Annotated in this window: 54 protein-coding genes, 4 tRNA genes and 2 pseudogenes (2 of these 60 cut by a window edge); 52 read left to right on the top strand and 8 right to left on the bottom strand. The window is 39.2% G+C overall.

Features of this window, described 5'->3' with window-relative positions:
• The 8 genes from jag to AC4QJR_RS28040 form a co-directional block, all read left to right on the top strand.
• Positions 1-386: the 3' portion of an RNA-binding cell elongation regulator Jag/EloR gene (jag, locus tag AC4QJR_RS28075; protein ID WP_251462968.1), read on the top strand. The gene continues 238 nt to the left of window position 1, outside the view; 386 of the gene's 624 nt are visible here — the last part of the coding sequence; its start codon lies beyond the left edge, outside the window; the stop codon is at positions 384-386.
• Positions 387-674: 288 nt separating this feature from the next.
• A complete protein-coding gene (gene mnmE, locus AC4QJR_RS28070) occupies positions 675-2,060 on the top strand; it encodes a tRNA uridine-5-carboxymethylaminomethyl(34) synthesis GTPase MnmE (RefSeq protein WP_251462970.1) in 1,386 nt (461 codons plus the stop codon).
• A gap of 100 nt (positions 2,061-2,160) precedes the next feature.
• A complete protein-coding gene (gene mnmG / locus AC4QJR_RS28065; protein WP_098577030.1) occupies positions 2,161-4,050 on the top strand; it encodes a tRNA uridine-5-carboxymethylaminomethyl(34) synthesis enzyme MnmG in 1,890 nt (629 codons plus the stop codon).
• Positions 4,051-4,071: 21 nt separating this feature from the next.
• Positions 4,072-4,788, top strand: coding sequence for a 16S rRNA (guanine(527)-N(7))-methyltransferase RsmG (gene rsmG, locus AC4QJR_RS28060; protein ID WP_251462972.1), 717 nt, complete (start codon positions 4,072-4,074; stop codon positions 4,786-4,788).
• Positions 4,789-4,959: 171 nt separating this feature from the next.
• Entirely contained in the window at positions 4,960-5,829 is an 870-nt protein-coding gene (gene noc, locus AC4QJR_RS28055) for a nucleoid occlusion protein (protein WP_098577036.1), read from the top strand.
• Between the two features lie 307 nt (positions 5,830-6,136).
• Positions 6,137-6,898, top strand: a complete 762-nt coding sequence (locus AC4QJR_RS28050) for a ParA family protein (protein ID WP_098577039.1) — start codon at positions 6,137-6,139, stop codon at positions 6,896-6,898.
• A complete protein-coding gene (locus tag AC4QJR_RS28045) occupies positions 6,891-7,742 on the top strand; it encodes a ParB/RepB/Spo0J family partition protein (RefSeq protein ID WP_098577041.1) in 852 nt (283 codons plus the stop codon). The genes AC4QJR_RS28050 and AC4QJR_RS28045 overlap by 8 nt, the downstream gene beginning before the upstream one ends.
• Positions 7,743-7,828: 86 nt before the next feature.
• Positions 7,829-8,548, top strand: a complete 720-nt coding sequence (locus tag AC4QJR_RS28040; RefSeq protein ID WP_375374705.1) for a DUF554 domain-containing protein — start codon at positions 7,829-7,831, stop codon at positions 8,546-8,548.
• Positions 8,549-8,590: 42 nt separating this feature from the next.
• On the opposite strand, the gene yyaC is transcribed toward AC4QJR_RS28040, so the two are convergent.
• Positions 8,591-9,211, bottom strand: a complete 621-nt coding sequence (gene yyaC, locus AC4QJR_RS28035; protein WP_098577046.1) for a spore protease YyaC — start codon at positions 9,209-9,211, stop codon at positions 8,591-8,593.
• Between the two features lie 159 nt (positions 9,212-9,370).
• Here yyaC and AC4QJR_RS28030 point away from each other — a divergent pair, with 159 nt between their 5' ends.
• The 11 genes from AC4QJR_RS28030 to dnaB all read left to right on the top strand — a co-directional run bounded on the left by AC4QJR_RS28030 (position 9,371) and on the right by dnaB (position 20,487).
• On the top strand, positions 9,371-10,237 hold the full coding sequence (locus AC4QJR_RS28030) for a mechanosensitive ion channel family protein (protein ID WP_375374704.1): 867 nt from the start codon (positions 9,371-9,373) through the stop codon (positions 10,235-10,237).
• 13 nt (positions 10,238-10,250) lie between these two features.
• Positions 10,251-10,448: a DUF951 domain-containing protein gene (locus AC4QJR_RS28025; protein WP_026568062.1), complete on the top strand. Its 198-nt coding sequence runs from the start codon at positions 10,251-10,253 to the stop codon at positions 10,446-10,448.
• An 83-nt stretch (positions 10,449-10,531) separates the two neighbouring features.
• Entirely contained in the window at positions 10,532-12,523 is a 1,992-nt protein-coding gene (locus tag AC4QJR_RS28020) for a molybdopterin-dependent oxidoreductase (protein WP_496524937.1), read from the top strand.
• A gap of 311 nt (positions 12,524-12,834) precedes the next feature.
• Positions 12,835-13,935, top strand: coding sequence for a redox-regulated ATPase YchF (ychF, locus tag AC4QJR_RS28015; protein ID WP_098577055.1), 1,101 nt, complete (start codon positions 12,835-12,837; stop codon positions 13,933-13,935).
• Positions 13,936-14,292: 357 nt separating this feature from the next.
• Positions 14,293-14,580 (top strand): 30S ribosomal protein S6, encoded by a 288-nt coding sequence (gene rpsF / locus AC4QJR_RS28010; RefSeq protein ID WP_026568065.1) that lies wholly within the window; start codon positions 14,293-14,295, stop codon positions 14,578-14,580.
• Between the two features lie 63 nt (positions 14,581-14,643).
• Positions 14,644-15,165 carry a single-stranded DNA-binding protein gene (gene ssb / locus AC4QJR_RS28005; protein WP_098577058.1) on the top strand — a complete coding sequence of 174 codons (522 nt, stop codon included), beginning with the start codon at positions 14,644-14,646 and terminating at the stop codon, positions 15,163-15,165.
• Between the two features lie 50 nt (positions 15,166-15,215).
• Positions 15,216-15,455, top strand: coding sequence for a 30S ribosomal protein S18 (gene rpsR, locus AC4QJR_RS28000; RefSeq protein ID WP_098577061.1), 240 nt, complete (start codon positions 15,216-15,218; stop codon positions 15,453-15,455).
• Positions 15,456-15,580: 125 nt separating this feature from the next.
• On the top strand, positions 15,581-16,525 hold the full coding sequence (locus tag AC4QJR_RS27995) for a YybS family protein (protein ID WP_496524936.1): 945 nt from the start codon (positions 15,581-15,583) through the stop codon (positions 16,523-16,525).
• 24 nt (positions 16,526-16,549) lie between these two features.
• On the top strand, positions 16,550-18,523 hold the full coding sequence (locus AC4QJR_RS27990; protein ID WP_098577067.1) for a DHH family phosphoesterase: 1,974 nt from the start codon (positions 16,550-16,552) through the stop codon (positions 18,521-18,523).
• Entirely contained in the window at positions 18,520-18,969 is a 450-nt protein-coding gene (gene rplI / locus AC4QJR_RS27985; RefSeq protein WP_098577069.1) for a 50S ribosomal protein L9, read from the top strand. The genes AC4QJR_RS27990 and rplI overlap by 4 nt, the downstream gene beginning before the upstream one ends.
• A gap of 162 nt (positions 18,970-19,131) precedes the next feature.
• Positions 19,132-20,487, top strand: coding sequence for a replicative DNA helicase (gene dnaB / locus AC4QJR_RS27980; RefSeq protein ID WP_098577072.1), 1,356 nt, complete (start codon positions 19,132-19,134; stop codon positions 20,485-20,487).
• A 295-nt stretch (positions 20,488-20,782) separates the two neighbouring features.
• Here dnaB and AC4QJR_RS27975 read toward each other — a convergent pair whose 3' ends face one another.
• On the bottom strand, positions 20,783-21,694 hold the full coding sequence (locus AC4QJR_RS27975) for a nuclease-related domain-containing protein (protein ID WP_496524935.1): 912 nt from the start codon (positions 21,692-21,694) through the stop codon (positions 20,783-20,785).
• A gap of 212 nt (positions 21,695-21,906) precedes the next feature.
• Here AC4QJR_RS27975 and AC4QJR_RS27970 point away from each other — a divergent pair, with 212 nt between their 5' ends.
• The 15 genes from AC4QJR_RS27970 to AC4QJR_RS27900 all read left to right on the top strand — a co-directional run bounded on the left by AC4QJR_RS27970 (position 21,907) and on the right by AC4QJR_RS27900 (position 34,400).
• Positions 21,907-23,199 carry an adenylosuccinate synthase gene (locus AC4QJR_RS27970; RefSeq protein WP_098577078.1) on the top strand — a complete coding sequence of 431 codons (1,293 nt, stop codon included), beginning with the start codon at positions 21,907-21,909 and terminating at the stop codon, positions 23,197-23,199.
• Between the two features lie 408 nt (positions 23,200-23,607).
• Positions 23,608-23,683 (top strand) — tRNA-Lys (locus AC4QJR_RS27965).
• 36 nt (positions 23,684-23,719) lie between these two features.
• A tRNA-Glu gene (locus AC4QJR_RS27960) sits at positions 23,720-23,791 on the top strand.
• A 65-nt stretch (positions 23,792-23,856) separates the two neighbouring features.
• Positions 23,857-23,933, top strand: a tRNA-Asp gene (locus AC4QJR_RS27955).
• Between the two features lie 7 nt (positions 23,934-23,940).
• Positions 23,941-24,013, top strand: a tRNA-Phe gene (locus AC4QJR_RS27950).
• Between the two features lie 243 nt (positions 24,014-24,256).
• Positions 24,257-25,675 carry a peptidoglycan DD-metalloendopeptidase family protein gene (locus tag AC4QJR_RS27945; RefSeq protein ID WP_251462989.1) on the top strand — a complete coding sequence of 473 codons (1,419 nt, stop codon included), beginning with the start codon at positions 24,257-24,259 and terminating at the stop codon, positions 25,673-25,675.
• 359 nt (positions 25,676-26,034) lie between these two features.
• Positions 26,035-26,745, top strand: coding sequence for a response regulator YycF (gene yycF, locus AC4QJR_RS27940; protein ID WP_098576992.1), 711 nt, complete (start codon positions 26,035-26,037; stop codon positions 26,743-26,745).
• A 5-nt stretch (positions 26,746-26,750) separates the two neighbouring features.
• Entirely contained in the window at positions 26,751-28,577 is a 1,827-nt protein-coding gene (gene walK / locus AC4QJR_RS27935) for a cell wall metabolism sensor histidine kinase WalK (RefSeq protein ID WP_098576989.1), read from the top strand.
• Positions 28,574-29,896 carry a YycH family regulatory protein gene (locus tag AC4QJR_RS27930; RefSeq protein WP_098576986.1) on the top strand — a complete coding sequence of 441 codons (1,323 nt, stop codon included), beginning with the start codon at positions 28,574-28,576 and terminating at the stop codon, positions 29,894-29,896. The genes walK and AC4QJR_RS27930 overlap by 4 nt, the downstream gene beginning before the upstream one ends.
• Positions 29,883-30,683 carry a two-component system regulatory protein YycI gene (locus tag AC4QJR_RS27925; RefSeq protein WP_098576984.1) on the top strand — a complete coding sequence of 267 codons (801 nt, stop codon included), beginning with the start codon at positions 29,883-29,885 and terminating at the stop codon, positions 30,681-30,683. The genes AC4QJR_RS27930 and AC4QJR_RS27925 overlap by 14 nt, the downstream gene beginning before the upstream one ends.
• Positions 30,684-30,689: 6 nt before the next feature.
• Positions 30,690-31,484 (top strand): exodeoxyribonuclease YycJ, encoded by a 795-nt coding sequence (locus AC4QJR_RS27920; protein ID WP_026568079.1) that lies wholly within the window; start codon positions 30,690-30,692, stop codon positions 31,482-31,484.
• 266 nt (positions 31,485-31,750) lie between these two features.
• A complete protein-coding gene (locus AC4QJR_RS27915; RefSeq protein ID WP_496524934.1) occupies positions 31,751-32,998 on the top strand; it encodes a S1C family serine protease in 1,248 nt (415 codons plus the stop codon).
• A gap of 145 nt (positions 32,999-33,143) precedes the next feature.
• Positions 33,144-33,308 (top strand): CxxH/CxxC protein, encoded by a 165-nt coding sequence (locus AC4QJR_RS27910; RefSeq protein ID WP_373561756.1) that lies wholly within the window; start codon positions 33,144-33,146, stop codon positions 33,306-33,308.
• A gap of 100 nt (positions 33,309-33,408) precedes the next feature.
• Positions 33,409-33,888, top strand: a complete 480-nt coding sequence (rlmH, locus tag AC4QJR_RS27905) for a 23S rRNA (pseudouridine(1915)-N(3))-methyltransferase RlmH (protein ID WP_144552028.1) — start codon at positions 33,409-33,411, stop codon at positions 33,886-33,888.
• An 83-nt stretch (positions 33,889-33,971) separates the two neighbouring features.
• Positions 33,972-34,400, top strand: coding sequence for a hypothetical protein (locus tag AC4QJR_RS27900; RefSeq protein WP_496524933.1), 429 nt, complete (start codon positions 33,972-33,974; stop codon positions 34,398-34,400).
• A 106-nt stretch (positions 34,401-34,506) separates the two neighbouring features.
• Here the strand turns inward: AC4QJR_RS27900 and AC4QJR_RS27895 are convergent, their stop codons facing one another.
• Positions 34,507-35,349 (bottom strand): type II restriction endonuclease, encoded by an 843-nt coding sequence (locus AC4QJR_RS27895; RefSeq protein WP_496524932.1) that lies wholly within the window; start codon positions 35,347-35,349, stop codon positions 34,507-34,509.
• 59 nt (positions 35,350-35,408) lie between these two features.
• On the opposite strand from AC4QJR_RS27895, the gene AC4QJR_RS27890 reads away from it, so the two are divergent.
• From AC4QJR_RS27890 to AC4QJR_RS27880, 3 genes are all read left to right on the top strand, one after another.
• A complete protein-coding gene (locus tag AC4QJR_RS27890) occupies positions 35,409-36,389 on the top strand; it encodes a DNA adenine methylase (RefSeq protein WP_496524931.1) in 981 nt (326 codons plus the stop codon).
• A 188-nt stretch (positions 36,390-36,577) separates the two neighbouring features.
• Positions 36,578-37,240: a DNA-3-methyladenine glycosylase family protein gene (locus tag AC4QJR_RS27885; protein WP_496524930.1), complete on the top strand. Its 663-nt coding sequence runs from the start codon at positions 36,578-36,580 to the stop codon at positions 37,238-37,240.
• Between the two features lie 56 nt (positions 37,241-37,296).
• Positions 37,297-37,800, top strand: a complete 504-nt coding sequence (locus AC4QJR_RS27880) for an NUDIX hydrolase (RefSeq protein WP_496524929.1) — start codon at positions 37,297-37,299, stop codon at positions 37,798-37,800.
• 46 nt (positions 37,801-37,846) lie between these two features.
• On the opposite strand, the gene AC4QJR_RS27875 is transcribed toward AC4QJR_RS27880, so the two are convergent.
• Entirely contained in the window at positions 37,847-38,623 is a 777-nt protein-coding gene (locus AC4QJR_RS27875) for a sigma-70 family RNA polymerase sigma factor (RefSeq protein ID WP_496524928.1), read from the bottom strand.
• A gap of 365 nt (positions 38,624-38,988) precedes the next feature.
• Between AC4QJR_RS27875 and AC4QJR_RS27870 the strand changes: the two are divergent.
• Together AC4QJR_RS27870 and AC4QJR_RS27865 are read left to right on the top strand one after the other, a co-directional pair.
• Positions 38,989-39,241, top strand: a pseudogene (locus AC4QJR_RS27870) (JAB domain-containing protein); the annotation flags it as partial.
• 758 nt (positions 39,242-39,999) lie between these two features.
• Entirely contained in the window at positions 40,000-40,260 is a 261-nt protein-coding gene (locus tag AC4QJR_RS27865; RefSeq protein WP_496524927.1) for a hypothetical protein, read from the top strand.
• 13 nt (positions 40,261-40,273) lie between these two features.
• On the opposite strand, the gene istB (AC4QJR_RS27860) is transcribed toward AC4QJR_RS27865, so the two are convergent.
• Positions 40,274-41,038: an IS21-like element helper ATPase IstB gene (gene istB, locus AC4QJR_RS27860; protein ID WP_496524926.1), complete on the bottom strand. Its 765-nt coding sequence runs from the start codon at positions 41,036-41,038 to the stop codon at positions 40,274-40,276.
• Positions 41,035-42,594, bottom strand: coding sequence for an IS21 family transposase (gene istA, locus AC4QJR_RS27855; RefSeq protein ID WP_496524925.1), 1,560 nt, complete (start codon positions 42,592-42,594; stop codon positions 41,035-41,037). Before istA (AC4QJR_RS27855) ends, istB (AC4QJR_RS27860) begins: the two co-directional genes overlap by 4 nt.
• A gap of 457 nt (positions 42,595-43,051) precedes the next feature.
• Between istA (AC4QJR_RS27855) and AC4QJR_RS27850 the strand changes: the two genes are divergently transcribed.
• The 3 genes from AC4QJR_RS27850 to AC4QJR_RS27840 all read left to right on the top strand — a co-directional run bounded on the left by AC4QJR_RS27850 (position 43,052) and on the right by AC4QJR_RS27840 (position 44,817).
• Positions 43,052-43,675: an EcsC family protein gene (locus AC4QJR_RS27850; protein ID WP_496524924.1), complete on the top strand. Its 624-nt coding sequence runs from the start codon at positions 43,052-43,054 to the stop codon at positions 43,673-43,675.
• Positions 43,676-43,761: 86 nt separating this feature from the next.
• Complete coding sequence (locus AC4QJR_RS27845; protein ID WP_496524923.1) at positions 43,762-43,947, top strand: hypothetical protein; 186 nt, start codon at positions 43,762-43,764, stop codon at positions 43,945-43,947.
• A gap of 42 nt (positions 43,948-43,989) precedes the next feature.
• A complete protein-coding gene (locus AC4QJR_RS27840) occupies positions 43,990-44,817 on the top strand; it encodes a hypothetical protein (protein ID WP_496524922.1) in 828 nt (275 codons plus the stop codon).
• A gap of 246 nt (positions 44,818-45,063) precedes the next feature.
• Here AC4QJR_RS27840 and AC4QJR_RS27835 read toward each other — a convergent pair whose 3' ends face one another.
• Entirely contained in the window at positions 45,064-45,339 is a 276-nt protein-coding gene (locus tag AC4QJR_RS27835; protein ID WP_496524921.1) for a hypothetical protein, read from the bottom strand.
• Between the two features lie 63 nt (positions 45,340-45,402).
• On the opposite strand from AC4QJR_RS27835, the gene istA (AC4QJR_RS27830) reads away from it, so the two are divergent.
• Together istA (AC4QJR_RS27830) and istB (AC4QJR_RS27825) are read left to right on the top strand one after the other, a co-directional pair.
• Complete coding sequence (istA, locus tag AC4QJR_RS27830) at positions 45,403-46,932, top strand: IS21 family transposase (protein ID WP_496524313.1); 1,530 nt, start codon at positions 45,403-45,405, stop codon at positions 46,930-46,932.
• Positions 46,929-47,687, top strand: a complete 759-nt coding sequence (istB, locus tag AC4QJR_RS27825) for an IS21-like element helper ATPase IstB (protein ID WP_496524312.1) — start codon at positions 46,929-46,931, stop codon at positions 47,685-47,687. Before istA (AC4QJR_RS27830) ends, istB (AC4QJR_RS27825) begins: the two co-directional genes overlap by 4 nt.
• 159 nt (positions 47,688-47,846) lie before the next feature.
• Here the strand turns inward: istB (AC4QJR_RS27825) and AC4QJR_RS27820 are convergent.
• Positions 47,847-48,191, bottom strand: a pseudogene (locus AC4QJR_RS27820) (FCD domain-containing protein); the annotation flags it as partial.
• A 1,204-nt stretch (positions 48,192-49,395) separates the two neighbouring features.
• On the opposite strand from AC4QJR_RS27820, the gene AC4QJR_RS27815 reads away from it, so the two are divergent.
• From AC4QJR_RS27815 to AC4QJR_RS27780, 8 genes are all read left to right on the top strand, one after another.
• The gene (locus AC4QJR_RS27815; RefSeq protein WP_098576972.1) at positions 49,396-50,709 is read left to right on the top strand and encodes an MFS transporter; all 1,314 of its coding nucleotides are present in this window, start codon (positions 49,396-49,398) and stop codon (positions 50,707-50,709) included.
• Positions 50,710-50,968: 259 nt separating this feature from the next.
• On the top strand, positions 50,969-52,168 hold the full coding sequence (locus AC4QJR_RS27810) for a CaiB/BaiF CoA transferase family protein (RefSeq protein ID WP_251459688.1): 1,200 nt from the start codon (positions 50,969-50,971) through the stop codon (positions 52,166-52,168).
• A gap of 18 nt (positions 52,169-52,186) precedes the next feature.
• Complete coding sequence (locus AC4QJR_RS27805) at positions 52,187-53,461, top strand: 3-isopropylmalate dehydratase large subunit (protein WP_496524920.1); 1,275 nt, start codon at positions 52,187-52,189, stop codon at positions 53,459-53,461.
• On the top strand, positions 53,462-53,959 hold the full coding sequence (locus tag AC4QJR_RS27800) for a LeuD/DmdB family oxidoreductase small subunit (protein ID WP_496524919.1): 498 nt from the start codon (positions 53,462-53,464) through the stop codon (positions 53,957-53,959). It begins immediately after the preceding gene.
• 27 nt (positions 53,960-53,986) lie between these two features.
• Positions 53,987-54,874, top strand: coding sequence for a hydroxymethylglutaryl-CoA lyase (locus tag AC4QJR_RS27795; RefSeq protein ID WP_496524918.1), 888 nt, complete (start codon positions 53,987-53,989; stop codon positions 54,872-54,874).
• Positions 54,875-54,913: 39 nt separating this feature from the next.
• Positions 54,914-55,669, top strand: a complete 756-nt coding sequence (locus tag AC4QJR_RS27790) for a maleate cis-trans isomerase family protein (protein WP_496524917.1) — start codon at positions 54,914-54,916, stop codon at positions 55,667-55,669.
• A 75-nt stretch (positions 55,670-55,744) separates the two neighbouring features.
• Positions 55,745-56,836, top strand: a complete 1,092-nt coding sequence (locus tag AC4QJR_RS27785) for a tartrate dehydrogenase (protein WP_496524916.1) — start codon at positions 55,745-55,747, stop codon at positions 56,834-56,836.
• Between the two features lie 208 nt (positions 56,837-57,044).
• Positions 57,045-57,671 carry the 5' portion of a GntR family transcriptional regulator gene (locus tag AC4QJR_RS27780; RefSeq protein WP_098576953.1) on the top strand. It continues 27 nt past the right edge of the window, so only the first 627 of its 654 coding nucleotides appear in the window; it begins with the start codon at positions 57,045-57,047; its stop codon lies off the right edge, out of view.

Here is a 57,671-nt window from a genome sequence, read left to right as displayed (position 1 = left end):
AAATAGAAATTAAGCGTGAGGGAAAACATGTTCATTTTATCTTGACCGGGGAAAAGATTGCTTTATTAATTGGAAAAAGAGGGCAAACGTTAAATTCGCTTCAATATTTAACACAATTAGTCCTTAATCGTTTCTCTAATCAGTATTTAACGGTGATTCTAGATGCAGAAGATTACCGGAAAAGAAGAAATGAGACCCTTGTTCAATTAGCTCATCGGCTCGCCGGGAAGGCCCTTAAGTCAGGAATAGATGTAACTTTAGAGCCAATGCCTTCTTATGAGCGTAAAGTTATTCATGCTGCATTATCTGATAACAAACGTGTAAAGACATTTTCTGATGGATCGGAACCACATCGTTTTATTGTGATTTCTCCAGCGAAAAGATAATATCATAAGTCCTTAAAACATCCTATCGAATGATAGGATGTTTTTTTTTGGCTTCTGAAAAAAATGTCGAAAAAAGAAGTTGTTGATAACCTAAATCTTTTCTCGTTTTTCGTTTTATTGTTATTCACATGTGGATAAGTTAAAATAATAATGGGATTAAAGTGAATTGTGGATAGTTAGAGGTCGAGAAGGTTTACTTTTTCAACAGATAATCATGTGGTATTCTATTGTTTTGGAGAAAAAATCATTTTTTATATAGATAACAGTTTTTAGTGTGAGGTGAAGGAAATGGAATATGATACGATTGCGGCCATCTCCACTCCGATGGGGGAAGGAGCGATTGCTATTGTCCGCTTGAGTGGGGATGATGCGTTTGAAATTGCAGACAAACTATTTAGAAGCATTGGCGGGAAGAAGCTGACTGAAGCAGCAACCCATACGATTCACTATGGGCACCTGATCGAACCAAAATCAAAACAAGTGGTCGAAGAGGTTATGGTTTCAGTAATGAGGGGTCCAAAAACTTTTACAAAAGAGGATGTAGTGGAAATAAACTGCCATGGCGGAATTGTTTCTGTGAATAGAGTCCTTCAGTTAGTGTTAACGAATGGCGCGAGACTGGCTGAACCAGGTGAATTTACAAAGAGGGCTTTTTTGAATGGTCGGATTGATTTATCGCAAGCGGAAGCAGTCATGGACTTAATCAGGGCAAAAACGGATCGGGCGATGAATGTAGCGCTAGGACAAATGGAAGGGCGCTTATCAAAATTGATTCAGAGACTCAGACAGGAGATTTTAGAAATCCTCGCTCATGTTGAGGTTAATATTGATTATCCGGAATATGACGATGTGGAAGAAATGACTCATAAAATGCTGTCTGAAAAAGCTCATTTTGTCAGGGAGGAAATCAAGAAACTGTTACAAACATCAGAACAAGGGAAGATTTTACGGGAAGGATTGTCAACGGCGATTGTTGGCCGCCCAAACGTAGGGAAATCTTCACTCTTAAACAGCCTTGTCCATGAAAATAAAGCGATTGTAACAGATATTCCTGGAACCACAAGAGATGTCATTGAAGAATATGTGAATGTTCGCGGCGTCCCCCTTCGGCTTTTGGACACTGCAGGAATTAGAGAAACAGAGGATATTGTCGAACGAATTGGAGTGGAGCGCTCCCGTCAAGTTCTACAAGAGGCAGATTTGATTTTGCTAGTCTTAAATTATGCAGAGCAACTGAGCGCAGAAGATGAAAAGCTTTTTGAAGTAGTCAAAGGTATGGATGTCATCGTTATCGTGAATAAAACAGACTTGGAGCAAAAAATCGAGTTTGACAAGGTTTACGCTTTAGCAAAAGAACACAAGGTTGTTACCACTTCTTTGCTTGAAGATCGTGGGGTCAATGAGTTAGAGGAAGCCATTGCTTCATTATTTTTTGCAGGATCCATTGAGGCTGGCGATATGACCTATGTTTCCAATAGCCGCCATATCGGCTTATTAAGCCAAAGCTTACAGTCGATTGAAGAGGCGATTGAAGGAGTGGAAATGGGGACACCGATAGATATTGTTCAAATTGATTTAACAAGAACATGGGAATTACTTGGCGAAATCATTGGTGAAAGCGTTCATGAGAGCCTGATCGACCAACTATTTTCTCAGTTCTGTTTAGGAAAATAAAAAGGGAAGCGGAAGCCCTTTGATTTGGCGGGCTGAAGCTTGACCTTTATAAAAAAGTGAAAAGCATTGTTTCCGTAAGATACGGAAAAGGAGGAACAACATGCAATACGAAGCAGGAAAATTTGACGTCATTGTCATCGGAGCAGGACATGCCGGTTGTGAAGCAGGCCTTGCTGCCGCTCGAATTGGTGCAAAAACATTAATGATCACCATTAATCTTGATATGGTAGCCTTTATGCCGTGTAACCCATCGGTTGGAGGCCCTGCTAAGGGAATCGTCGTTCGTGAAATTGATGCGCTTGGCGGTGAAATGGGTAGAAATATTGATAAAACCTATATCCAAATGAGAATGCTGAACACAGGTAAAGGGCCTGCCGTTCGAGCATTACGTGCCCAAGCAGATAAATTTGCTTATCAACATGAAATGAAAAAAACCATTGAAGAAGAAGAAAATATGACTCTCCTCCAAGGGATGGTCGAAGAATTAATCGTCGAGGATGGCGTTTGCACCGGCGTTATTACCAAAACAGGAGCTGTGTACCGTTCTAAAACAGTCGTTATTACAACCGGTACATTCTTACGTGGTGAAATTATTATTGGTGACTTGAAATATTCGAGTGGCCCGAACAACCAACAGCCATCAATCAAATTATCTGAACATCTTGAAACACTAGGATTTGATCTGGTCCGCTTTAAAACGGGAACGCCGCCGCGCGTTAATAGTAATACCATTGATTACAGTAAAACAGAAATCCAGCCGGGTGATGATCAACCTAGAGCATTTTCTTATGAAACAACGAAATATATTACAGATCAGCTGCCATGCTGGTTAACCTACACAAACGAAGAAACGCATCAAATTATTGATCAGAACCTTCATCGCTCACCAATGTTTTCTGGAATGATTAAGGGAACAGGTCCGCGGTACTGTCCGTCGATTGAGGATAAAGTGGTCCGCTTTAATGATAAGCCGCGGCACCAAATTTTCCTTGAGCCTGAAGGAAGGAATACGCAGGAAGTATATGTGCAGGGGTTGTCAACAAGCTTACCGGAAGATGTGCAGCAGCAAATTCTAAAATCGATTTCAGGACTTGAAAATGTGCAAATGATGCGTTCCGGTTATGCGATTGAATATGATGCGATTGTTCCGACACAGTTGTGGCCAACACTTGAAACAAAGGTAGTGAAAAATTTATATACTGCCGGTCAAATTAATGGGACATCTGGTTATGAGGAAGCGGCAGGTCAAGGCTTAATGGCCGGGATCAATGCAGGCTTAAATGCACTGGGCCGTGACCAGTTAGTATTAAGCCGTTCCGATGCGTATATTGGAGTATTAATTGATGATTTAATTACAAAAGGTACGAATGAACCGTATCGTTTGCTAACATCACGTGCGGAGTACCGCCTGCTATTACGCCATGATAATGCTGATTTACGCTTAACTGAAATAGGCCATCAAATTGGTTTAATCCGTGACGAACGTTATGAAAAGTTCTTGGCTAAAAAAGACGCAATTGATGCCGAAAAGCAACGCTTGGAATCAACATTCCTGAAACCGACAGCTGAGGTTCAAGAAATGATCCGCAGCATTGGCGGCAGTGAATTAAAGGATGGAATCCGGGCCTCTGATTTATTAAAAAGACCTGAGATGTCCTATCAACAACTTGAAACTATTTTCCCTAGTGAAGTTGCTTTAGACGAAGATGTAAAGGAACAGGTGGAAATTCAACTTAAATATGATGGATATATTACCAAGTCCCTGCAGCAAGTGGAACGATTAAAGAAGATGGAAGATAAGAAAATTCCTGAGAATATTGATTATGATGCCGTCTCCGGACTTGCGACGGAAGCTAGGCAGAAATTAAAGTTAGTCAAACCGCTGTCCATTGCCCAGGCATCCCGGATAGCCGGTGTAAATCCTGCTGATATTTCCATCTTGCTTGTCTATCTAGAACAAGGCAAGATCGCAAGGGTTTCGAATGAATAACTATGTGAGGAAGATTACTGAATGATCATCGAACAATTTGCAGCAAATTTACAGGAAAAGGGGATTACCCTTACAAGTGTGCAGCTCGACCAATTTGAGAAGTATTTTGAAACACTGGTTGAATGGAATGAAAAAATGAATCTCACCGCGATTACCGATAAAGCGGAAGTGTATTTAAAGCATTTTTATGATTCCATTACAGCTTCGTTCTATTATGATTTCACAAAGCCGTTCCATCTTTGTGATGTTGGAGCAGGTGCAGGGTTCCCAAGTATTCCATTAAAAATTGTTTACCCTCATATTGAGGTGACGATTGTAGATTCATTAAACAAGCGTATTTCTTTTTTAAATCATCTAGCTAAAGAATTAAATTTAGAAAACGTCCATTTTATTCATGATCGTGCGGAAACCTTCGGGGTCAATCCAGAGTTCCGTGAAACATTTGATGTAGTAACGGCAAGGGCGGTTGCAAGAATGTCCGTGTTGAGTGAGTTTTGTTTACCACTCGTCAAAGTAGGCGGACATTTTATTGCCATGAAGGCGGCTCATGCTAAGGATGAATTAGGAATGGGTCAAAAGGCAATCACCACCCTTGGTGGAAAATTAGAGGAAATGTTTACTTTTACGCTTCCAATGGAAGAAAGTGAACGAAATATTCTCATCATAAAAAAGGAAAAACAAACACCAAAGAAATATCCGCGAAAGCCTGGGACACCAGGAAAGACACCAATTGAATAAGAAAAGCAGAAGCGCCCGTTTAGCAGCGGATGGACCGGAGCGCTTTGACTTCTTTAGAAAAACAATTTTGGAAATCTAACAATTTTTAGGGCAAACATGTTATTCTAGGCAGGAAGAATGGAACTAGGCAGAGAATAAGTAATAGGGAGTTTCGTAAAGGTGGTGTTGGGGATGAAACAATCATTTACACGCTTTTTTGGCCTCGGCGATAAGGGACAACCAGAGGTTGAACAAGAACTTGAAAAAGAGCTGATTACGGAAAAAAATGAAGAAATCAATAAAATACCAATTGACCATATAGTTCCAAACCGCTTTCAGCCGCGGACGGTTTTTGATGAAGAGAAAATTGAAGAATTAGCGCGGACCATTCATATTCATGGTATTATTCAACCTATTGTCGTAAGGGAATTTGCGGTTGGACAATATGAAATTATAGCGGGAGAACGCCGTTTTCGGGCGATGAAACAGCTGGGCTGGACCGAAGCACCGGCAATTATTAAAAATTTATCGGATACAGAAACGGCCTCTGTTGCATTAATTGAGAACCTGCAGCGGGAAGAGCTGTCCCCTATTGAAGAGGCGATGGCCTATGGAAAATTGCTGGAATTACACAACTTGACCCAGGAAGCCTTAGCACAACGCCTTGGAAAAGGGCAGTCAACGGTGGCTAACAAACTCCGTCTTCTTAAATTACCGCAGCAAATTCAAGAGGCATTATTATCGAAGATCATTACAGAGCGTCATGCCCGTGCATTGATCCCTCTAAAGGATCCTGAAAAACAAGTGGCACTATTAGCTGAAATTATCGAAAAGAATTTTAATGTTAAGCAAACCGAAGAACGTGTGGTTAAATTGCTCGAGCAAAAAAATGAAAAGCCTAAACCAAAGCGGAAAGCTTTTAGTAAAGATATGAGAATTGCCGTCAATACAATTCGCCAATCCTTATCAATGGTAACGGACAGCGGAATTAACCTTGATGCTGAGGAAGAAGAATTTGACGAATTCTACCAATTTACAATCCGTATACCAAAGAAAAAATAATAGACAAATAGATACAAGAACCAGGCATATCAAATGCTTGGTTCTTTTTATTTGGGAAGGTCTTTTTGTGAATGGAAATATTTAGATATATTATGTTTTCTATCCCCCAATCCAGCAATCTTTTAACCAGTAGACATTTGAATAATTTTAGAAAAAATCCAACAACCTATCTGTTTCATGCTAAAATAAAGGAATGGAATTTTTCTTTTAGCCATCAAGGTTAAATTAGCCAAATGAACAATATTTTTATAAAATTTAATAGAATAGCAGAATAAAACTTTGAGAGAATATAAGGGTAGGTGACATTGTGGGCAAAATTCTTGCAATCGCGAATCAAAAAGGCGGAGTCGGAAAAACGACTACCTCTGTCAACCTAGGTGCCTGCTTAGCATATATTGGAAAACGTGTCCTGCTAGTAGACACGGACCCGCAGGGAAACGCAACAAGCGGGATTGGTATTGAAAAGGCAGAAGTTGACCAATGCATATATGATGTTTTAGTAGATGATGTAGAAGCAAAGGATGTCATTAAATCTACATCAGTTGAAAATTTGTATGCCATCCCAGCTACTATTCAGCTGGCAGGTGCAGAAATTGAATTGGTACCGACCATTTCAAGAGAGGTTCGTTTGAAGCGTGCCCTAGCAGAAGTGAGAGATCAATTTGATTATATTATTATTGATTGTCCGCCATCGTTAGGTTTATTAACCCTTAATGCCTTAACAGCCTCTGATTCCGTGTTAATTCCTGTTCAATGTGAATATTATGCGTTGGAAGGATTGAGCCAATTATTAAGTACGGTTAGACTTGTTCAGAAGCATTTGAATCAGGAGTTGAAAATTGAAGGTGTTTTATTGACCATGCTTGATGCACGGACCAATCTTGGCATTCAAGTCATTGAAGAAGTGAAAAAATATTTTCAGGATAAAGTATATAAAACCATTATTCCAAGAAACGTACGTCTAAGTGAAGCTCCTAGTCATGGTGAACCGATTATTACCTATGATGCCAAATCCCGTGGTGCTGAGGTGTATTTAGATTTAGCAAAGGAAGTGGTCTCGAATGGCTAAAGGTTTAGGAAAAGGCCTTAATGCATTTTTTGCGGATGCTAGTAAAGAGGAAGTCGTTCTAGAAATCAAACTAAATGAATTACGTCCCAATCCATATCAGCCTCGTAAAACCTTCCAACAAGAGGCAATCGATGAATTAAAAGAGTCGATCATCGAGCATGGAATCTTGCAGCCGCTCGTGGTTAGAAAAAGTATTCGCGGCTACGAAATCGTAGTAGGTGAGCGGCGTTTCCGTGCAGCGAAAGAGGCAAAGCTTGAAACGGTTCCTGCGGTGGTCCGAACACTTTCGGAACAGCAAATGATGGAATTAGCCGTCCTCGAAAACCTGCAAAGGGAAGATTTAAATCCAATTGAAGAAGGACTAGCCTATCAATTGTTAATGGAAAAGTTAAAATTGACACAAGAAGAGGTAGCGAAGCGTCTAGGGAAAAGCCGTCCGCATATCGCCAACCATATCCGTCTCCTTTCCCTTCCTCAAAAGATTCAAGAATTAATTTCAGGTGGGAAAATATCAATGGGCCATGGACGTGCCTTATTAGGACTTCGCCAAAAAGAGAAACTGCCAAGCCTAGTCGAAAAAGTAACCAAAGAAGCATTGAATGTACGTCAGTTGGAAAAACTGATTCAACAAATAAATGAAGATGTTCCACGTGAAACGAAAAAGCCCGAACCGAAGAAAGATGTGTTTATCAAGGAACGGGAACATGTCCTGCGTGAACGGTTTGGAACGACGGTAAATATTAAGCAGAACAAGAATAAGGGTAAAATTGAAATTGAGTTCTTCTCTAACGAGGATTTAGAACGAATTTTAGAGATGCTCCATCAAGAGGATTCATCATTATAAACCATCAAACGGTGGTTTATTTTTTTTTACTTATATGATAGTTTAAAAGAAATATATTTCGAAGGTCGAAAAAAGGTGGATGTAAGATGTTTTTATTAGGAACACTGGTCAATGGGCTTTTAATAGTTGTTGGCACACTGCTTGGAAAGTTGTTAAACCGGATTCCTGAAGGAATGAAAGTCACGGTTATGTATGCCATTGGTTTATCTGTCATGGTGTTAGGCTTACAAATGGGGTTAAAGAGTGAAAATTTCCTCATTGTTATTATTAGCCTCGTTGTGGGAGCGGTTGCCGGTGAGGCCTTAAAACTGGAGGATAAATTAAATGATTTAGGATTATGGCTGGAGAAGAAAGTCGGCCCTTCTAATGGAAAAGGCAGTATCTCCGAAGGATTTGTTACGGCGACACTAATTTTTGTGATCGGTGCAATGGCGATTATTGGCGCACTTGACAGCGGCATCCGCGGTGATCATGATGTGTTGTACACCAAATCATTAATCGATGGATTTACGGCGTTAATTTTAACGACCACATTGGGAATTGGGGTTATTTTTTCAGCGATTCCGGTTGTCCTCTATGAAGGGGGCATTGCCCTATTTGCGACCCAGATTGACCGATTTGTCCCGCAGGCATTAATGGATCAGTTTATTGTCGAGATGACAGCAACAGGCGGAATCATGATTTTTGCGATTGGCTTAAATTTAACCGGAATAGTGAAAATTAAAGTAGCTAACCTCCTGCCTGGGATCGTCATCACGGGGCTGATTGTATCCGTACTTTATTATTATCATTTGTATGTTCAATAAAAGCAGCAAAAAAAGAGCATTCGGTCTGATCCGTTCGCTCTTTTAATTTGTCTTTTCTTCTTCGAGCCAGTTTAAGTTTAATTCAGTCCAATTTTGCTTAGGGTAGAGCAGACTTGCTTGATAGATGGCATTGGCTATGGTTTTGGCCATTCTCATAACAAGATTTAAGCGAGTGTTTTGTAAGACATAAAACTCCATAAACCCGCTGACATTGACGATGCCTGTGATATGTATATCACCGACCGCCGGCAGCTCCTTATTTACTCCTGCCCCCGGTTTGACAGGACCATTCCCCACTTGAATCACTCCGACATTTTTAACTCTTCCCAAACAAGCATCGATGCCAATGATATAGGGGTCAGTATGTTTTGCTTGGATTTCCTTTAATTTATCAGCCAAATTAACGGCATGAATCGGTTCATCTAACGTCCCGTACACATAGAATGCCCGCATATCCTTTTCTTCCAGTAATGTCCCAACAAGCGGCCCTAATGAATCTCCCGTAGAACGGTCCGTACCAATACAGACAAAGACAATCGGGCGGCTTGTTACCGTAGGAATATTCGTAAGCAGCTCTTCAGCGAGGTTTTCAGCAGCATGCAAATCATCATGGCTGATCCGCGCCTTGGCCCTCCTGTCAAAAAAACCGGATTTCAGATTCATTAAGTCACTCCCTAATCTTAAATAGTCTTACTATTATACGGAATTTTCAGTAAATCTATACATAAAGCGGGTAAAAAAGGAAAATTCATAATGCTATTAACTGCATAAAATAATTGCTAAAATAGAATTGGTAAAAAGGTTTTAGAGGATGGTGTCTACATGACTCTTACACAAAAGGGTATGCAAAAATTAATTGATAAATTTCAAAATGAGGATACGTGGCTGGCTCTAGGTGAGGGGCTCCTAAAAATAATGGCGATTTTAATTATTACCAATATCTTGATTCGTATTGGAAAATTAATGATCCATAATATTTTTAAAATTAGAAATCTCTCCCCGCTTAGTACTTCGGAACGGCGAGAGGAAACACTCTCTCGGCTGCTTGATAATGTCCTTTCCTATGTTGTTTATTTTATTGCCTTTATGATGATTCTTTCTGTGTTAGGAATTGATGTCAAAGCGCTAATTGCCGGAGCTGGAGTAGTTGGTTTAGCTGTAGGTTTTGGAGCACAAAGTTTAGTGAAAGATGTAATCAGCGGCTTTTTTATCATTTTTGAGGATCAATTTTCTGTTGGTGACCATGTTCGTATCGGTCAATTTGAGGGAAATGTTGAAGCAATCGGGTTAAGAACGACAAAAATTAAAAGTTGGACGGGGGAACTGCATATTTTACCAAATGGCAGTATTATTGAAGTAACCAACTTCTCCATTAATAACAGTATCGCTGTTGTAGATATCGCAATTGCCTATGGGGAGGATATCGCTAAGGCGGAAAAAGTGATTGAGGAAGCGATTCAGTATATGCATGCTCAATATGAGGAGTTAGTTAAGCCCCCTGAGTTATTAGGAATTCAAACAATGGGTGCAACAGAGATTGTCTTACGTGTTGTTGCTGAAACGCAGCCAATGAAACAGGCTGGCGTTTCCCGTATGATTCGCAGGGATATTAAGCTTCAATTAGACGAAAATGGCATTAAGGCTCCAGATCCAAAAGTGGTCATGTATGGCACTGGACAATCTAAATAAGGGGTGGATTGGCATGGAAGAAAAGGAATTTGCATTAAATGATGTCGTAGAGATGAAGAAACAGCACCCTTGTGGAACAAATCGCTGGAAAGTCATCCGCATGGGGATGGACGTTCGCATTAAATGTGAAGGATGCGGTCATAGTGTCCTGATTCCAAGACGGGAATTTTCAAGGAAAATGAAGAAAATTTTGGTGAAGCATGAGGAATAACCTTATGCTTTTTTTAAATGAAAAAATATATTATTCTTATAAGAAAAGTAGAAATAGAGTTTTTGTATATAGGGGTGGGAATAGTGGCACAAATACGTCAAGCAGCATGTCCATTAAATTGCTGGGATAGCTGCGGATTTCATGTAACAGTCGAAAACGATCGCGTCACAAAAGTAGAAGGAGATCCCTCCCATCCAATCACCCAAGGAAAAATTTGTGGGCGGGGACGGATGCTTGAAACAAGGACAAATTCCGCGCAGCGGTTGCTGCATCCATTAAAAAAAATCAACGGCCAATTCGAGCAAATATCTTGGGAACAGGCGCTGAATGAGATAGCGGAAAAGCTCAGGGACATAAAAGAAACATACGGGTCAACGGCCGTTTTACACAGCCATGACTATGCAAATAATGGATTATTAAAAAACCTCGATCAACGTTTCTTTAATTGCTACGGCGGTGTTACTGAACTCTACGGGTCTCTTTGCTGGGGGGCAGGCATCGAAGCACAGCAATGGGACTTCGGGAATGCTTATAGCCATGGCCCTGATGATGTTTATAATAGTAAAAATATTATCGTCTGGGGACGAAATGTTGCCCGGACAAACATGCACTTTTACGAAAAGCTGCTAGAGGCAAAAAAACGTGGTGCAAAATTGTTTGTTATTGATCCAATCTTTAACGCAACAGCTAAAATCGCTGATGAATATATCTCGATTAAACCTGGAATGGATGGATTATTAGCAGCAGGAATTATCAAAGAGCTGCTGCGCTTAAGGTTAGAGGACCGAAAGTTTATTGAGGAATCGTCCGTTGGTTTTGAGGATGTGGATCAACTTCTGGGCAGTGTTACTTTAGAGGAAATCAGTGAAATGACTGAAGTGCCTTGTGAAGTAATGACCCATTTAGCGCATGTCTATGCGGACAAACCTACTGCCACGTTCATGGGCCTTGGCTTGCAGCGTTATCAAAATGGCGGGAATACAATTCGCCTGATAGATGCGCTTGTCGCATGCAGCGGAAATATTGGAATGGCGGGCGGGGGCGCAAATTATGCGAACCTCCAAGTGGGTCAGAGTTTTGTGTTTGAAGAGTTAACACTAGCTAATCGCAGGCAAAGCCGGCGTCAATTTTCAATCATGAAACAGGCCGAAGAAGTGCTGAAAGCAACAAATCCAGAAATACAAATGATAGTTGTCACATGCGGGAATCCAGTCACACAGGTGCCTGACACCCAAGTGGTTGAAAATGCCTTCTCATCTGTACCAACATTGGTGGTCATTGATCAATTCATGACAGATACCGCGCAGCTTGCTGATTATGTGTTACCGACCACGACTGCCTTTGAGGAAGAGGATATTTATTTTTCTTCGATGTATCATCATTATGTAAATTATGGTCCAAAGCTGGTGTCCGCACCAGGCGAAGCCCAGCCTGACTTATGGATTTGGACGGAATTAGCGAAACGGCTTGGTTTTGGGGCTGATTTTGACTATACAAGAAAGCAATTCCTTCAGATGAGTTTTGAAAGATTGGAAAGAAAGGGTGTTTCCCTGGATACGTTAATGGAACAGCATACGCTGGAGTTACCGGTCACAGCGATCCCATGGCAGGACAAAAAGTTTACTACTCCTAGCGGCAAGTATGAATTTACCGCACGGACCGGTCATGAACCATTAACCTTAGCTGTACCGGAGGAATCTAAGTGGAGGAATCCACAGTTAGCTGAAAAGTATCCATATAATTTACTGACGATCCATCCGATGCGTTCCAATCACTCGCAGAACTACCATCTATTAGGTGGAAATTTGAGGTTGAAGGTCGAAGTGGCTCAAAATATTGCAGATGACCTCGGTTTGCAAAAAGATGACATGGTAAGAGTATGGAATGACCGCGGCGCCGTTACAGGCTATCTTTCCATCCTGCCTACCTCCCACCCGAACACGATTAATATCGATGAGGGAATTTGGAAGCAGTTTGGCGGGTCAGTAAATCACCTGACATCAAGCAGTGAATCCGATAATGGAATGGGAAGCACGTTATATGATTGCCTCGTTAATATCGAAAAAATAAACTAACTGCCGCCATCATGCGGCAGTTGTCTTTTTTTATATAAATCTCTATAATTGTGAAAGACTTGTCTTTTTATTATTGGAACTAATTTAGGCTATGTTAATGCTTATTGTTTATTTTGGCACCCTGTTGATTGGAGTGGAAGGCACGAAGACTCCTGCGGGAGGACGGGGCAGGGGAGACCCCGCAGGAGCGCAGCGACGAGGAGGCTCCCCGGACCGCCCGCGGAAAGCGAAGTGCCTGGAACGGAAATCGACAGGCAATTTTAACATAGCCAACATTTAAAATAGAACTTATTTTTTGAGGAGTGAAATAAATGGCATTAACAGCTGGTATCGTAGGATTACCGAACGTTGGTAAGTCTACTTTATTTAACGCAATTACCCAAGCAGGGGCAGAATCAGCTAACTACCCCTTCTGTACGATTGACCCAAACGTTGGAATCGTTGAGGTACCTGATCACCGTCTCCAAAAATTAACAGAACTGGTTCAACCAAAAAAGACCGTACCAACCGCTTTTGAATTTACCGACATTGCAGGGATTGTTAAAGGAGCAAGCAAAGGGGAAGGTCTAGGGAATAAATTCCTCTCACACATCCGCCAAGTTGACGCGATTTGCCAAGTCGTTCGCTGTTTTGCTGACGAAAACATTACCCATGTATCAGGTAAAGTGGATCCAATCGATGATATTGAGGTCATCAACTTAGAGCTAATTCTTGCCGACATGGAATCAGTAGAAAAGCGGATTAGCCGTGTTGAAAAATTAGCTAAGCAAAAGGATAAGGAAGCGGCGGCTGAATTCGAAGTGCTAGCGATGCTGCGTGATGCTTTTGAAGCAGAAAAGCCTGCTCGAACTGTTGATTTTACCGATGAGCAAATGAAACTTGTCAAAGGACTTCACCTATTAACGATTAAGCCTGTCCTTTATGTGGCCAATGTAAGTGAAGATGATATTGCTGATCCATCTGACAATGAATATGTTCAAAGGGTACGCGAATTTGCAGCGGCTGATAACGCCGAAGTTATCGTGGTTTGTGCAAAAATTGAAGAGGAAATTGCTGAACTTGAAGGTGAAGAAAAGCAAATGTTCCTGTCTGAGCTAGGAATTGAAGAATCTGGTCTTGATCAGTTAATCCGTGCTGCTTATCATTTACTTGGATTAGCGACTTATTTTACCGCAGGTGTTCAAGAAGTACGCGCCTGGACATTCAGAAAAGGAATGAAAGCTCCGCAATGTGCAGGAGTCATTCACTCTGATTTCGAACGCGGCTTCATCCGTGCCGAAACCGTTTCATTTGATGATCTATTAGCTGCCGGCAGTCATACAGCTGCCAAAGAAGCCGGCAAGGTCCGCCTCGAAGGAAAAGAATACGAAGTAAAAGACGGCGACGTCATCCACTTCCGTTTTAACGTATAATAGCTCAAGCTCTGCAAATTTTGCAGAGCTTTTATTTTGCAGTGGTAAGTAAAGGAGACAGGGTGATTTGGCACCATGTTGATTGGAGCGGAAGGTGCGAGACTCCTGCGGGAGTACGGGCCTGGGGAGACCCCACAGGCGCTTAAGCGCCGAGGAGGCTCCCCGGAACGCCCGCGGAAAGCGAAGCACCTGGAGCGGAAATTAACATGCAATATTAACAGCTCAAAACTGGAAATAACTCATTTCTGTGAATGACATTGCAATTAATTTATTTGTATGCTATAATTTCAACTTGTGAGTAATTAATAATTGCTCCTTGCCCAAATGGGCCGTTTAGACCAAAAGGAGGTGACTGTGATGAATAAGTACGAAATCATGTACATCATCCGCCCAAATATTGAAGATGAAGCTAAAAAGGCTCTTGTCGAGCGTTTTAATACAATTCTTCTTGAAAACGGTGCGGAAACTGCTGAAACAAAGGATTGGGGTAAGCGTCGTTTAGCATATGAAATCAACGATTTCCGCGACGGATACTACGAAATCACTAAAACAACATCTTCAGCTGCTGCAGTACAAGAATTTTCTCGTCTTGCAAAAATCAGCGAAGATATCATTCGCCACTTAGTAATTAGAGAAGACGCTTAATATAGATCTTGGTAGAAATGTTTCACGTGGAACATTTTTCCAAATAAAAAGGAGTTGATTCTGATGATGAATCGTGTCGTACTTGTTGGCCGTTTAACAAAAGATCCTGATTTGCGTTATACACCAAATGGGGTCCCTGTTGCTACCTTTACTTTGGCAGTTAACCGTACATTTTCTAATCAGCAAGGAGAACGTGAAGCAGACTTTATTAACTGTGTTGTTTGGCGTAAACCAGCTGAAAATGTGGCGAACTTCTTGAAAAAAGGAAGCCTCGCAGGTGTGGATGGCCGAATTCAAACCCGCAACTATGAAGGACAAGATGGTAAACGTGTCTATGTTACAGAGGTACAAGCTGAAAGTGTTCAGTTCTTAGAACCTAGAAACGCATCTGGCGGCGGTGGCGGAAGAAGCGATTACGACCAATTCGGTGCTCCTCCTAGGGAACCACAAGGTAATCCTTATGGCGGCGGCAATCAGAATCAACGTCAAAACCAAAACACAAATAAAGGTTACACAAGAATGGACGAGGATCCGTTTGCTGGTAATGGTCAAATTGATATTTCCGATGACGACCTTCCATTCTAACCAACCTTAATTGAACGATAATATCAATAATGAAAAAGGAGGGAATTTTCATGGCAGGAGGACGTAAAGGCGGTCGCGCAAAACGTCGTAAAGTGTGCTACTTTACATCAAATGGTATCACTAAAATCGACTATAAAGATGTAGATCTACTTAAGAAATTTATCTCTGAGCGTGGAAAGATTTTACCACGTCGTGTAACTGGTACTAGCGCTAAATACCAACGTAAATTAACAGTTGCAATCAAACGTTCACGTCAAATGGCATTACTTCCATTTGTTGCAGGTGAATAATAAATAGATGGAAAAGGCAGTAAGGGTTCTCCCTGCTGCCTTTTTCTTATACTCGTAAACTTGTGTCGAAATGATTATCTCGGGTAAAATAAAGATTAGTGTTGTAATTGTTTAGGGGTGAAAGTGTGAAAGATGTACGCAAGTTAACGGAGGGTGCAATCCTTTTGGCGGCTTTTGCTGCACTGCTATTAATAAGCATCTACGTTCCCGTTGTCGGGGCAATTGTAAACTTGGTATTACCGCTGCCGTTTATTATCTTTGCTTTTAAAAATAATCTGAAACTGATTGCCGCTTTCGTGGCAGCAGCCATTTTTATTTCATTCATTGCCGGCTCGTTGATGGGGTTAGGTTTTATGCTTATTTATGGATTGGCTGGTGTGTTGATAGGTTATTTGCTTCAAAAGGGCAAGAGTCGGACGTTCATACTGATTGCTAGTTCGCTCACGATTTTGGTTGGCTTAATAAGTATGTATGCCGTCGTTGTTTCCTTTATGAAAATAGATATTATCCATGAACTAACAGTGGCCATAAATGAATCAGTTAAAAACTCTGAGGAAATGCTGAAAGCGATGGGAAGAGAAAGTGAAATTGCACAGCTTAAAGAGAAAAATGCCCTCATGCTTAAGCAAATTAGCTTACTGTTACCAAGTGCTCTTATTTTTTCCTCCATTATGTTTACATTTATTATTCAGTGGGTTTGCTTTCCAATTGCTAAGCGATTTGGTGTCAATGTTCAGCCTTGGGGTCATTTTCGTAATCTAGCCCTTCCTAAAAGTCTGTTGTGGTATTATTTAATTGCCTTGGGGGCAATGCTCTTATTTCATCCAGGAGAAGGAACCTACATATATTCTGTTTTAATCAATGCAAGATCCGTATTAGAGACGTTTATCCTCTTGCAGGGAGTGGCGCTTTTATTTTTTCTTTTCCACCAAAGGTCCATTGCGAAGGGACTTGGCGTGTTTGTAGTAATTCTTACTTTCATGATTCCGTTGGTCCGTTATATAATAATGTTATTAGGCATTACTGATTTAGGCTTTAACTTTCGGAAGCAATTTGAAAAGAAAGAGTAGATTCACGACTAGGAGCTGAAAATTTTGCCTGCATTTTTAGAAAAGCGGTCCATTCGTTACCCTTTTTATGGGTTAATTGCTGTCACAGTGGTACTGCTCATTATCCTGTATTTATATAACAGGATATTAAGTGTAGCAGGGCTGTTATTAATGTTTTTCCCCATTTACTATATGTTTGTAGTCGATCGGCGCCAACGAAAAGAAATGGAAGAGTATATCTCAACCCTTTCCTACCGCGTAAAACGAGTTGGTGAAGAAGCGCTAATGGAAATGCCCATCGGGATTATGCTCATTAATGATGAGTATTATATTGAGTGGACTAATCCATTCTTAGCCTCTTGTTTTGATCAGGATACCTTGGTGGGAAGATCACTGTATGATGTCGCAGATACCCTGATACCGCTAATTAAACAGGAAGTAGAAACAGAAATTATTACCCTTCATGAACGGAAATTCCGCGTCATCCATAGACGTGAGGAACGTCTCTTATACTTTTTCGATGTAACGGAACAAAAAGAAATCGAGAAAATGTATCACAATGACAGGACCGTTATTTCCATTATCTTTTTAGATAATTATGATGATCTCACCCAGGGAATGGATGACCAAATGCGTGGCAGCATCAATAATCTGGTGACGTCTATCCTCAATAAATGGGCGCAGGATAATGGGATCTTTTTAAAAAGAATTTCCTCTGAACGATTTATTGGCGTGTTCAGTGAAGGAATTCTTCAAAAGCTGGAAAAAGGGAAATTTACTATTCTTGATGATGTCAGAGAAATGACATCCAAGCAAAATGTATCCTTTACCTTAAGTATTGGTGTCGGAACGGGAGTAACTTCCCTGCCAGAATTAGGCGGGTTAGCCCAATCAAGCTTGGACTTGGCCTTAGGCAGAGGCGGCGACCAAGTAGCGATTAAATTGCCAAGCGGCAAGGTGAAGTTTTATGGCGGTAAAACCAATCCAATCGAAAAGCGCACGAGAGTCAGAGCACGAGTGATTTCACATGCGTTAAGGGATTTAATTATCGCTAGTGATAAAGTAATCATCATGGGTCATAAAAATCCGGACATGGATTCGATTGGTGCCAGCATTGGCATCTATAAAGTCGCGCAAATGAATCAGAAAGATGCCTATATCGTTGTCAACACGCAGGACATGGAAAGTGGAGTGAAACGGTTAATGGCCGAAATACGACAGCAAGAGCAGTTGTTTGCCCACTTTATTGGATCTGAAGAGGCACTGGAAATTGCTATGGATAAGACCTTACTTGTTGTCGTGGACACACATAAACCGTCCATGGTCATTGAAGAACGGCTTCTCAATAAAATTGACAATAAGGTTGTCATTGATCATCATCGCCGCGGCGAAGAGTTTATTGCCAATCCTCTCCTTGTTTATATGGAGCCCTATGCCTCATCGACATCAGAACTAGTGACAGAGTTCCTTGAATATCAGCCAAAACGAGGTAAAATTGAAATGATTGAAGCGACAGCCCTCTTAGCGGGAATCATCGTGGATACCAAAAGCTTTTCCCTCAGAACAGGCTCCAGGACGTTTGATGCGGCCTCCTATCTACGAGCACATGGAGCAGATACCATCCTCGTTCAAAAGTTTTTGAAGGAAGATGTGGATACATATATTAAGAGGTCCAAGTTAATTGAGTCTGTTACTTTTTACCGCGAAGGGGTTGCGATTGCGAAAGGCAAAGAAAATGAGTTCAATGATCAAGTGATCATTGCCCAAGCGGCAGACACTTTATTAACAATGGATGGTGTGACAGCCTCCTTTGTTATTTCAGAGCGCAGTGAAGGCGTGATTGGGATTAGTGCAAGATCACTTGGAAGCATCAATGTCCAAGTCATCATGGAAAGTCTAAAAGGCGGCGGACACCTGACGAACGCAGCCACACAACTGACTGGTTTATCAATTGCAGAAACAGAAAATCAATTAAAGCTAGCAATAGATGATTATTTTGAAGGAGTGAAAAAGGAATGAAAGTAATTTTCTTAAAAGACGTAAAGGGTAAAGGGAAAAAAGGTGAAGTGAAGAATGTAGCCGACGGTTATGCTCATAATTTCCTTCTTAAACAAGGTTTAGCAAAGGAAGCGAATAATGCCAATATCAGTACGCTTGATGCTCAAAAAAAGAAGGAAGCAAAGCTAGCGGAGGAAGAATTAGCGGAAGCAAAAAAATTAAAAGAAGTATTGGATCAAATCACGGTTCAATTAACTGCTAAAGCAGGTGAAGGCGGCCGTTTATTTGGCTCTATTACAACAAAGCAAATTGCAGAAGAATTACAAAAGAAGCATGGGATCAAAATCGATAAACGTAAGATGGAATTAGCAGATGCTATTCGCACGCTTGGCCACACAAAGGTTCCAGTGAAACTTCATCATGATGTGGTTGCGACATTAACCGTTTCTGTGACAGAAGTAAAATAAAAATTTTCCCAGTACGAAATGGTTCTGGAACATGATAGAATAGAAAAGTACTCAACACGATGTGATCGGTTTTAACTGGTCACTTTTTTCTTTTGTTTATAGAGATATGATAGTTTTTGATAATAATAAATCATCCTCTTCATGATAGGAGGTTTTTGATATATGAATGACTTATATGCAGATCGCATGCCACCACAAAATATTGAGGCCGAGCAGGCTGTTTTAGGGGCTATTTTCTTAGAGCCTTCCTCTCTCGTACTAGCTTCTGAAATTTTAATTCCTGAGGATTTTTATCGTGCTGCCCACCAAAAAATATTTAACGTGATGCTTACTCTCAATGATCAAGGGAAAGCAGTTGACCTTGTAACGGTAACAGAGGAACTTGCAGCTGCCAAACTGATTGAAGATACAGGCGGAGTTAGTTATTTAGGGGAATTGGCCGCCTCCGTTCCGACGGCCGCTAATATTGAATATTATGCGAGAATAGTAGAAGAGAAATCATTACTTAGAAGATTAATTCGCACGGCTACAAATATTGCATCTGATGGATATTCCCGTGAGGATGAGGTTGAGGCGCTTTTAAGTGAAGCTGAAAAAAATATTATGGCCGTGGCACAGCGAAAGAATGCTGGTGCATTCCATAATATTAAAGATGTGCTGGTTCGGACGTATGATAATATTGAGGAAATGCACAACCGCGTTGGAGACATTACGGGGATTTCCACTGGTTTTGCTGAACTAGATCGAATGACAGCTGGATTCCAGCGAAATGATTTAATCATTGTTGGAGCCCGTCCTTCCGTGGGTAAAACGGCTTTCGCCTTAAACATCGCTGCCAACGTAGCAACAAAAACGGGTGAAAATGTTGCGATTTTCAGTCTGGAGATGGGTGCCGAACAGCTGGTTATGCGTATGCTTTGTTCGGAAGGAAATATTGACGCCCAGCGGCTTCGTACCGGTTCCCTTACAGACGAAGATTGGGGCAAGCTGACGATGGCGATGGGAAGTCTTTCGAATTCAGGAATTTTTATTGATGATACTCCAGGGGTCCGCATCAGTGATATCCGTTCGAAATGCCGTCGTTTGCAGCAAGAGCATGGTTTAGGGATGATCCTAATCGATTACTTGCAGTTGATTTTAGGAAGCGGCCGTTCGGGTGAAAACCGTCAACAGGAAGTTTCCGAGATCTCTCGTTCCTTAAAGCAGTTAGCCCGTGAGCTGAAAGTTCCGGTTATCGCCCTTTCTCAGCTGTCCCGTGGTGTGGAACAGCGTCAAGATAAGCGTCCGATGATGTCCGATATTCGTGAATCAGGTTCTATTGAGCAGGATGCCGATATCGTAGCGTTCTTGTATCGTGATGACTACTATGACAAGGAATCAGAGAATAAGAACATTATCGAAATCATTATTGCTAAGCAGCGTAATGGTCCAACGGGAACGGTATCGTTGGCGTTTGTAAAAGAATACAATAAGTTCGTCAACCTCGAGACACGGTATGATGATGCTCCAGGAGCGTAGTGGCTAGCCAAATTAGTTTGGCTAGCCTTTTTTTTGTTTGCGTTGGGTGGATGATGGGTTGTGCTCAGGAGGCCTAATTGTGCCCGACGGGTTTGAAAAAGAGCTACTATGGTAACGAATAGAGTCTAATCGTGCCCGTCGGAGAGCAAAAAGAAAGTCAACGGTAACGAATAGGGTCTAATCGTGCCCATCGGAGAAGAAAGAGAAAGTCAACGGTAACAAATAGGGCCTAATCGTTCCCGTCCCAGGTGTAAAAACGAGTCAACGGTAATGAATAGTAAAAAGGGTTGAATAATTAAGATTTACTATAATAAGAAGACCTGCCATTACTATGTAGTTTATAATGCTTCCCCAGTATCCTCCTAATAGTCTTCTCCGATTTCACAATCTCACACCAGTCACAAACAATCTTTGTGGTAATCTTGTAACCAGGAAAAAGAAGCACCAATTCTGTGACACTCCTTAACACCGCTGACTCCACCTCCTCTTTGCAGCCGCAATTTCCACAGACCAATATTGAACCGTGAATTTCAGAAAAAAAGGAGTAACATTTTGGACAAAGGATTCCTTTTTTCAAATCTTCATATTGGTAGGCCGGTAAGTTCGGATAGGGTGACTCTACCATATGGAGGGCAACTAATTGTTTAGCTAACTTGTAGTGTCCTTTATTCAGTTTTACAGATCTTGCATCGAGCTTTTTCAAAAAACGGTTCAATTGTGAGTGGAAAACAAGAGATGGATTAATAGTGGTTATATATAAATGAAATTCGGAGTTAATGAAGATAAGATAGGGCTCAAGTGGATATTGATAGCCAAGATCGCGGAGTAAGGAACGAAGTAAGACGACACAACGATCCTGTTGGTGTATAGGATTCTTCATATCTTTTTTAGCACTCGTATACCATTTTTCGGCTTCGACAAAGTAGTCGCCTTCAAAATTTTTGATATCCAAAGGGTAAATTTTATCGTGGGATATAAGTAACGTATCAATTTGGAATTTAGAATTGTTATATTCCAGTAATAAATCATGGATGACGAGCCACTCCTCTGAGAGCCCCTCCAACCATAGATCACTCTTTTGCTCACCTTCAAATCCCTTTCTGAGTCTTGTATAGTTACTAACATCCTTATGGGATAAACGCATTCGGGCATTTAATGATCGCAACAGAGTAATTTCCAACAATTCCAGACGAGATTTAAATAGCATATTCCACATCCTTTTCATTATTTTAGTAAAACTATAATTCTATTTTATGGAAAAACTATAAAACTAACAAGGTAGATTCGTAAATTAATATTTTACGAACGTAATATAACATTTTAATATAAATGTTCGTGTTTGGTTTGCTTTTAGTAATAAAAATTGGTAAAATGGTCTATGGAAAATAGTAAAGCGTATTTAATTTGGAGGTGCCTTATATGTCATCAGTAGTAGTTGTTGGAACTCAATGGGGAGATGAAGGTAAGGGGAAAATCACAGATTTCCTTTCTGAAAATGCCGAAGCAATCGCCCGTTATCAGGGAGGAAATAATGCAGGCCACACCATAAAGTTCAACGGAGAAACGTACAAATTGCACCTAATTCCATCTGGAATTTTTTATAAAGAAAAAATTTGTGTCATCGGAAATGGAATGGTTGTTGATCCTAAAGCACTTGTTGCAGAACTTGCTTATTTACATGAAAAAGGGATTACAACCGATAATCTTCGTATTAGTAATCGTGCTCATGTCATTCTTCCTTATCACCTAAAACTTGATGCTGTTGAAGAAGAAAGTAAGGGTGCGAATAAAATTGGTACAACCAAAAAAGGAATTGGACCAGCTTACATGGATAAAGCAGCGCGCGTAGGCATTCGAATTGCTGACCTGCTTGAACGCGATGTGTTTGAAGAAAAGCTGGAACGTAATTTGGAAGAGAAAAATCGTTTGTTTGAACGTATTTATGAAACAACAGGATTTACGAAAGAAGAAATCCTTGACGAATATTATGAATATGGTCAACAAGTAAAACAGTATGTTTGTGATACATCCGTGGTCTTGAATGATGCACTGGATGAAGGCAAACGAGTTCTTTTTGAAGGGGCTCAAGGGGTTATGCTGGATATTGACCAGGGTACCTACCCATTTGTAACCTCATCTAATCCGGTAGCCGGCGGTGTTACAATTGGCTCAGGAGTGGGTCCATCTAAGATTACCCATGTAGTTGGAGTGTGCAAGGCTTACACTTCTCGTGTAGGTGACGGTCCATTCCCGACAGAATTAAATGATGAAATTGGTCATCAAATCCGTGAAGTTGGACGTGAATATGGAACAACAACCGGCCGCCCTCGCCGCGTTGGCTGGTTTGACAGTGTCGTTGTACGCCATGCCCGCCGTGTGAGCGGATTAACCGACTTATCACTTAATTCCATTGATGTTTTAACTGGAATTGAAACATTAAAGATCTGTACTGCGTATAGCTACAATGGTGAGCTTATTACGGAATACCCAGCAAGCTTGAAGATATTAGCGCAGTGTGAACCTGTTTATGAAGAGCTTCCAGGCTGGACAGAGGATATTACAGGCGTTAAAACTTTAGACGAGCTGCCTGTAAATGCCCGTCATTATGTAGAACGAGTGACCCAGTTAACTGGAATTCCATTAACAACGTTCTCAGTCGGACCAGATCGTAATCAAACAAATGTAGTTCGCAGCCCTTGGAGACAAATATAAAAGCGGAAGCGCCTGTCCAGGGACGACAGGCATAAGACTAGCCGGCGTGAAGGTTGCCTTTTAACCTTCAGGTCGGTTTGGCTTATGACCCCGAGTCCCTAGGCGCTGTAGCTAGACAAATATAATTTTGAACATACCGAATGAAGCCCTCATTTTGAGGGCTTCAAACTTTTTATAAAAGTTTTTTGAAAAAAGTATTGCCTTTAGTCCAAAGTCCGTGCTATTATAAAAAGCGTCGTCACGATACGACAAATTAAAACAAGTACGAGCCATTAGCTCAGTTGGTAGAGCACGATCGAATAAGCTACTTTGAAACAGCTTCAGGGCACACGCCGAGTTGCTGCTTGAATAAGCTTTCTGAGGCGTGGGCATCCGATGGAATATTGGTTTAGGGAATTATTTTAGTACGAGCCATTAGCTCAGTTGGTAGAGCATCTGACTTTTAATCAGAGGGTCGAAGGTTCGAGTCCTTCATGGCTCACCATAGTTTTTTGCTTTAGCAAAATAACTTTCAATATATGGCCCCTTGGTCAAGTGGTTAAGACACCTCCCTTTCACGGAGGTAACACGGGTTCGAATCCCGTAGGGGTCATGGCTTTTGGTTGTCAGCAAATGGCTGGCAAGGACGGTCTCCTTGTTGACAATCAATTTAATATTGGTCTGGTAGTTCAGTTGGTTAGAATGCCTGCCTGTCACGCAGGAGGTCGCGGGTTCGAGTCCCGTCCAGACCGCCATATAAGTGGCTCAGTAGCTCAGTCGGTAGAGCAAAGGACTGAAAATCCTTGTGTCGGCGGTTCGATTCCGTCCTGAGCCATAAAAAAAGGAAGCTTGCAAATGCAGGCTTCTTTTTTTTATGCTCCTACTACCTCCTTTTACCAAAAGGACCAATTCCCCCCTGCTGAAAATGTCAGCAATTATACAGTTTTGTTACAGTATAAAGACTATTAATCTATTTACAAAAAGTTATGATAAAGTGAAGAAGGTCTAAAATTCTGGGAAATTCTTTAATTGCAAAAAAATAGATTAAGAGGGTTTTACCGTGGTTTAGGGAGGAAAAATGTTTTTTTTAGATAAAATATCACAAACAAAAAAGTTTTTACTGAAAACGACAATGGTGACTACCATGGCATCATCACTGATTGCCTTTAGTAATGGTCCAGTTGCATTTGCTGATTCATCAGAAACATCGAAGGATTATCATGTCTACCTTGAAGGTACATATATAGGTAATGTTACGGATAAAAATGTGGTGAATAAAATCTTAGCTGAAAAGGCCGATGATCCTGATTTTATGAAGCAAATTCAAGACGTTCCATATCAAGTATTTCCAACGGCTGAAACGGAAACAGAAACAGTTCAGACCATCCGAAATATCTTCCAGCTTCAAACAGAAGCGTCTGCCATCGTGATTGACGGGAAACCAATTGCTTATGTAGAAAATCAAAAGACAGCGGAAGAAGTCATGAAGAAACTGATTCATCAATACGTGCCTGAGGATCAATTAGCGGATCTAAAGGACCGAAAAGCTTCAGATAATACAAACTTACCGGCATTAAAAGAAAATGAGTCTCGCTTATTAGACGTACGACTCTCTAAAAATGTTTCTTTTTCAAATGAAAATACGGCTCCAGAAAAAATTATGTCAGTCGAAGAGGCAGTAACCTTTTTACAAAAAGGGACGCTAACAGAAAAGAAATATGCGATCCAAAAAGGCGATGTACTTGAAATCATTGCCCAAGATCACCATTTGAAGATGGCTGACATCCTAAAGGTGAATCCTGGACTTACTAAAGATACACTCCTAAAGGTTGGCAAGAAAATTAATATCACCGTTCCAAAACCGTTTATTGAAGTAATGGTTGATAAAGAAGTAAACAAAAAGGAAGAAATTCCTTATAAAAAGAATGTAATTGAGGACAAATCTCTGTCAAAAGGAAAAACAAAGGTAAAACAGGAAGGTAAAAACGGTGCTCGCTCCGTTACCTATAAAATTTCCGAACAAAATGGTGTAACCGTAAACAAGGATGAGGAAAATGAAACGATCCTTGAACAGCCTGTTAATGAGATTTTCATCAAAGGAACAAAGGTAACTCCATCACGCGGTGACGGCACCTTTGCATGGCCAACGGTTGGTGGATATATTTCAAGTAAGCAAGGTCCTAGATGGGGAAGAATGCACAAAGGGATTGATATTGCTAGACCAAGCAACAGAACGATCAAGGCAGCTGATAATGGCGTGGTTGTTTCAGCGGGCTGGGGAGGCGGTTATGGTAATAAGATTATCATTGACCATCGAAATGGCTACCGCACACTATATGGCCATATGTCTTCACTTAAGGTTAAGGTAGGTCAGAGAGTTTCCAAGGGTTCCGCCATTGGAATCATGGGAGCTACAGGAGATGCTACAGGTGTTCACTTGCATTTTGAAGTCTATAAAAACGGCAGCTTGGTAAACCCACTTTCTTATTTAAGATAAAAGATGAGTCTCTAGCTTAATGCTAGAGGCTTTTATTATGGATATAAAAAAACTAGAATAAATTGGAGGTGGTTCTCTGAATCCAGCTCAAGCGCCCAGCGGCTAGTGTACTTCGCTCTCCGCCCTACGATAAGTCAACATCGAATCGCTTGCGCTCTTCGTGTTTCCTTTATCTCGGTTGGAGTGCTCCAGTCCATACGCCGCTAAACGGGCGCTTGCGCTTTTTAATCTTCCAGCCTTACCAATTGGTTATAGGTGAATTTATGTGAATAACATGATACAGTAAAATAGTATAGTTATGACTTCTAGTCTTATTTTATTAAATAGATGAAAGTGAAAAATTGAAAAGGAGCAATGGTATGGAAAAGAAAATTCTTGTTGTGGATGATGAAAAACCAATTGCTGATATTCTCCAGTTTAACTTGAAAAAAGAAGGATACGTTGTTTATTGCGCTTATGATGGGAATGAAGCACTTGAATTGGTCGAAGAAATACAGCCAGATTTAATCCTTTTAGATATTATGCTTCCCTTACGTGATGGGATGGAAGTATGCCGTGAAGTCCGTAAGAAGTATGAAATGCCGATTATCATGTTGACGGCAAAGGACTCTGAAATTGATAAAGTCTTAGGACTTGAGTTGGGTGCAGATGATTATGTGACGAAACCGTTTAGCACTAGAGAACTAATTGCACGCGTCAAGGCTAATTTACGTCGTCACCAACAAATTCTGGCACCGGCAGATGATGAATCTGAAACGAATGAAATCGAGATAGGTTCACTGACTATTCATCCTGATGCCTACATTGTTTCAAAGCGCGGTGAAACGATTGAGTTGACCCACCGTGAATTTGAATTGCTATTCTATTTAGCCAAACATATCGGCCAAGTAATGACCAGGGAACACCTTTTACAAACCGTTTGGGGTTACGATTACTATGGTGACGTCAGGACAGTCGATGTAACAGTGAGAAGATTGCGGGAAAAAATTGAGGACAGCCCTAGCCATCCAACATGGATTGTGACCAGGCGCGGGGTAGGATACTATTTGCGCAATCCTGAACAGGAGTAAAAGGAATGAAGAAGGTTGGTTTCTTTCGCTCTATACACGTAAAGTTCGTTATCATCTATGTCCTCCTTATATTAGTGGCGATGCAAATTATCGGTGTTTATTTTGTCAAACAGTTGGAGGAAACCTTACGGACCAACTTCCAAACATCGTTAAAACAGCGGGTTGAATTGCTGGCCTATAATATTGTCGAGGAAATGGAGAAGGAGAGAACGCCTGAAGATCCAACACTCGAAGAAGATATCAAGAAAATCCTTAGGGATTTTGGTGCAGGTGATATTTCAGAAGTTCAGGTAGTTGAAAATGGCTCCCTAAAAATCCTTGGGACCTCCCATCCTAGTAACCAAGGAGTGGTTGGTCAACGAACCACTAAACTTCAAGTGAAGCAATCTATGGTTTTAGAAGAGGACCAAAGTTCCATTAATATCGATAAACAAACAGGACATCGGATATGGGTCCTCTCAACACCAATTAAGTCGGGGAAAAAGGTTATCGGTGCCATTTATTTGGTAGCTAAAATTGAGAATGTCTTTGAGCAAATGAAAACAATCAATAAGATTTTTGCTACGGGTACGGCGATTGCTCTATCTATTACCGCATTGCTGGGTATATTGTTAGCACAAACGATCACTAGGCCGATTGCTGATATGAAGAAGCAGGCGATCGCGATGACCAAGGGGAATTTTTCAAGAAAAGTTAAGGTCTATGGCAATGATGAAATAGGGACACTGGCGATTACCTTTAATAATTTAACGAAGAAACTGCAGGAAGCACAGGCGATGACAGAAGGGGAACGAAGAAAGCTTTCCACTGTTTTGTCCTATATGACCGATGGTGTAATCGCCACTGACCGTAAAGGCCGAGTGATCTTAATTAATGAACCGGCGGCGGAAATGCTGAATGTTTCACGTGAAACAGTGCTGACCCAGCCCATTGTAGAGTTATTAGATTTAGATGATACGAATTCCTTTGAAGACTTATTGGAAGAAAAGGATTCCATTATTTTAGATTATAGTACGAAAAAGGAACGGTATTTTCTGCGTGCCAATTTCTCCGTAATTCAAAAAGAGACAGGCTTTGTCAATGGTTTAATTGCCGTTCTGCATGATATTACCGACCAAGAAAAAATTGATGCGGAACGGAGAGAGTTTGTCGCCAATGTATCCCATGAGCTGCGGACACCGCTGACAACGATGAGGAGTTACTTAGAGGCGCTCGCAGATGGAGCCTGGCGGGATGAGGAGATTGCTCCGAACTTTTTAGAAGTGACGCGGACTGAAACAGAACGAATGATTCGTCTAGTGAATGACCTGCTCCAGCTTTCAAAAATGGATAGTACGGATTATCGATTGACGATTGAGTGGGTTAACTTTGTTGATTTCTTTGACCGCATTATTGACAGGTTTGAAATGGCAAAGGAGCAAAATGTTACCTTTAAGCGAAAGCTGCCAAAGCATGCGATCTTTGTTGAAGTGGATGAAGATAAAATGACACAGGTTTTATACAATATTATTTCCAATGCGTTAAAGTACTCGCCAGAAGGCGGCCAAGTCACTTTTTCGATGAAAGAGATGGACGATAAAATTATTGTGAGCATTTCAGACCAAGGGGTTGGAATTCCAAAAGAGAATATTAAAAATATCTTTGACCGTTTTTATCGTGTGGATAAAGCGAGAACGCGGAAATTAGGCGGCACAGGCCTAGGTTTGGCGATTGCTAAGGAAATGGTCAATGCTCATGGCGGGGCAATCTGGGCAACAAGTGAGGAAGGAAAGGGAACAAGAATCTCCTTTTCACTCCCATATGAACGTTCTGAAGAGGATGAATGGTCATGAGATACGAGAATATTAAATCAGGAATTCTAATCGTACTAGTTATGGTCAGTATTTTGCTAACTTGGAACCTTTGGACGTACCAACCGAATTATGAAACGATGAAAAGCAACGACTATGTAAAAGAGGTCTCGTTAAGTGAAAAACAAGGGGTTCAAAAAATTGTCAGACCTGACCAGCTTCTTTACCATTTCAAAGGCAAGCATTACGGGACCAAAAACACAGATGAAATGGACAAGGTGATTAAGGAACTCAGCAGTTGGACTTTCTTTGATGTGAAAAAGTATACGAATGAGGTCAAAGACATCAAGGAATTAATCCATGACAGAGGTAAAACGGAAATTATTTTTCCAGGTGATGTCCCGATTGAGTTATATCGCAGTGTATTAAATATTGAAGGAAAAAAGATACCTGCCTTCAACTTCAATCGAATCATTATTAATACAGAGAATTCCGCAAAGGAAAATGGGATTGTCTATTTTGTTTCCACCGAGAGCGAACAAGTTTATATTAGTCACATCTCTTCTGCAAATTTAAATGAGTTTAACCGTAATTTTTATTTGAAGGCAGCAAAATATCCGCGTTATTTTGCTTATCAAGCATCTGAAAAACGGACTATTTTCCTGCCCGAGGCGGTCACAGAGATGATGACCTATAAATATTTGCCTGTTACCCTTGATTCTGAAGAATTCAAAGAAGCGCTTTTTAGCGACCCTAGTTTTGTCCAAAAGAGTTTTGTCCCATCAGGTGAGGAGTACACAAACGATTCTAGTAAAATGACGGTGAATTTTGAAAGTAATCTCCTCAGGTACGTCAATCCGACTGTAGAAGAGAACTTTATCAACACTTCTTATGAGTTAGTGAAACGAAGCATTGATTTTGTCAATCAACATGGAGGTTGGACAGACCCTTATCGCTATGTTGATAAAAATGAATATACCCATACTGTCACCTTCCGCTTATATAGTATGGAAGGCTACCCTGTCTTTAATGGAAATGGCATGACTGAAATTAGTGAGGTTTGGGGACGCGATGAGATCAATAAGTATATTCGCCCAAACATAGCCTTAGAGCTCCCTTTAACCACAGAGATGGTAAAGGTGACCCGTCCTTCAGGACATGATGCTTTGAAATTTTTACAAAACAAAAAGAATTTTAAGCCGAGCCTGCTTGAGGATATGATCTTAGGCTATCGGATGGAACGGGATTCAAAGGAGAATAAACTAATTGTCTTAGAACCCGCCTGGTTCTATCGCTATGATAAATCATGGGGACAGATTACGATGGAAGACCTAGGAGGATCACAGCATGGATTGGAGTAAGATAAAAACTATTTTTATTATCACTTTCTTAATCTTAGATGTGTATCTCTTATATCAATTCATGAAAATACGTGATGCTAATAAATATGAAGTCATTTCTGAGGCCTCATTTGAAGAAAAGTTAAAAGCAGACGAAATCACGTATAAAGACTTTCCTAAGGATCCGATTAAAGCCCAGTATCTTAGTGCCAAGCCCAAGGTGTTTACTCAAGTTGATACGGATAAGCTGAAAGGAAAATCTGAGGACATAAGGGGTATAGGAACGACCACGCTCCATGTCACACTAGAAAAGCCGATTAAAATCAAGGCAAAGTTTGAACCCGCTGAGTTATCTACTTTTATGAATGACAATGTCCTTTTTGGTGAGGATTATCAATTTGGCGAGAAAAGTGACAAGGAACAATCCATCACCTACTACCAGACGTCAGACGGTGTCCCTTTATTTAAAAATATAAATGGGATGATTACATTTAAAATTGGTGATAAGAACCAAATTGTCTCCTATGATCAAACCTACCTGGTGGAGATGGAAAAGTTAACGGCCAAGGAAGAGATTTTGGCGCCGTTAAAGGCGATTGAAACCTTACATCAGAAGGGGATGTTGAAGTCGAAGAGCAATATCACCACGATTGAACTTGGCTATTCCACACTCATTCAGTTGGCAGCTTCCCAAGTATTAGCGCCCACATGGCGCTTTGAGGTCAATGGCAAGGAGAGTCTATTTGTGAACGCATTTGAAGGGCAGATTATTCAATTTAATAGCGATGAAAAAAGTAAAGTGGAGTGAAATTGTATGTCTTTAAGTTATAGCATTCTTGCAAGCGGCAGTACAGGAAACGCTCTATATGTAGAGTCTGATGAGCATTCGTTTCTTGTGGATGCGGGATTTAGCGGCAAGCAAATGGAGGCACTTTTTGGACAAATCGATCGCGATATTAGTAAGCTTTCCGGAATATTTGTAACGCATGAACACAGTGACCATATTAAAGGGATTGGGATTCTTGCTCGTAAATACCATTTGCCTGTGTATGCGAATGAAAAAACATGGCGGGCCATGGAAAGTTCAGTCGGTGCCATTCCAACGGAACAAAAATTTGTTTTTAATATGGAAACAGTGAAGAGTTTTGGTTCTGTTGATATTGAGTCATTCGGGGTTTCCCATGATGCGGCGGAGCCTATGTTTTACGTATTCCACCATTCTGGGAAAAAACTCGTTCTTATCACGGACACAGGATATGTTAGCGACCGAATGAAGGGCACCATTTCGAATGCCGATGTTTATATTTTTGAATCCAACCATGATGTGCAGATGCTACGGATGGGCAGATATCCATGGAATATTAAACGCAGGATATTAAGTGATGTCGGCCATGTTTCTAATGAGGATGCAGCTTTAGCAATGAGTGATGTCATTGGCGATCAAACCAAGCGAATTTATCTTGCCCATTTAAGCATGGACAATAACATGAAGGACTTAGCCAAAATGGCAGTTTCCCAAACCCTTCAAGAGCGAGGGCTGATTGTCGGTGAACAATTCGGACTCTACGACACAGACCCGAAAATCCCAACAGCATTAACAGCTGTGTAATCTAGTTAAAAAAACGAGGTACCTTATGACAGGTACTTCGTTTTTTTATGGCACCATGTTGATTGGAGCAGAAGGTGCAAGAATCCTGGAACGGAAATCAACAGACTAGTTCAACACAGCCGATTTATTAAAAAATTATGAACAAAGTAGTAAGTTTTTATTAATACATAGTAATTAATTAGTAATTTAAAGAAGAGCGAGTATAATTGTAATTATAAGCCAAAATAAACGGTAGGAATCTTTCGGAAAGTGAGGAATGGTGTAAAGTGGGTTATTATGATGATCATTCACAAAACCGCTTCAGGGAACGGAAAGGAAATAGAGGCGGGGTTTTCCTTGCCAGTATCGTTGGGGCCATCCTTGGAGCCATTCTAGTTGTTATTTCTATCCCTGCCCTATCAAATCGTGGAATTCTTCCCTATCAAATTGAAACAAATCAAAACAATGCTGTAGAATCAACGACCAATAATAATAATCAGAATCAGAATTTCACTCAAAAACAGATTTCCTATGATGTGAACACAAACACTACGAAAGCAGTTGATAAGGCTGCCGATGCCGTTGTCGGAATTAATAATATCCAGTCATCAAACTTTTGGTCTGATGAAGAAGCGCCTACACAAGAAGAAGCAGCCGGAACGGGCTCAGGTGTGGTCTACAAGAAAGCAGGAGGAAAGGCTTACGTTGTGACGAATCACCATGTAGTTGAAGGAGCAGCAAAGCTAGAGGTAAGCTTTAGTGATGGGACAAAAATTCCTGCTAAACTGCTCGGCAGTGATGTATGGACCGATTTAGCAGTACTTGAGGTTGATGCGGCCAAGATTAAAAAGGTAGCTGAATTTGGTGATTCCGATCGTTTAAAAATAGGTGAACCGGTCATTGCCATCGGAAATCCACTTGGTGCGACCTTCTCAGGGTCAGTCACCCAAGGTATTATCTCTGGACTAAAGCGGACGATTCCTGTTGATATTAATCAAGATGGGATCATTGACTGGAATGCAGAAGTACTGCAAACAGATGCAGCAATCAATCCTGGTAATAGCGGCGGGGCACTGATTAATATTGCGGGCCAGCTTGTTGGAATTAACTCCATGAAGATTGCCCAAAATGCTGTAGAAGGAATTGGTTTATCGATTCCGATTAACTCGGCACGGCCGATCATTGATGACCTTGAAAGGTTTGGATCTGTTAAGCGTCCATACATGGGTGTTGATTTAAAGTCAGTCTCTGAAATTCCTGCCTACTACCAAGAAGAAGCATTGAAATTGCCTCGAAATATCAATTATGGAGTCGCCTTAAGACAAGTGGTACCGAATTCGCCAGCGGCGCAAGCCGGTTTACAAGAATTAGATGTCATTGTTGAGATGGATGGGGAAAAAATAAATGATGTCATTGATCTTCGGAAACATTTGTACCAGAAAAAGAAAATCGGTGAGCAATTGAAGATTAAATTTTACCGCGATGGAAAGTTGAAGCAAACGACTCTAACTTTATCAGCTGATACAACTCAATAATGTTTGATAAAAAACAGGAAGGTGAACTAGTCACTTTCCTGTTTTTAATTGTGGTATTATGTATAAGTTATTGAGGGATCTTGTATGACAGTCGATTATCGTGCAAACAATAAAAGTAAATAATAACTGTAAGAAAGGTTGACGGATGAAAATGATTTATAGCTGTGAGGAACATGTGGATATTGCCTTAGATGATATTGTGGATGAATTTGAGACATTTCCAGTTTTGTCGAAAATAGATGGGGATAACTTATCAACACACTGTGAATATTGTCAAAATCAAGCTACATATGTTGTGGCGAACAAGTGATTCCATACAAGATGTGGATAAAAAATGTGAATATGTGGATAACTTCTGTGGATATCTTGTTTGTAAACTGTTTGTAATAAAGTGAAAAGGGCTGTGGATTGTGAATATCTCGATTATTACGGTTGGCAAATTAAAAGAGAAATATTTAAAGCAGGGTATTGAGGAATATCTAAAACGGCTGACGGCTTATGCAAAGGTCGACGTGATTGAAGTTCCTGATGAAAAAGCACCAGAAGTATTAAGTGAGTTAGAAATGGTCCAAGTAAAGCAAAAAGAAGGCGAACGAATTTTGGCAAAGATTAGCCAAGATACATATGTCATTGCACTAGCGATTCAAGGTAAGTTAGGATCATCCGAAGAACTAGCGGATTCACTAGATAAACTTGCAACCTATGGAAAAAGTAAAATCGCCTTCGTGATTGGCGGATCGCTGGGGTTGAGTGAGGAAGTGATTAAACGATCGAATGAACAACTTTCCTTTTCACGGATGACCTTCCCCCACCAATTGATGAGGCTCATCCTCGTCGAGCAGATTTATCGAGCCTTTCGGATTAATCGCGGTGAGCCTTATCATAAGTAAATGAGGTTTTTTGAAGAGTAGCCTTTTTAGGACTGCTCTTTTTTGTATTCTGAAATTCGGGGAACAAATGTTTGATTTAATTATTGACCATTAATAAATGGTATATTAAACTTATAATAACATCAATAAAACGCAACATAAGTTTTATTGATGTTGCATGGGAGGATGAAACTATTTATAAGTATACTGATGAAGAATTTATGAAGATAGTAAACGATAAAATTGGGAACGTACGCCTTTTTAAAAAGTACTTAAGAAAACAAGGCTTAATAGGAAATCGGCAACAGTTTTCAGAGGAACATGTTAAATTGTTTGAAGAAATAAGGGTAAATAAAAAGAGAAATCATACTACTTGGGACATGGCTTTTAGTGTGGGCTTGCAGAGTATCCCAAATCAAACTCGGAATTCTTCAAATATACTTATTGCTGACCCTATACAAAATAAAAATAAAATTGAAGATACACTTATTGAAATTTTAAAAACACTGCAACGAATCGAGGATAAACTTTAACGAATCTCTATGGATGGGAACTAAAGGTCGGTTTTGAAGGGGAAAACTTGAAATTACCATTTAAAAAGGACAGTTTCTAAAAGAATCTGTCCTTGGTTATTAATATTTAGTGTTTGTCTTCCCAATCCTGATAACCTTTTTTATATTGATAAACTTCCTGTGCTTCAGCGACTAGTGTAGGGTCCCTTTCCTCTTCAATAATCTTTTCTAACCATTCGAAATAAGATGCTAAATCAATGTAATGTTTATTGCTTTGAGTATACTTAGGGTAGTTTCTCCAATAGTGAAGATAAAGGCTTTCAGGTAAGCTGGCAAAAGGTCCATTTGCGTTTTTTAATTCATCAAGACTTCTAACAGATATTGAACCAATATTATCTGTATTACCACTACCTTTCTTTTGTCCTGTTATATTAATTTTCTTTTGTACAAAAAACTCTACATTGGAATAGGGCGCATCAAGAGTTGAAATTTCATCATAGGTTGTAATCTGGCCCTCTTCAGCTGCATTGTTACGTTCATAAATAAATCCAATTACATAATGCTCTTTGTACTGATTATAAGGAAATTCAATATTTTTTGTATTATTACGAAGGTAAGACGTAAAAGAGCCAAGAGTGTATCCAAGTCTTTTATTACCTTCTTTATAAGTGGTTTTAACATCGATGGCAATTTTTTCAGTATCATTTTCGCTTTTCATTAGGGTAAAATCAGGATAGGTATTTTGTTTTTCTGGAATTCTTACGATATAACCGTGTTCTTCAGCTATTATCTTTATCACCGGAGCAGAGATAATTTCAAATATTCTACCTAAAAGTTTGGAATCACTGCCAATAGCATAGACCTTAGAGTTATTACCAATTAGTCCTTTTACATTCCAGTCAATATTTAATTCTGCTACCTTTTTGTAGAATTCTTCAATAAAATTAAGTTGGTTTAATGTTCCTGCCATTTTATCACCTCGAATTAATAATATGTCAATGAATATATTACCATAAAAAGGAGAATATAATGCTACCTTTACAAATAAATCATGTAAAAGTTCCACCAATTAAGTGCCAAGGGATTAAGACAAAATTAATTAATTTTATAACTAGAAATATATCATGGAATGGAGAAGGTAGATGGGTTGAACCATTCTTGGGTTCAGGAGTTGTTTTATTTAATGTACAACCTGAAAGAGCACTAATAGCAGATAGTAATCCACATATTATTAATTTTTACAGAGATATTCAGAATGGTTCTTTAACTCCTGAAATTGTTAGAACATATCTTCAAGAACAAGGAGAACTGTTAAGTCAAACAGATACCAGCAAAGATAGTTATTATTACGAGGTACGGAGAAGATTCAATGAAAATCCTAATTCTTTAGACTTCCTATTCTTATCAAGAGCTTGTTTTAATGGAGTAATGAGGTTTAACAGAAGAGGAGGATTTAATGTTCCTTTTTGTAAAAAACCTGAAAGATTTAGACAGGCATATATAACAAAAATTGCAAATCAAGTAGCTTGGGTTGCTTCAATTATGGAGGGTAAAGACTGGACCTTCGTACACCAAGATTGGAGAGATACAATTTCAAATTTAAATGCAAACGACTTTATTTACCTTGACCCTCCTTATATTGGTCGTCATGCTGATTACTATAATCAGTGGACTGAGGAAGAAGCAAATGACCTTGCAATAATTACTCAAGAGTCAGAAGCTGGGTATGCATTGTCAATGTGGGCAAGTAGTGCACATAGAACTAATGATTATTTAAACCTTTGGGCAGGAGAAGTTGTTACTCAAGCACACTTTTATCATATGGGACCAACAGAAGAATTAAGAAATGAAATCAGTGAAGCGTTAGTAGTTAAAGAAGGCTTTGTTTATGAAGGAAATGATGAAGATATTCCAGAAAGAATTAGAGAAAATATAATTGAGACAACTGATGAGCAAGCTGTTGAGCAAGCTGATGAGATAGAGACTCAACTTGAGTTTGAGTTAGCTTAATTAATAAAGTTTGGTTAGGGCTAGTAGTTTTTAATACTAGCTCTTTGACTTTTTGTAAGGTAATTAAAGTTATTGTTCTCCAACGGATCCGATACCTCCTGTTCCCTTTTATTTTTGCTCTAATGTTTCTTAAATACGTACAGAAAAAAAAATCTATTGGTAAATTCTCAAAAGAGGGGTTTGATAAAGTGAATAATAAATTAGTAATTAACGTTGGAGATAAATATACTAATTATCTTTGTAATGCTGATGAAAACTTATGTAAGTTGATAAAAGTTATTGGCTCATATAGTCTAAATCTCCAAGAGGGTTATTATGAAGCATTGGTTAAAAAGATTATTGGACAACAATTATCTCTTAGTGCAGCTAATACAATAATATCTAGGGTTATTAATCAGTGTAAAACTATAACTCCTGTAACTATTAGTACAATGACCGACATTGAATTAAGTAGTTGTGGTGTTTCAAGGCAAAAAAACAACTACATAAGAGATTTGACAGAAAAAGTATTATCAGGGGAATTGTGCTTGGATGAACTTGACTCTCAAGATGATGAAACCGTGATAAGAATGCTTACTCAAGTAAAGGGAATTGGAATATGGACTGCTGAAATGTTTTTAATATTCTCCATAGGAAGAGAAAATGTTCTATCCTCAGGGGATGTCAGTATAAGAAATGCTATAGCATGGCTATATCAAATCAGAAATGAAGATATTAGTTGGGAATTTTATAGAGAGCTTTGGTCACCTTATAATACAATTGCATCGCTTTATTTATGGGAAATAGTTAATCGAAATTATATAAAAAACTATAAAAATATAAATGAACTATACAAATCAATAATATATTAAAGTTTATAGTTCGAAAAATTTATGGACATGGGCAATAATTACATAAGGAGTTTATCATGTTAAAATATACAATTTGCTTTATAAAAAAGGACAATGAAATTCTACTTCTAAATAGGGAAAAAAATCCCAATATGGGATTGTGGAATGGTGTCGGGGGAAAAATTAATTACGGTGAATCCCCATATGATGGGGTAATAAGAGAAACATTTGAAGAAACAGGTATCGAACTAAAAAAGGTTGAATATGTCGGAAACGTCACTTGGGAAAGTAATCGAGGAAATTCTGGTATGTATGTATTTATCGCTGATATTCCTGAAGGGATTAATCTAGTCACTCCTAAAAAAATGGAGGAAGGAATACTTGATTGGAGAAGAATTGATTGGATTTTGGACCAGAGTAATAAAGGAATTGTTAGTAATCTGCAAATGTATTTACCAAAAGTGTTAGATGAAGAATATGGATTAGAACACAAATTCATATATGAGAACGGAGTTATGCTCCACTATTCAACTTCATGTATTATAGAAGATGATAACAGTGCTAGCTTAATGAAAGCATAACTAAAGTGTGCTTTTACTATTTTTTGTATCAATCAAAGTTCTATATTTAAAAAGTGTCATAATCCTCTAATTGGGGTCTTAACTTCTGAAATGCACTCTTGCTTATTTGATAAATTCTTCGCTTAGATACATTTAATTGTCGTGCTATCTGACTGTTGTCATAATCCTTTAAAAACAGATTTATATACTTTTTTTCGTTTTTTGTAAGAGACTTTATTGAATTTTGCATATCTAATTTCAAATCAATACAATCTGAATAATTTTCCAATGAATTTGATTCAATTAAACCTATGAGGTTTAAATCGCCTTCATCATTATTTTTATCAAGTGATTGATTCAAAGATAATGATTTCAGATTACTTTCCTTTTTTAATAATAGTTCTAGTTTAGTTAGAGGGATACTTAATTTTTCAGCTAATTCCTCATTACTCGGTTCTTTTCCTGTTTGAAGTGTTAGAAATTCCTTTGTTTTGTTCATCTTAAAAATATCGTGTACGGTATTGATACCCATTCCATTTGATTGGTTATAAACTTTCCCAATCTCCCTTTTTATACGCCAAATAATTAAATTACTTGCGTAACTTAGAAATTTGGAATACGATTGCTCGGTATTAAACCCCTTTACTGCGTCAATTAGTGCAGTAAATCCAACCTGAATAAGGTCATCATAGTTCAAATCATTTCGTTCTTTAGGCATACAAGTACGAGCTACCTTGATAACAAAAGGTTTGTTCTTTTGGAGAATCTCCTCCAGAATACTTTCTGATTTACTTTTATTATAATTATATACTAGCTGTTCATTAGACATTTTACTATTAACCAATGGAATAGCTCCTTAATATACAGTCACTGAAATGACTATCTTCTTAATATTATTTATATTAAAAGGTACCAGTAAAATAGTAAAGAGGTCAAGAACCAGGATTGATATGTGATATGACGATGATGGTTATAGAGATAATCACAAATAATTTATATTTGATTAACATCAAATAGTTCTTAATTAAATACGTCAGTGTTATTAAAGGATTATCAAAACGGATCCGAATATAATTCGAACTTTAATCGAGTTAAAGTGAGATGTCAGTACTCGTAATAAAACAGAATTTGAATATATATTATTTTTATGAGAAAAACCTCAATTCAATAAAAGGGATTGAGGTTTAATTTTTATTGGGAGGAACTTAGATGAAACGACCATCAAAGAGAATTAAAATAGTTTCATTGAAATTGGTTAAAGAGTCAAGCCTACTTTATAAGGAACGTTCAGTGAGGTCGCCAGAAGATGCATTTAAATTAATGAAACTCTTTCTAGAGGACAAAGACCGGGAGTATTTCATCGTTGCTTCACTCGACACGAAGAATCAGCCAGTATCAATCAATGTTTGTCATAATTGGAAGCCTGAATGTCAGTATAGTTCATCCCAGGGAGGTAATGAAATACTAGACAAAGTAGCGAGTCTTGCAAGAAGTGATAAGCTTATCAGGGATGTTGTCATAAAAATCAATAATGGTAGTTCCAAAAAGGCTGCTCCCCTTTTAAAGGAATTTGAAACATTAAAAAAGTCACTTAGTTCAATTCAATCTAAAAGGGATAAAGTCTTTGGATTATATGAAGATGGTTTAATTGAAAAAGGTGAACTATCAGAGCGTCTTGATAAACTAAACGAAGAAAAACGATTAATGGAAGATAGATTAACTCCACTGGAATTGGAATTAGGGAATGGTATTCAAAAAGAAGTTACTTTTGGTATGGTTAGTGAGATAATGAAAAACTTTGTATCAAGTTATAAGAAATGTATTACGACTGAACAGAAAAAACAGCTTCTTAATCTATTAATCAAGCAGATAACAATTGGAGAGGATAGAGAAATTGAATCAATCCAATTACAATTAAATAACGAAGTAGTAAGGCACTTTTCAAGAAAAGGGGAAGAGGAATCGTCAGATGATGATTTCTCTTCCCCTTTTTATATTTGCTTTGCAATTTAACTTGAAGGGGGGTGATGGTTATTTCACCAGTAGATTTGTTTAAAGCGGGATTTTTGTTTGGTGTCTCAATCTATATTTTGGTCAAAGAAACATTAAAAAATTAGAGGAGGAACCAAGAATGATGTATTTTGTTAGCGGCACTCTTTTAGGAATTGCTACTTGTTTAGTAGTCGATACTGTTCTGGGTAAGAAAGGGTGGAAAATGCCATGAAATTGAAAAAGGGGAAAAAAGATATAGAATTATTAAAGGGTACTTTTTCACCAGAATTTTTAAGTCATCTTGAGGAAGAATTTGCTGGGCTGTACGACTATTACTGCTATGACGAACACAGTATAGAAGATTTTAAATTAGATTCTAATCAAGCAATTTGTATTTTTGAAAATGATGAAGAAGTGGAAGTGGTTTTGGCGGAACCAATGGAAATTGAATATATTGAAAGAATTGTTGTAAGCGTCAAGTACATTTGAACAATTTTGCTTATTAATTTTGAACACTTTCTTCTTTAAAAATTGTCTCGCGATGTTTCATCCTATAACTTGAATCGTTAAAATGAACGATTTCTGCTCGATGGATGAGCCGATCCAATATAGCTGTCGCTACCCCTACATCTCCCAGTAGTTCGGTCCACTCTTTTGGAGAGCGATTGGAAGTAAGGATTATCGATGAATTGTTATACAGGTCATTAACCAATTGGAAAAACAAATTAGCTTCCCTTGGATCCATCGCTGCGTACATCAAATCATCAATAATGACTAATTGTGATTCTTTAATTCTCTTAATCCTTGTTTGGGATTTTCTCGTAATGTCCATAGTTTTCAAGGTATGAACCAAGTCTCCCATTGCTATAAAGGAGACCTTGTAACCTCGTTTAATCGCTTCTAATCCTAAGCCAACCGCCATATGCGTTTTTCCCACACCTGGCGGTCCCAATAGAATAAGATTAAATAACTGCTCAATCCAAGCTAATTCTTTTAATTGATTAAACTGTTTTAAGCTTAGGGATTCTTGTTCATCTAAATTAAATTGCTCCAACGGAGTAATACATGGGAATGCTGCGAGTTTCAATCGTTTTTCCATATTTTTCTCGTCTCTCATTTTTCGCTCGTACTCCACTACATTGTTCAGGAAAGCAATATAACTAAGCTGCTCCTTTTCAGCTTCTTCGAGAAGAGAAGGGAGCTTTTTTGATGTTTCCACCAACCGAAGTGAAATGAGGGAATCTTGAAGATATTTTATCTGCTTCATTTTGTACTCTCCATGATAGTGTAATAATCTTCCAATGGACGCTGGTTTGCCTCAGTATCTGTTAGTGTTAACTCAGCGATGTCGTTATAATCTGTATCAATCTGTTGATCGCTGGCGATTGTACTGTTCACTTGGCGTTGTCGTTTAAAGAGGGATACAACATCTTGAAAGTCATTCGCACTAAAGAGTTGCCTCTCCATACAGAGTGCTAGTGCCTCATCTATTACTTCTAATGAGCCTAATTCGATGCATTTTTTTATTAAGCTTAACTGGTCTCGTATATAACGAGGATACCTATTTCGTAACTCATTCAGGTACTTAGTAGCTTGTGATTTATTTGTAAAATGTTCACTAACAACTTCAATAAGCTCTTTTATTCCCTTCGATCTATCCCGTTGATGGGATCTATTTTGAATGAGTTTTCCTTTATCAGGGCTAATGCAATGTGTTGCCAGTATTTCCCCTGACTCCTGGACATAGATTACTAGCCTATTATCATCGGTCACATAATAAAGGACTTCTGGATACTTTTGAAATGTTCCTAACGGAACAGAGTATCTGTTCGAGAGATATAGGATTGTATTGTCCTTTCGAACACTTCTTGTTATACTAGTTTTGTGAATATGATTTAGCGAGTTGACCTGTCGCATGTGTTGCTTTTCGAGGAGAAACACATCGGCGGGTCTTCTTTTTGTGCCGTTATGAATTTTGCCATTACCTGTTCTTTTTAACCATTTCTGAGACTGCTCGTTCCAGGAATCAATGTTATGAAAAATTCTATTATTAATGAAGTTATTCTTGATAAACTTAACCGCATTTTCTACTTTCCCTTTACTTTCTGGATCAGCTTTTCTACAGAGTTTAACTTCAAATTTAATTTCATTTACAAATTGTTGAAACTCTTCGGTGAGTAAAATATCCCCCTCGTTCTCAGATACAACAATTAGTCGATCCTGGTCATACAAGATCTCTTTTGAAACACCCCCAAATTCCTTAAATGCATTCCTATGAGCTGAAATTACATCCTTTGTCGTGAAAGGGCGATTTTGATATTCGACGTATTTGTATCTGGAATGTGCTAAGACAAATACAATAAAAACTAACTTAACTGGTTTACCAAATCGGTTCTTTACCGTTTTAAATCCAAAGTCTGCTTGGATTTGTTCACCCATTGGAGGATCAGGGACTGCTTGATAATCCCTAGTACTTGATTCTTTTGGAATTTGAAAATCCTCTCGAAGACACCTTACATAGCTTCTTACCGTACTTTCCCCAACTTTGAATTCAGGATATTTCTCTTTAAGCCAGTCTTGCACTTGAGCTGCAGTTAAATCTGGAAATTCTCTTAACCAATGAAGGATTAATTCCTTATGAATGTCTAACTTCTTACTTCTAGTCACTGTCGATGCCGTCCACTCGGCCATTTCCTCTGGTGATTTACGAATATACTTGTAAACCGTATTTCTTGATATATTTAGTTTCCTTGCGATAGTAGAAATACTGTATTTCTGATTGAGCATTCCTCTAATTTCAACATACATTTCAAACTTATCCACCTTTTCAATTCCTCCGCCTAATCATAGAAGTATAAAAATCTATCATAAGGTGGAGAACAATCTTAGTAAATAAGTGTTCAAATTTAATTGTCGTAAACTGTTCAATTTAGTCTAGCACTTACAATTGTAGAAAGTGAATTATATTTTTATAGGTTGGGTTTCAGAAACCATGGAGAAATTCAGCTTTTTTATTGTGTTGAAGAAAACCTTGGAATTTTAGTAATTGAGAAATTAAGAGAGATATGTAGTTAATGTTGATTTATTGCTGTAGACAGGATTTTTAGGCGTTATCAACCTTTTAAATCTCCCGTTATTACAAATTTACTAGTAAATTTGTAATAATGTACTGGATTAATATGTTAAAAATATTGGATTATTTTACTTTTATGATAGAATAATAGTGTAAATTGTCCTATTATTCAAAAGATATACTAATTTCAACTTAGGGGAGATTATTTTGTCAACCAGTAGTTTAACTGAAAGTAAAATGACACAAGTATTAGATTGGGCATATGAAAAAGCAGTTAATGGGTTACCAGGAACAGATACTGCGGCAGAGTTAGCAGAAAGCTATTTAAGCAAGAATTCATCCGTTGAGAAAGCTATAGATAGTTTAATTCGTTGGCAAAATGCTAAAGGAGCAACAAGTGGTTTTCTAACTGGATTAGGTGGACTAATTACATTACCAGTAGCTATTCCAGCAAATGTTGCTTCTGTTATGTACGTGCAAATTAGAATGATTGCTACGATAGCTCATATGAGAGGTTATGATTTAAAAGATGACCAAGTTAAAACGTTCGTATTTTTATGTTTAACAGGACAAGCTGCTACAGATATTCTAAAACAAGCTGGTTTAAAATTTGGCACATCTCTTGCTAAAGAAGCCATAAAAAAAATACCTGGAGAAGTAATTAAAGCAATAAATAAAGCAGTTGGATTTAGACTTGTAACGAAATTCGGTCAAAAGGGAATTGTTAATTTGGGAAAAGCAGTACCTCTAGTTGGTGGAGTAATTGGAGGAGCTGTTGATGGGATAGGAACTAATACTATTGGAAAGACAGCTAAGAAGGTATTTGTTTAAGCGCTAATAGTATAGGTGGCAAAGGAGAACTTAAGGTTCTCCTTGTTTATTAATTTTAGGATAAATTCAAAGGAAGGAGAGATAAAATGAAGGGTAATTATGAATTTAATAAGGAGTTGGAAAAATTATTTTCAATTTATGAAACTGAATTAAAAGAGGCAAAAAAGAAAGGGTTTTTGACAGAAAGTACAGCTAGAACTTATTTACTCCATTCCAGTAACTTCATCAAATGGTGTAGAGATGATTTCCAACCAGGCGGGAGAAATAGGTAACTTTCTACGAAGGGGGTAGAATTTAATCAAAGGGAGGAAGCTATGGAAAACCAATTAAAACCTTTATCTGAAAGAATATATAATTGCATTGATTGTGTTTTTCCAAGTGGAGAGCAAAAAGTATTCTATGATTCTGTTGAAGATAAATCAAAAATCAAGGTAATGTTATTGTTTCAGAACCCTGGGGGAAAAGTAGATAGGGAATGGAATGATGGCAGATTTTCTAATACGGAAGTATGGACAAAATATAATCGAGATGGATTTGAAACATGGCCAAGTAAATACTACTTATATTTTAGAGAACTATGTATTAACTTAAAAAAAAGAGGCCTAATAACCCAATTTCCTAAGAAGCTTGGTACAGATATTATGAAAGAAATATACGTTACGGATGCTGTTAAATGTAAAGCAGATGTGAAGAATGAGTTGGAAAGATTCAAGGATTCAAACGGATATAATAGTATAAGCATTTGTAGTTACAATTTTTTTAAAGAGGAAATTATAAATTTAGATAATTTGCAGCTCATCATTTCTTGCGGCAATTGGGCAAATACCGCTCTTCAAGGATTGGTTGAATGTAATGGTTATAAATGGGCTCCAGTAAAAAATGGTCCATTCGTTAGAACCTTAATAGATAGTTATGATTTAAAGCCATATCAAGAACATTTAAATCATGATTATTCTCATGGGAGAATTTATGATTTTGATTATGTTGTAAATGGGAGTATAAGAAGAAAAATGAAAAATATTCATTTTAATCATCCTAGTTGGTTTTATAATGAAGGCCCTTTGAGAAATAAACATGGAGAAAGAGAAAAGTTAATAATTAAATCGATGCAATGGTGTTTTAATAAAAAGTTTTTAACCTAAAACCTCATTTAGATGCGTTGCGTTGAACCTTATCATAAGTAAATGAGGTTTTTGGTAAATTGGCAAAAAATAATCCAAGGATTCTATACCATTTCTTCTTTTTCCAACAGGGTTGGGTCATCGACAATCGCCCTCGATGACCTTTTCTTGTTTTTTAATTGGTGCGAGAACTGTCACTGTGGTTTTTCTAAAGAAACAAGTTTGCATTAAATCGATCTTTTCGGTATGGGTCATAAAAACCATCTGTTAGCCACCGAGACCTGTTGCCAGTAAGAACCACGCAACAGTTGAAGCTACACTTCCAATATCAACATTAAAGGAATGTGCGAGAGATAGAATAACAAATGAAAAAATTCCGGCATCCATTGCGTCAAACGTCCAACTTGCCCATGTACCAAACAAAGTTAAGTATTCGGATTTATGATTCGAACTTGGTTTTAGAAGCGGGTGTTTTTGATAATCTAGATTTGAGCCACATATATACGATTTGATCACATAAAAAATGAGCCACATGATTTCCAATTCTATTAACCTCTCTTATGATAGTTAGTGACCAAACTTACTACATTTGAGAGGACGAAAAGGATGATCGAAATGGCTCAATTTCATAATATCAAATTCTTAAAAGAGGTTGAAGGTTTATCGCAAAGACAAATAGCGACAAAACTTGGAATATCCCGTAACACGGTAAGCAAATACCTAAAAAACAATACAGCACCGACCACAGTCTTAAGAAAAACCGTCTATGCAACTAAGGAATACTCTTCAGAAACAAAACGGGTCATTCCAATCATTGACCAATGGTTGGAAGAAGATCAAAAGAACTGGAGAAAACAAAAGCATACCGCTATAAAAATCTTTAAGAGATTACAAGATGAATATGATTTTAAAGGCTCTGCCTCTAACATTCGTAAAATCGTAGCCAAACGCAGACAACAAATTCAGGAAGCCTTCATTCCTCTGGATTTTCAACTCGGCCACCAATTCCAATTCGACTGGGGAGAGGCGGATATTATACTACAGGGTCGAAAACAACGTATTTTCCTCTTCTGCGTTCAGCTCTCCGCAAGCCGAATGAGGTATGTAAGAGCGTATCTTCATGAAAAACAGGAAGCATTTCTGGATGGCTTTGTCCATGCGTTTGAATTCATAGGAGGTGTCCCTACAGAGGGTCTCCTGGATAATCTAAAAACAGCTGTAATAAAAATACTCCAAGGAAGAGATCGGCTAGAACAAGAATCTTTCATTGGGCTCCAAGCACATTACGTGTTTAAAGCAGAATTCTGTAATCCTGCAAGTGGTAACGAAAAAGGGCGTGTCGAAGGTACAGTAGGATACATAAGAAGAAATGCCTTGGTACCTTTACCAGAAGTTCTTTCTGTAAAGGAACTGAATGACTATCTCTTGGATTGGTGTTTAAAAGAGGCCGGAAGGACACTCGTCCCAAATAAATCAGAAACTGTCTTGGAAATGTGGGAGAAGGAAAAGGAATATCTTCATCCTCTTCCTGAGAACCGATTTGAAGCTTGTAAGCTTTTATCATGCAAGGTTAATAAAACTTCCCTTATTACAGTGGAAACCAATCGTTATTCTGTACCCTGCAACTATGTAGGGCAATCTGTATGGGCAAAAATTTTTGTCGACCGTGTAATCGTAGTGGCTCAAAACCAAGTGATCGCAGAACACAGTCGGTCTTATGAACGCAACCAGATGATTACTGTTCTTGATCATTATTTGGAAGTATTACTTAAAAAACCACGGGCAATCCGAGACGCACACGCATTCCATTCAAACGAGATCCCTGATGTATTCAAGAGATTCCATTTGAAAATGCGAGAGCAGGAAGGATCTGTAGGTGATAGAAAGTTCATTCGACTTCTCCTCCTCCATCGTGATATTGGTATGGACAATTTAACGAAAGCCTTATCGGAAGCAGAGAAAACGCAAGTTTTTCGCTATGAGAAGGTCCATGAAATCATACAAAGGCTTACAAACCAGCACATACCAATCAGTACTCTTCCTACGGATAAAACACCTGTCAATCTCCTTGATTACAAGGTGAACAAGTCCAATATAGAACAGTATGGTCAATTGACAGGAGGTACAAGGAAATGACAACTGAACTACTTTTAGATCACTTAACTAAACAACTACGGATTCCGACTATCGCAGCACAATATCGTTCCCTCGCAAGAGAGGCTGAGGATCGTAACTTAAGCTATGAGGAATTTCTATTGGCTTTACTAGAAGCTGAATCAGAGTCTAGAGAAGATAACCAAAGGCAAAGAAGGCTTAAACAAGCAGCCTTTCCTGTTCATAAAGCACTAGATAGCTATGATTTTAGTTTGATGCCAAGTCTGAATAGGAATCGTTTTTTGACTCTATCAAAGGGAGATTTTGTAGAAAAGAAGGAAAACATAATATTTTTAGGTAACAGTGGGACTGGAAAGTCGCATCTGGCTACGGGGCTCGGCATTGAAATGATTAAAAATGGCTATAAAGTTAAGTTTGTTTCGGCTGCAGAATTAGTAGAAGAACTTCTCCTGGCTCATGAAGAACATAAGCTAGGTGCACTAGAAAAAAGGTGGCTCAAATTTGATTTGATCATTATTGACGAGCTTGGATACGTACCGTTCACAAAAATAGGATCTGAGCTCTTATTCCAATTCTTTGCCGGTCGGTACGAACGGGCAAGCGTCATGATAACTACGAACCTAGAATTTACAGAATGGACCTCTATATTCGGAGATGAAAAGATGACCGCTGCTCTTCTAGATCGGCTAACCCACAGGGCTCATATCCTCCTCCTAAACGGAGAATCATATCGATTTAGACAAAGTATGAAACAAAGGGAAGAGGCCGACCAGTAGGCTGGCGTGCGAGGAGTTTAGGGTATCTTGCCCCTCGGGGCAAGATACCCTAAACTCCCACTTCTCTATCAAATATGGAAATAACTCAGAATGAAGTGGCTCACTTTTAAAGTGATCGCTCTGGCTCAAATTAATATTGACAAATACAGCGGGCTTTGACTAGTTGCTGCATTTTGCATAACAATTCCCCCTAAATTTATTCTTACTTTCAAAATCTAAAGTAACTTCTAGCCTGATAAGCTCAACTGCGTTAGATGAAAGCGCCTTCATTTTCGAGCGGGCTAGGTCCCTTTTGAACAATGTCTTATACTTTTCAACATCAGTCTGAATATGACGCTTCATCTCTATTTCTGCATTGGTTTCATTTCCAGCAAGAATCATCTGGTAAATTTGCTCATGTTCTTCAATGAAGTTGTCTTCTCGAAAATATGCTTTATGACCATTATTCCGTATGAAGAAAACCTTGGACCTGATAGTTGAAAGCACATTAATAAGTTCATTATTTTTTGATGCAGTATAATTTTGTCATGAAATTCGGTATTCATTTGAGATACAAGCTCTCTATCACCAATAATTGCCTCTTTGGTTTTATATAGAATCAAAGCGAGTTCCTCAATCAGCTTTTGCAATTTGCTTGGCAGCCAGCTTGGCAGCTAAGTATTCCATGGTTTCACGACATTGGTATAATTCAATCAAGTTTTGGAAACTCGGTTTAAATACCATCAATCGGCTGTCCTTTTGGATCAACAGACCTTCTTGAGAGAGAATTCGTACTGCCTCCCTAATTGATCCGCGGCTTACTCCAATTTGTTCTGCAAGTTTACTTTCCTTTAGCCATTCCCCTTGTTAAAGCCTCCTTCTAAAATTAATTTTTTAATAATATTGTAAGCCTGAACATGTAAATTTTCTTGCTTTATAATTTTCAAATACGACACCTCCTCGGTATAAAGCAGCAGTGCATAATTCATTACGTAAATAGTTGTTAACATAAAACTGTATACTGTTTACTGTTGACAGTATACTATCGAACTAATCATATTACTCTGAATATTAAGGGTCAATATTTTCTTTAATATTTTTTACGATCAGCTGGTGCCTGTCACGCACCGAGATTTGTCGAAGGACAATCGCCTGGCACCACAAAAAGACAAACTATTTAATCTGTTAGTTCGGATAGGACAGAATGTGAATATCTGCTACTCATTGTAAATGAATAGTTTCGAAGAGGAAATCTAATATCTTAAAAAATTTAGAAAGTACTCTATTTTTATTATGATGACTGTTGACCGTCGACAAAAAATGTATTATATTAAATTCAGTTAATTGAAATCGGTTTCAAATTGATTTTATAGAAAGGAGTCGTTTTGGGGTTATAATAGAACAAAATCCTGGATGCAACAAACGAAGCTAGGGGGTAAAAGGAGATTTGAAACAAAGAGTTTAATTGAACATTGATTTCGATGAGAGAGTACTTGATGCTTCCAACAATAGTCAACGAATCTCCTTAACTGGCATAATTAGCAGCGGGAAAGTTACTTACCTAAGGAATTGCGGATTTAAGGGGAATGTTCGAAAAGTAATTCTTATAAAAGAACCTCAACTATCTTTGATGCTTTAGCAGGAAAAAGGCAGAAAGAGAAACGCACAATCATATTGAAAATGATTTACAAACACTCAAATCATTATTCAACACAGGGGGCAACATTTTATGGCAAAACCTTTACTGGCACAGTCCAATTCACAACCGGCTATTCAGCCACAAAAACCGCAGGGTGCATATAAAACATTATTTGGATCCTGGCTGGGATGGCTTTTTGATGCACTTGACGCAGGTATTTTTGGATTTGTTATTTTGGCAATTTCCGCATCATTTAAAGTAGATATTAGTGCTGTCGTTGGTACTGTTGCCTGGTTCCTTTTAGCGACAGGGATTGGCGGATACTTCCTGGGTAATATCTCTGACCATATTGGAAGAAAGAAAACGCTTTTGATTTCGGTTTTGGCTTACGGAATTGGAACATTCCTTTGTGGTTTAGCTGATAGCGTTGTACAGTTAAATATTTATCGTTTTATCGTTGGTATTGCTGTCGGTGGACTTTGGTCCGCAGCTGCAGCGCTGATTTCGGAGGTTTGGGCACCTGAGAAACGTGCAAAGGCAATCTCCTTCATGCAAACGGGCTGGGCAGGTGGAAACCTTTTAGCCGCCATTTTCGCTTGGTCCATTTTAAATCCAACAGATCCTGAATCATGGAGAAATCTTTTCATGATTGCCAGTTTTCCGGCCTTTGCTACGGTATTGTATATTGCTTTCTTTGTAAAAGAATCTCCAGTTTGGATTGCAAACCGCGACTTTATCAAGAACAATGCAAATAAAGCCAGTCTCGGAACAATTTTTAAACCTGAATTCTTAAAAATTACTTTACTTGCACTTGCTGTTTCTGTTCTTGGAATGTTGGGATATTGGATTATTTTCACATTTGTCCCTACATATCTTCAAAAAGTGCTGGGTATTCGTATCGATATGGCTCCTGTTTTCCTGATTTGGACTGGTGTCGGGGCAATGATTGGGTATATTGTATACGGTTACATGGCTGATAAAATCGGCCGCAGGAAATCGTTTATGTTCTTTTTCCTGGGAATGACAGTAATCGTGCCAGTCTTCACGTATGTATCAAGCCACATGCCGTTAACTGATGGAAAGTTGATTTTAACTGGTTCAAACGTTATGATTCTGGGATTTATCTCAGCATTGCTTGGTTTCTTTACAGGCTACTTCAGCGGCTTTGGGGCTTGGTATTCTGAGTTATTCCCAACAAGTATTCGCTCAACCGCAGCAGGCTTCTGTTTTAACTTTGGACGAGTGGGAGCTATTGCGGGAATTGTGATTATTCCTAAGCTCCTTGCGGGGGGACTCTCCTATCCGGTTGTTATTACAACCGCAGCACTTTCTTACTTTGCCGCTGCCTTCCTTGTTTTGGCTATACCGGAAACAAAAGGTGTACAGCTGACAAGCGGAAATTAATAAAATTTGCAGTTGACAATACTTCTCTTCCTGAGCGAAAATGTACGAGGAGAAGTATTGTAAATTTAACCTCTTAAATGAGCTTAAAGATCTGCCTGTGGCAGTCAAAAAATCGGATGCACTGACATTTGTTGTGGGAATGTATCCGAAATTTTATTATCGTCGACGGTCGACAGTCAACGATGTACAACGGAAATTTGTTATGAAAGATGCTTTTGCATCTCTAATTTAAATACAACGAGTTTAGGAGATGACTGTGATGGGAAGAAGAGCACTTGAAGGATTAAAAGTGTTGGAAATGGGTCAGTTGATTGCGGGGCCATTTGCTTCTCGTTTATTAGCCGAGTTCGGCGCAGATGTAGTCAAGGTGGAGGCACCGGCAAAAGGAGATCCAATCCGTACATGGCGTGTCGTTGAAAACGGCACAAGCCTATGGTGGTATGTCCAATCCAGAAATAAAAAATCCATTACAATTGATCTTAGACAAGAGGAAGGGCAAGCACTTATTCGCAGCTTAGTAAAAGAGATTGATATTTTAATAGAAAACTTCCGTCCCGGAACAATGGAAAAATGGGGCCTGAGCTACGAGGAGTTAAAGGAAATTAATCCACGATTAATTATGATCCGGGTTTCCGGATATGGCCAGGATGGACCATATCGTGATAATCCGGGATTTGGTTCCATTGGGGAAGCGATGGGTGGACTCCGCTACATAACAGGTTATCCTGACCGCCCGCCAACCCGTGTTGGAATAAGTATTGGAGATTCATTATCTGCCCTTTACGCTGTAATCGGAGCATTAATGGCTGTTTATCACCGCGATGTAAATAGAACTAATGAAGGACAGGTGATTGATGTTGCCCTTTATGAATCTGTTTTCAGTTTAATGGAAAGTACCATTCCAGAATTTGATCGTGCAGGAGTCATTAGAGAAAGAACAGGAAGTACATTGCCTGGAATTACTCCATCCAACACCTATAAGTGTGCAGATGGAAAGTATGTGGTAATCGGCGCCAATGGTGATGCAATTTTTAAAAGATTGATGAATGCTTTGGGACGCGAAGATATTGCGGAAGATCCACGCTACGAAAATAATGCCAAGCGTTCGGAGCACGCGGAATACCTTGATGGAATTATTGAAGATTGGACAAAGTCCTTGCCATTTGAGGAAGTTTTCAAATTCCTGGATAACGCGAAGGTGCCGGCCGGATCAATTTACTCTGTTGAGGATATTTTGAATGACCCACACTACCAAGCTCGGCAAATGATTCAGGAAGTAGCCGTTGAGGGCCTGGGAAAATTAAAAATGCCAGGGATTGTTCCAAAAATGAGTGCTACCCCTGGGGAAATCGAATGGGCGGGTCCTAAGCTTGGGCAGCATACGGAGGATGTATTGAGAGGGAAACTCGGCTTAACAAAGGAGCAGATTCAAGGTCTAAAAGACAACGGGATTATTTAAAGAAAGGGCTGAATTGGGATGGGGATGACGATAGCTGAAAAAATACTTGCCAAAGCTTCTGGTCAGTCTGGTGTTAAGGCGGGGGATATTGTATGGGCACAGGTTGATATTGCCCTTATGCATGATTTATTGGGACCATGGCTCGTAGACGGCGGATTTAAGCGTTTGGGTGGAAAATTGCATGATAAAGAAAAGGTAGTCGTTGTATCCGATCATTGCACACCGCCGGCAACCGTCCAGCAGGCAAATATTTTAAAATACACCCGTGATTGGGCTCGGGAGCATGATCTTTCGTATTATTATGAGTTCGAAGGGCCATGTCATCAAGTTATTGCAGGACACGGACATGTCCGTCCCGGCAGAGTGATTTTAGGTACGGATTCCCATACTTGCATGGCTGGAGGTCTTGGAGCATTTGCAACTGGGATTGGTTCAACCGAAATGATCGGAGTTTTATTAACCGGGGAAACATGGTTAAAAGTTCCTGAAACCATCAAGATTGTATGGGACGGTGAGCTGCCTGAAGGTGTCTATGCCAAAGATATGGTTTTAAAAACAATAAAGGACCTTGGCCATGCGGGTGCTACCTATCAGGCTATTGAGTTTTCAGGTACCGCTATTCGAAATCTTTCCATTGATGAGCGTCTTGTATTATCCAATATGGCAGTGGAAGCTGGTGCAAAAGCAGGTTTAATTGAACCGGATGAAAAAGTGATCGAATACCTGAAATTAAAAGGTGTAACGGATGATATTGAACTGATTGCAAGTGACGAAGATGCGGAATATGTTCGTACGATCCATTACAATGCGTCAGAGTTGGAGCCGCAAGTTGCTTGCCCTCATGAAGTGGATAATGTTCATCCTATTAGTGCGGTTGAAGGAATTAAGGTTGACCAAGTCTATCTTGGTTCATGCACAAATGGAAGATTAAGTGATTTAAGAATTGCTGCTCAAATATTAAAAGGAAAAAAAATCGCTAAAGGGATCCGCTGTTTGGTTGTGCCGGCATCCCAATATATTTGGTCGCAGGCAAGCAAAGAGGGACTGTTGAATATTTTTTCCGAAGCGGGTTGTGTGGTTAATATGCCTTCATGTGGTGCATGTGGTGGATTTACCAGTGGTGTTATTGGAGATGGTGAAGTCGTCATGTCATCATCGAATCGAAACTTCAGGGGAAGAATGGGCAGTCCAAAAGGCGAGGTTTACCTGGGCTCTCCTGCATCCGTTGCAGCAACAGCGCTGGAGGGAAAAATAACAGATCCAAAAAAATATTTATTGAAGGGAGTCATGTAAATGTCTTTCATCATCAGAGGACGTGTATGGAAGTATGGTGACAATATTAACACAGACATCATCTCTCCTGGACAATATATGAGCCTGTCGGTCGAAAAGCAGGCTGAGCATGCCATGGAAGCGATCGACCCGACTTTCCATGAAAAGGTTCAGCCAGGTGATATTATAGTAGCGGGAAATAACTTTGGTTCCGGATCAAGCCGTGAAACCGCGCAAATGGTGTTAAAGCACCATCAGATCGGGGCCATTGTCGCGAACTCCTTTGCACGGATTTTTTACCGCAACTCCATTAATGTAGGTCTGCCTGTAGTGGAGATGTCCGATACCTCCATCATTCAGGAGGGTGACGAAATTGAGATTGATTTGCTTGCTGGCAAAATTATTAATTATACGCAGCAAGCTGAATATAAAGGAACAAAGCTGCCTGAGCATTTAATTGGGATGGTAAAGATTGGTGGATTGGAACCCTATTTAGCAAAGAAACTGGGAATCTCTTAATTTTTTAAATAAAGGAGGGCTATAAAAGTGAATCTTCCCAACAAAGTTGAAATAATCGAAGTAGGGCCAAGGGATGGAATTCAAAACGAATCCACTTTTATCTCTACTGAAAATAAGATTGAACTGATCAATGCCTTGAATAAAACAGGGATTAAAAGAATGGAAGCCACTTCTTTTGTTCATCCGAAATATGTTCCGCAAATGAAGGATGCAAAGGAAGTACTTGAGGGGATCGACCGGGACCCTTCCATTCAATATATGGCCTTGATTCCGAATGAAAAAGGCTGCGACCGGGCTATTGAAAGTGGAATCAAAGCACTTTCACTTGTGGTAGGCGCCAGTGACAGCTTTAATTTAAAAAATGTAAAAATGACGAGAGAACAGTCAATCCAAAGTTTTGAGACTGTAATCAAAAAGGCAAAAGAACAAGATATCTTTATTCGATATAATATCGCCACCTCTTTTTGGTGTCCATTTGAAGGAAAAGTAGATTCAGATTTGGTCCTTGATCTTGTGGAAAAGGCAGAGAACCTCGGGGTGGATGAAATTGTTCTCTGTGATACGATTGGTCGAGCAAATCCGGCGCAGGTTTTTGATTTATTTGAAAAAGTTATGTCTTTACAAATAACAGCAATGATTACGGCTCATTTCCATGATACATATGGCATGGCCTTATCCAATGTAGTTGCTGCATTGCAAACGGGAGTAACCCGCTTTGACGCTTCAATCGGCGGTCTTGGGGGCTGTCCATTTGCACCTGGTGCAGCTGGAAATTCGTCGACTGAGGATATTGTTTTTATGCTTCATGAAATGGGAATTGAAACCGGAATTAATCTAAAACAGCTTCTGGCTTGTGTCGAAATGGTCAAGCCGTTAACCAATCGGAATTTAACAGGTCATCTTCATAAGGTTTAGGGATGCAAACTTTAATTTAACTACTAGGGGGAAACAACAATGTCAACAAATTATCGTGTAGGTTTAATCGTACCAAGTTCAAATACAACAATGGAAACTGAAATTCCAGCCATGCTTCAAGCAAGACAGCAGCTAAACCCTGAAGAAACATTTACTTTCCATTCTTCAAGAATGCGGATGATGCATGTGAACCCTGAAGAATTGAAAAAGATGGATGTGGATAGTGTACGTTGTGCCGTAGAGCTATCCGATGCTCGTTGTGATGTACTTGCTTACGCATGTTTAATTGCGATCATGTGTCAGGGCCCGGGCTACCACCAAATTTCAGAACAAAAGCTTGGTAATGCAACGAACGAAAATGGAGCACGTACTCCAATTGTCAGCAGCGCAGGGGCTCTTATTGAAGGAATCCAAACAATAGGTGCAAAGAAGGTTTCCATTATTACGCCATACATGAAGCCTTTAACCAATATGGTGATTGAGTATTTGAATACAGCTGGCATTGAAGTCATTGATTCTATCAGTCTTGAAGTTCCGGATAACTTAGAGGTAGGAAGATTGAATCCAATGAACCTTATTGAGCATGCTGACCGCCTCAACATTGAAGGAGCAGATGCGGTTGTATTATCGGCATGTGTTCAAATGCCTTCACTTCCTGCCATTCAAAAGGTACAGGACCGCCTGGGGCTTCCAGTTCTATCGGCTGCCACTTCGACTGTTTATAAAATTTTGAAGGGATTAAACTTAAAAACAGAGGTGCCTAATGCTGGTCACTTACTGTCCGGTAAGTTTTAAGTCCAAGAATCGATCTGAAAAAAGGCGGCATAATCGAAGCCGCCTTTTTAATCTAAAAGATTAGGAGAATACACCATGAAAAAAAAGTATAGAATCGCGGTAATCGCTGGAGATGGCATTGGCCCGGAGGTTTTAACGGAAGGAATCAAGGTCCTGAACAAAGTGGCAGAATTAGATGGAGGCTTTGAGTTTGAATTTACCCATTTTCCATGGGGATGTGGATATTATAACCAGTATGGGAAAATGATGGATGAGGACGGACTCGAGCAGTTAAAAGACTTTGATGCCATATACTTGGGAGCCGTCGGTTATCCTGGTGTACCGGACCATATCTCGTTATGGGATCTTTTATTAAAAATTCGCAAAGGCTTCGATCAGTATGTGAATCTTCGTCCAATTAAGCTGTTGAATGGTGCGCCTTGCCCACTCAAGGATGTTTCCCGTGATCAGATCGACATGCTGGTTATCAGGGAAAACAGCGAAGGTGAATATGCAGGTGCAGGTGATTGGCTTTTTAAAGGGAAGCCCCATGAAGTGGTGTTGCAAACAGGTATTTTTTCCAGAAACGGTGTGGAGAGAATCATCCGTTATGCCTATGAAGAAGCGCGAAAGCAAGGCAAATCACTTACCAGTATCAGCAAAGGGAATGCGCTGAATTACTCCATGGTTTTTTGGGATCAGGTATTTGAAGAAGTTGGAGAAGAATATCCGGATGTTAAAACCTATTCTTACTTAGTGGACGCAGCGGCTATGTTTTTTGTTAAACAGCCATGGCGTTTTGAAATTGTGGTTACTTCCAATTTATTCGGGGATATTATTACCGACTTGGGAGCTGCTATTGCCGGAGGTCTAGGCCTGGCTGCCGGGGCAAATATTAATCCAACTTTGGAGTTTCCATCGATGTTTGAGCCCATTCACGGATCTGCACCTGATATTGCCGGAAAAAATATTGCAAATCCTTTGGCATCTATTTGGTCTGCAAGCCAAATACTGGATTTCTTTGGCCATGATGATTGGGGGAAAGAGGTTCTTAACTCGATTGAACAGGTTATGACAGAAGGCAAAGTCCTTACCCCCGATATGGGCGGTAATTCAACAACACAGGATGTAGGACAAGCAGTTGCAGGAAGTTTACGAAATCCGCAAGCTTTGAAGATCAACGAATAGAAGGGAATATCCGAACACTTTTTTGGGATAAGGGAAATGATAAATTCTTAACCGGTTTTCGGAACAGGGAGTATCGAATGGCACTCCCTTTCGTTATTTTTAATGTTTAAAACGACCGTTTAAAAGTCGGTTGACTGTCTACATTGACTATGATACATTAAACTCAATTCGGGGATAAATTACGATAAGCTGGGAGGTGTGTGATACGATGATGCAGGTAATAAAAAGTGATCCGCTTCATCTCCAACTATATGCTGCTATTAAAAAGCGTTTGGTGCAAGGGGAATATGAACCAGGTGAGCGGATAGTGGAAACCAGGTTGGCAGAGAGCTTCCAAATCAGCCGTGCTCCAGTAAGGGAAGCGATTCGAATGCTGATACAAGATGGTTTATTAGAGCAAAGAGGAAAGAGTATCCGGGTTTATCAGCCAAACTATCAAGAAATTTTGAACTTGTTTCTCTGCAGACAAAATTTAGAGTCTTTAGCAGCACGTTTAGCCGCAGAGAGAGCAAGCGAAGAACAGAAAGAAGCTTTATTAGAAACCATTCGTCTTACACGCGATGCTTGGGCTAAACAAGATGAGGATGCTGTATTTGAGTTGAATACCAGGTTCCATCATATTATTGCCAAAGCTGCTGTAAATGATCCTTTGTTACATTTAATCAATACGATAGACGCAAAAGTGATGTATGCCAGAAATGTCATTTTTAAAGATTTAATTCAAAATATCCGTTTTATTGATCAGCATGAAAGCATTGTCAGGGCCATTATTCAACAGAATCCAAATCTGGCCGAAGCAGAAATGAAAAATCATCTGCAACATGATATCGAAGTG

The sequence above is a fragment of the Neobacillus sp. BP17 genome (assembly GCF_059579525.1).
The sequence above is the reverse complement of the archived record's forward strand: the minus strand, read 5'-3'. Positions and strand labels throughout refer to the sequence as shown.

Coding starts and splice junctions, on each gene's coding strand:
- mnmE (WP_251462970.1), top strand. CDS start 675: ATGGAATATGATACGATTGCGGCCATCTCCACTCCGATGGGGGAAGGA.
- mnmG (WP_098577030.1), top strand. CDS start 2,161: ATGCAATACGAAGCAGGAAAATTTGACGTCATTGTCATCGGAGCAGGA.
- rsmG (WP_251462972.1), top strand. CDS start 4,072: ATGATCATCGAACAATTTGCAGCAAATTTACAGGAAAAGGGGATTACC.
- noc (WP_098577036.1), top strand. CDS start 4,960: ATGAAACAATCATTTACACGCTTTTTTGGCCTCGGCGATAAGGGACAA.
- AC4QJR_RS28045 (WP_098577041.1), top strand. CDS start 6,891: ATGGCTAAAGGTTTAGGAAAAGGCCTTAATGCATTTTTTGCGGATGCT.
- AC4QJR_RS28040 (WP_375374705.1), top strand. CDS start 7,829: ATGTTTTTATTAGGAACACTGGTCAATGGGCTTTTAATAGTTGTTGGC.
- yyaC (WP_098577046.1), bottom strand. CDS start 9,211: ATGAATCTGAAATCCGGTTTTTTTGACAGGAGGGCCAAGGCGCGGATC.
- AC4QJR_RS28030 (WP_375374704.1), top strand. CDS start 9,371: ATGACTCTTACACAAAAGGGTATGCAAAAATTAATTGATAAATTTCAA.
- AC4QJR_RS28025 (WP_026568062.1), top strand. CDS start 10,251: ATGGAAGAAAAGGAATTTGCATTAAATGATGTCGTAGAGATGAAGAAA.
- ychF (WP_098577055.1), top strand. CDS start 12,835: ATGGCATTAACAGCTGGTATCGTAGGATTACCGAACGTTGGTAAGTCT.
- rpsF (WP_026568065.1), top strand. CDS start 14,293: ATGAATAAGTACGAAATCATGTACATCATCCGCCCAAATATTGAAGAT.
- ssb (WP_098577058.1), top strand. CDS start 14,644: ATGATGAATCGTGTCGTACTTGTTGGCCGTTTAACAAAAGATCCTGAT.
- rpsR (WP_098577061.1), top strand. CDS start 15,216: ATGGCAGGAGGACGTAAAGGCGGTCGCGCAAAACGTCGTAAAGTGTGC.
- rplI (WP_098577069.1), top strand. CDS start 18,520: ATGAAAGTAATTTTCTTAAAAGACGTAAAGGGTAAAGGGAAAAAAGGT.
- dnaB (WP_098577072.1), top strand. CDS start 19,132: ATGAATGACTTATATGCAGATCGCATGCCACCACAAAATATTGAGGCC.
- AC4QJR_RS27975 (WP_496524935.1), bottom strand. CDS start 21,694: ATGCTATTTAAATCTCGTCTGGAATTGTTGGAAATTACTCTGTTGCGA.
- AC4QJR_RS27970 (WP_098577078.1), top strand. CDS start 21,907: ATGTCATCAGTAGTAGTTGTTGGAACTCAATGGGGAGATGAAGGTAAG.
- AC4QJR_RS27945 (WP_251462989.1), top strand. CDS start 24,257: ATGTTTTTTTTAGATAAAATATCACAAACAAAAAAGTTTTTACTGAAA.
- yycF (WP_098576992.1), top strand. CDS start 26,035: ATGGAAAAGAAAATTCTTGTTGTGGATGATGAAAAACCAATTGCTGAT.
- walK (WP_098576989.1), top strand. CDS start 26,751: ATGAAGAAGGTTGGTTTCTTTCGCTCTATACACGTAAAGTTCGTTATC.
- AC4QJR_RS27930 (WP_098576986.1), top strand. CDS start 28,574: ATGAGATACGAGAATATTAAATCAGGAATTCTAATCGTACTAGTTATG.
- AC4QJR_RS27925 (WP_098576984.1), top strand. CDS start 29,883: ATGGATTGGAGTAAGATAAAAACTATTTTTATTATCACTTTCTTAATC.
- AC4QJR_RS27920 (WP_026568079.1), top strand. CDS start 30,690: ATGTCTTTAAGTTATAGCATTCTTGCAAGCGGCAGTACAGGAAACGCT.
- AC4QJR_RS27910 (WP_373561756.1), top strand. CDS start 33,144: ATGAAAATGATTTATAGCTGTGAGGAACATGTGGATATTGCCTTAGAT.
- AC4QJR_RS27895 (WP_496524932.1), bottom strand. CDS start 35,349: ATGGCAGGAACATTAAACCAACTTAATTTTATTGAAGAATTCTACAAA.
- AC4QJR_RS27890 (WP_496524931.1), top strand. CDS start 35,409: ATGCTACCTTTACAAATAAATCATGTAAAAGTTCCACCAATTAAGTGC.
- AC4QJR_RS27880 (WP_496524929.1), top strand. CDS start 37,297: ATGTTAAAATATACAATTTGCTTTATAAAAAAGGACAATGAAATTCTA.
- AC4QJR_RS27865 (WP_496524927.1), top strand. CDS start 40,000: ATGAAATTGAAAAAGGGGAAAAAAGATATAGAATTATTAAAGGGTACT.
- istB (WP_496524926.1), bottom strand. CDS start 41,038: ATGAAGCAGATAAAATATCTTCAAGATTCCCTCATTTCACTTCGGTTG.
- AC4QJR_RS27845 (WP_496524923.1), top strand. CDS start 43,762: ATGAAGGGTAATTATGAATTTAATAAGGAGTTGGAAAAATTATTTTCA.
- AC4QJR_RS27840 (WP_496524922.1), top strand. CDS start 43,990: ATGGAAAACCAATTAAAACCTTTATCTGAAAGAATATATAATTGCATT.
- istA (WP_496524313.1), top strand. CDS start 45,403: ATGATCGAAATGGCTCAATTTCATAATATCAAATTCTTAAAAGAGGTT.
- istB (WP_496524312.1), top strand. CDS start 46,929: ATGACAACTGAACTACTTTTAGATCACTTAACTAAACAACTACGGATT.
- AC4QJR_RS27815 (WP_098576972.1), top strand. CDS start 49,396: ATGGCAAAACCTTTACTGGCACAGTCCAATTCACAACCGGCTATTCAG.
- AC4QJR_RS27810 (WP_251459688.1), top strand. CDS start 50,969: ATGGGAAGAAGAGCACTTGAAGGATTAAAAGTGTTGGAAATGGGTCAG.
- AC4QJR_RS27805 (WP_496524920.1), top strand. CDS start 52,187: ATGGGGATGACGATAGCTGAAAAAATACTTGCCAAAGCTTCTGGTCAG.
- AC4QJR_RS27800 (WP_496524919.1), top strand. CDS start 53,462: ATGTCTTTCATCATCAGAGGACGTGTATGGAAGTATGGTGACAATATT.
- AC4QJR_RS27790 (WP_496524917.1), top strand. CDS start 54,914: ATGTCAACAAATTATCGTGTAGGTTTAATCGTACCAAGTTCAAATACA.
- AC4QJR_RS27785 (WP_496524916.1), top strand. CDS start 55,745: ATGAAAAAAAAGTATAGAATCGCGGTAATCGCTGGAGATGGCATTGGC.